This window comes from Bradyrhizobium hipponense (assembly GCF_008123965.1).
GTDB classification, from domain to species: Bacteria; Pseudomonadota; Alphaproteobacteria; order Rhizobiales; family Xanthobacteraceae; genus Bradyrhizobium; species Bradyrhizobium hipponense.
Map to the genome: position 1 here is coordinate 1 of NZ_VSTH01000145.1, position 45,597 is coordinate 45,597.

Below are 45,597 nucleotides of genomic sequence, written 5' to 3' on the forward strand. Positions count from 1 at the left end.
ATAGGATCTGAGGTGCGAGCCAAGCGGCGCAACGCGCCGTTTGGAGAGCCTCGAAGGATGAATGGCCGAGATGCAGCGGGCCGTCGCCCTTCGAGGCTGGCTCCGCGCCGCGATTGCGCCGCGCCCCGCGCATCTCAGAGGGTGTGATTTTTTTTGACGGTGGGGCAAGCAAATCTAGCCGATGGCCGATGCGATGTGATTCTCTTGCGATGATGGGATTCGCGGGAGACCACGATGGCTAGCGATGAATTGTTTGGGGCACTGCCGGCGCAATCGAAGCCGCAAGCCGAAGGAGCGCCGCTCGGGGCGCCTCGGCTGCGTGAACCCGAACGCGACCAGATCGCATTGCGGGCGGTGGATATCGAGAGCCTGATCGGGGAAGCCCATCCGGCGCGCCTGTTCTGGTCCTATGTCGAAGAGCTTGATCTGAGCGAACTGGAGAACCGGATCAAGGCCAGGGGCGATCGTCCCGGTCACCCCGCGACATCGCCCCGATTGTTGGTGGCGCTGTGGCTGCTTGCCACGAGCGAAGGCATTGGCAGCGCGCGGGCGTTGGCGCGGTTATGCGACAGCCACGATGCCTATCGTTGGCTGTGCGGCGGGGTGTCGGTGAACTATCACATGCTGGCGAACTTCCGGGTTGACTGTGCCGATCTGCTCGACCGGCTGCTCAGCGAGCATCTGGCGGCGCTGGCGCAGGCTGGACTGGTCAATCTGGCGACGCTGGCGCAGGACGGGGTGCGGGTCCGGGCCAGCGCGGGAGCCGCCTCGTTCCGGCGCCAGGCGACACTGGACAAGCATCTGGCCTTGGCTGAGGCGGTGGTGGAGGACCTCAAGCATGAGGTCGACGCGCGCTCGAATGCGAGCAATCAGCGTGCCCGGGCGGCCAGGGAGCGAGCCGCGCGGAGCGCAGCGAGCACGTGAGAGCGGCGCAGGCGGCGCTGGCCGAGATCAAGCAGCAAGAAACGCGAAGAGAAGCGCGACAACGGCAAAAAACCGAAGGAGCCACGCGCGTCCACGACGGACGCCGATGCGCGGGTCATGAAGATGGCCGACGGCGGCTTCCGGCCAGCCTACAACGTGCAGGTGACCAGCCCGGTCCGCCAACAGATCGTCGCCGACATCAATATCTACAATACCGGTTTCGACCGCGGCCTGATGCGTCCCGTGCTGGAGCGGCAGCGCGCGCGACCTGGCGGTCTGCCCAAAGACCATCTCGTGGACGGCGGCTTTGGCAGCGCCCAAGATATCGAATGGGCGCATTATTTTCGCCGGGCCCCTTTTCTTCCCGGTCGATGGCCGTCCATTCCCCTGCGATCTGAGGTCGCTTGTTCCTCCTCGGAGGCGAGCGAGCAGGCGCTCCCGCCTTGCCTCTGCAGCGGCCCGCTCCTTCTCTGGGTGCCTCAGCTGCTCTTTTTTTGGGGACGCGACACAGCTCTCTTATTTTGGCGATGCAAGTAATGTCGTGGTAACCAGAATTGCAACCATAGAGAGCAATCTGTTCGAGGGTCTAACCTGTTTCAAGTCGATGGAACGAGCAGGCTCAAGACTGTATGCCGGCAACTGCATCACACTTGGCGACCCGCCGGCATGTTGCGCGACGCGCGCTTGGCGCTCTTAATGCGCCACTCAGACGCCGGGCGCGCTGGCCAAAAAACGCGCGGTGATGACGCGGCATTTCCCCTCAGATCGAGAAGGCGGCGCATTTGCGGAACGCAGACCTGCTCCGCGTCATAATGATCGATAATGTAGCGGCGGGCGCTTTCGCGGACCGCGGAAAATTTTGATGGCTGCTCCAGCGCTTCAATGATCCGTCCGGCAAGCTCGTCCGCCGCGAAAAATGGGACCAGCAGGCCGTTCTCGCCGGAGCTGATGATTTCGCGCACCGGCGCCGTGTCGGAACCGATGACGAGGCACCCGGCACTCATCGCTTCTAACATCGACCAGGACAGCACAAAGGGATACGTAAAATAGACATGCGCCGATGATACCTGAAGCGCTGCAATAAAGGCTTGATATGAGACGCCCCCCATGAAATGAACGCGGGACAAGTCTAGGCGATGGCGAACCTCGTTAAGGAAGATCGATTTCCAGGTCTCGCCCGCCGGAGGCGGAAGTCCATAGGATATGCCATCCCTGCCGATGATGACAATCTGAGCGTTCGGCCGGCGTCTTAAGATCTCCGGCAGTGCGCGCATGAAGATATGGTAGCCTCTCAGCGGCTCGAGATTGCGCGCGACAAACGTCACGACCTCGTCGGACGGCCGGAGGTGCTTTCCGTTCGGCAGCGTAAGGCGCGCCTGCGGGTTCGGTCGCATACGCGCTGTGTCAACGCCCTCATGAATCACTTCGATCTTGCCGCGATAATGTGCGGGAAACGTCGATTGCTGCCACTTCGTTGGCGAGATGCCTATTTCGCAGTCCTCAAGCGCGAGCAGGGTCGTCGCATTCTTCAACTGAAGCCCGATGTGACCATCAAGTCCGGGCATTGGAAACTCCGGATCAAATCCGATGTCACGCCCCTCGGCCCCGTAAAAGAATTCGCAATAGACGAGCAATCGTGCCTTGGGAAACATCGTGCGCAACGGCAGCGTCTCGCCCCATCCGGGATGGGCGAGAATCAGATCCGGCGTGAACCCCGACGTGGCCAGACTCGAAAGGCTGTACAGCACCTGCTCGGCGCGCCGGCACTCGACATCGAAACGTCGCGCAAACGGATGCGTTGCTGAAACGTCCGCACCAGGAAGAGCGTATTTGATCAATCTCACGGACGGCATTGATCTTGCAGTCGATGCACCGACGGCCACGACTTCGAAGCCTGGCTCCTTGGCCAAAGCAGCCGCAATATTGCGATATTGTGCCGGGAAATTGTTGTGAACGAATAGAATCTTCATCGCCGCCGCTCTGGGACTGGTCCCTCATGCCAAGCATCGTTCGGGAATGAGTGCAAGCATGGAGTTATTTATAGCAAGAATTGGCGGCAGCGAAGCACCCGACTTCCAACACAAAACTTAACTTCAAGTTTTATCTGTTCTCGTCTTGCTCGCTTCGTGAGCAAAGGCGCCGTCTGATTGACCAGACAATCAATCCGTCATGACACGAGTGTGTCACTCGTCCACAAGTTTCCGATCGCTAAACAGCTTAAGTACTTCTTCGCGTCGAAGCTTTCCTGACATTTTCCTGCCCCAAATTAAAGCGATTAAGTCCAAACGTATGCCACCTTTGGTTTTGCGCTCGCCACGCGAGTTTTGATGATTGCTTTAGTCTTAGAGACCCAAGTCCAAGCGCGCGGTGAGCCTTCCGATGAAGATTAAACAATATCTCCTCGACTCTGAGTTGCAAAACTGGCGTGCTGACATCGGCGTCGATGACATCGCGGATGTCATTGCGCTGCTGAGAGACGAGAATGACAGGCTTCGTCAGATGGCGGAGCTGCTCAGCGCTGAAACCGACTACATGCGCCGGTCTCTGTTGCCGCCGCAGTGGCGTCCCGCCGTTCGCTTGAGGAGCATTCCCTAAAGTGTCTCGTTCACGGAGCGGTCCGCACGCGTGATCGTCAGGCAGCAAAAACAATCCTGGTTTATCGGATCTGATTCGGGGGCAATGATGGGCGATGTTGAGCAGCAGAAAGTCGTAAGTCTCGATCGGGGACTCTTCTTCGTGAGCTACAAGAGTGCCGACGATCTCGCCTCGCCGCCGCACGTCACGGTTGTACCGACGCAGGGTCATGAGGGCCGCATGGAGCTCATCTTGCATCCCGACGCGACGGAGCCGACGCTTTGGGAGCCCAATTCCGGCCTGATGGTCAGGGTCAACACACCCGGCACGTTGCAGATTCAGGTTCAGCCGATGCGACCCGGGGGGTCGCGCGCGGCCACGGTTCGTATCGAACCAATTCAGTCCGGCCGAGCGCCGCTCGCCGCGCAACGTGAGCGCGCCGCCATGTACGCGAATGTTGCAATGGACGGTCTCAAGGTCCTCGGCCACGTCGCAGGTCGCGGCGATGTTGTCGTCGCACCCAACGCATGGATTGCAGGTCCAATGGCCCCATCGCGCATCGAAGGGATTGCCCTTGAGTGGCCGGGGAAGCCGGCGGGTCTCGATATCCGCTATGCGGTCCAATTCGCCAACGGCCAGGCGGGGAGTGGCAAAATGGTGCCGCTCGGGACTTATGCCGGCACGCGTGGACGAGCCTTGCCGATTACCGGCGTCGTGCTGGAAATCAGTGGCGCCGAGGGATTCGAGTTCGTGGCGGAAGCGACGTTCTTGAACGCGCCGACCTTGCGCGCCGTCGGCAAACGCGTCGTGCTGTCAGGGCCGACCAGCCGCGAGCCTCTGGTTGGCATTCGCGTAGGCGTCAACGCGAGAGCAGCCCCGGACAATATCGTCCTTCCCGTAAAGCCGGCCCGAAAGCCGGTCGGCTCCGGCCGGGTCCGCGTCTTCCGCAGCCGGGCACGCCAAGAGAGTTCCGTCGGCTAGGGGCGATCCGAGAATGGAGCCGCGAAGCGCGGGTGAGCGATCGACAAGGTCGGACCACCGTCGCATGGTTCTCGACGTCTCCTCGCTTGTCGGACCTCGCGCGCATATCGCGCTCGAGCGCCTCGCAGCCAAGGCGCTGACAGCCCAGGACTTCGTCGCGGCGCTGAAATACGCGGATCGACGCATCCGGGTTGCCCCTCCGCCGGCCGCGCATTGCTTTGTTCTCCGGGCCGAAGCCGCCTGGAGGCTTGGACTTGAAGAAGCTGCGCTGGCCGACCTTGGGCAGGCGCTTCTTGTCGATCCTTCCGATATCGGCGCCAACCGCCGGATGCTTGCATGGGGAACAGACGATCGGCGACGGGCCGCAGCCGCTCAACTGATACCCCGCGAAGGCAATCCAACCATCCTCCGAGCTGCCATCGCGGAGCTGCGGCGTGCCGGGGGGCAGCATTGGGCGGCCTGCTCGGTGTTCGACAATCACGTGACGGGCTGGGCCGCCTGGACCAGGTCCTTCCCCATCGAAGTGAGCCTTGCAACTGAAGATGGCACGCTGACGAGTGTTCTCGAGCACAATCCCTTTCACCCTCTGGCGAGCGCAGACGTGCGGGCCACGACCTTTTTGGTTCGGCGGCCACCGTCCATAACACCTCAGATCGTGATGCTTAGATGCGGCGAAGAGATCACCCAAGTCCGACGCGTGGCACCCAACCTCGCCTCGACGGTGAGCCTTCGTTCCGCCCGCCACCCTTCCACCAAGCTCGGATCGAAGGTCGATCGGCCGACCGTCATCGTCCCCGTCTATAGGGATACACGGGCAACGATCGAATGCTTCGAGAGTCTCGAAAAGGCAAGGCGCCCGTGGGGGTCCCGCAAGGACGCCTTTCAGGTTCTCGCCGTCGATGACGCCAGTCCCGAAATGGAGCTGCGGAGTTACCTGAGCGAACTCGCCGCGGCGGGCAAGATCCGTCTTCTCGTGAACACGGTCAATCTCGGCTTTGTCGGCGCGATCAATCAGGCGCTGAGGGAGATCCCGACGGGTGACGTCGTGCTGCTCAACTCCGACACCCTCGTCCCACCCGGCTTCGTCGATCGATTGGCTGATGTGGCGCATTCGGCGCCGAACATCGGCACCATCACGCCGCTCTCCAACAACGGCGATATCTTCTCCTTTCCAACGCCGAACGACGTCAATCCGATGCCCGGCTATGACGAGATCGTCGCGATCGACCGTATAGCAGGCGCCGCCAACGCGGGAAGCGCGATCGACATCGCAAGCGGCATCGGATTCTGCCTCTACGTTACTCGCGTCTGCCTCGACAGCGTGGGCGAGCTCTCAGACAATTTCGAGCGCGGTTATCTCGAGGACGTCGATCTCTGCCTCCGCGCGCGCGCCAACGGCTTCCGCAATGTTTGCGCGCCCTCGGTCTATGTCGGACATCACGGCTCAAAGTCCTTTCAGCAGGAGAAACGAGGCCTCGTGCTTCATAATCTCGGCATTTTGGACCAGCGATTCCCGAACTACCGCGAAGAATGCCGCGCCTTTGAAATCGCCGATCCGCTGCGGCCGGCGCGCGCGGCGCTCGAGCGGGCGCTGCCATGGCCGGCGGAGCCATCGGTGCTGGTGCTCGCGAGCGCGCGGACCTGCCCTGCGGTAACCGACGCGCGGATACGCCATCTTCGCCTGCGTGGCGAACGCGCAATCCTGCTCCTGCGGGAGCACGACGTCCTTCATCTCAGGGCTGCCGATGGAGGTTTGCCGCAGGCCACGCGTTTGAGCCTCGGTACGGAGGTAGGTCGCACCGAGGCCGGCGACCTCCTGACCCGGTTATGCCCAAAGCGTATCGAAATCCTCGACCCGAATCCGTCGCCACTGCTCATCGACTTGATCGGGGGCCTCGATCTTCCGGTCGATCGCTGGCTGATATCGGAGAGCATTGGCGAGCTTGCGATCCTGCCCTCCGGCACGACTCCGCTTCTCGTCCCCAGCAAAGCTGCCAAGGCTTACGCGCAAAACAGGTGGCCCAATCGCAAGATCGTGCTGCACGATTGGCCCATAGGCTCCCTGACGCTGCCTCCAATTTCCGCCTCTCACAAATCCCTCATCATCGTTTCCTCGACGCCATCGCCTGCATCCCTGCGCGCGATACGAACATTGGCAGATCGTCTGTGGCGACACGAACCATCGCTATCGATCGTCATCGCCGGGACCACATGCGGCGATGATCGCCTGATGTCGCAGCCCAATATCTTCGTCACGGGCGCGATTGCGGCGGATGAGCTGGGCGACGTCCTGACACCGTATAATCCGGGCTGGATCCTCACCGATTTCGAGCAGCCCATCTTCGGACATCCTCTCGTCGAGACCGTCAAACAGGCGGCGAGACCCGTTGCTTATTGCGACTGGTCCGGCGGCGCGCTGAAACCCCGCAAAGGCGACCTTGCGATTCCTGCCATTGTGAACGCGGCAGGGCTTGCCGATCTCGTGGTCGATTGGATCGCGCGGGCATGAGCATGTCGCGTCTCTCCTGCCCCCAGTCCGAAGCGTCGATCAGACCAAAGCTCGTCAGCCGGCTCGAGCTTGCGCACGACGGGACGTTGTCCGGCTTCGTCTACGACGCCCACGCGACGGAGCGCCGCTATACCGTTGAGATCTTGCTCGACGGCCTGGTGTTCAGCACGGCCTATGCCGACGCCTTCGTTCCCGAGCTCTCTGAACAAGGGCTTCAGGCGAGTTGCGGCTTTGCGGTCACGATCGACCCCGATCTGCTTCGCGCCGCGCGCATACTCGAGGCACGCCTCGCCAATCTTGGCACTCTCCTTGGCCACCCCATCGATCTGGAGAGTGGCCGCGCAAGTCTCGTTGATCTGCGCAAAACATGCGAGTTGCGCTGGCTTGGCGGGTTGCACTTCCAGGGCTGGATCGATGGCGAATCCGCTCTCTTCCTGGAGGCAATCGTTGACGGAGAGGCCGTCGCACAGGTTCACGCCACGGCTTGGACGCATGTCGGCGAAGCTGCCGCACACCGGAACGTGCGCGCCTTTGATCTTCACGTTCCGCAACGCTTTGCCGACGGACGCGTTCATCGCGTTTCGCTGCGCAGGGAAGACGGCGAGCCAATTCCGGCGACGGCCGTCTTTGTCGCCTTTCCCGACGGCCTCGCCGGAATGATCGACGCGCTCGGCGGCTACGGTGCCGAGCGTCTGCGCGGCAAGCTCTATGACCAACTGATCCCGGCCTCGCTTCCCCTCGCCGACTACGTGAATTGGCGCGATCGCTTTCCGCTGCTGGCGCCGCTGGCAAGCGGCCTTGCGCTCGCTGTCGTCATCGCCGGCGCCGCCGGCGCAGAGCAAACGCTCGCCGCGCTGGAGACCCAGACCCACGAAGGCTGGACTGCCGGCGTGATCGACGGCGAGCCGCTCTCCGTCGATACCGACGCTCTCCTGGAATTTCTGAACGATGCCGCATCCGATACACATCATGTCGTCATCGCGATAGCAGGCGTGGTGCTCGAGCCGAATGCCTTGGCCCGCATCGCGGCCGCATTCGACGCCTATCCCGATGCGATCGCCCTGTACGGCGATCTCGATTTTCTTGCTGAGGACGGCCGGCTCTGGCCGCTGGCCTTTCCCGCGTTCGACTACGAGCGAATGCTCGAGCAAGGTTATTGTGCACATCTGTTCGCCGTGCGACGCGAGGCCCTGCTCGCCGGCCTCGAGGCCCGCCCAGACAATCTCTATCGTCTTTTCAACTGCTTGCTCGATCGTGTTGGTCCGCGTCAGGCGAACATCCTTCATTTGCCGGGAGCGCTGGCGACGCTGCCTAGACTCGATCGCACCAACGCCAGCCATCAGCTTGCCGCGGCGAGCCAGATGCACCTCAACGCACGCGCCGTCGGCGCGGACGTGACCCCACAACAGGGTAACCTCTTCCCTGCGGTCCGAATTGGTCGAGCCATTTCGCGCCAGCGTGTGACCGTGGTCATTCCGACCCGCGATCGCCTCCCCCTCCTACGGACCTGTCTCGACAGCATCGCGCCCGCAGTGGAGCGCTGCCGCGCAGATATCCTCGTCGTCGACAACGACAGTGTCGATCCGGACACCATCGCCTACCTTGCAGATCTGCCGAGACAGGCCGTGCGAACCTTGCGGGTTGAAGGCCCCTTCAACTTCGCCAGGCTGAACAATCAAGCCGCAGCGGTCCTCAATAGCGATGTGCTCTGTCTCCTCAACAACGACATCGAAGCGAGCACCGACGACTGGCTCGAGGAGATGCTGACGCGGCTCGCCGAGCCTGATGTCGGCGCGGTCGGCGCACTCCTGACCTGGCCTGGCGGCGTCGTGCAGCATGGCGGTGTCGTCTTGGGAATGAACTTTGCGGCGACCCACGCCTTCGCGGACAGATTCGCCGATGATCCCGGCTTTCTCGATCAACTGCTTGTGGCCCACGAATGCAGCGCGGTGACTGCGGCCTGCCTCGCGACGAGACGCAGCGACTATCTTGCCGTCGGCGGCATGGACGAAGCGCGCTTTGCGGTCGCCTTCAACGACGTCGACTATTGCTTACGGCTGCGTCAGGCGGGCAAGCGCATCGTCTTGACGCCGCATGCGAAGCTGGTTCACGCCGAATCTGCCAGCCGCGGCGCGGATGATCGCGCCGACCGTCGCGGCCGGTTCGAGCGCGAACTCAATCTGCTTCGGGCGCGCTGGGGTGAATGGCTCAACGAGGACCCGACATACAATCCGCAGCTTTCCCGCGATGGCATTCCCTACGGCGGCCTCGCCTGGCCGCCGGGGCCACGCGCCCCTCGCTACAATCATCTCGGACCGGCGCGCGACGTGCCGTTGGGATTTTGAGGCGACGCCTCATCGCCCCCTTAAGCCGCCGCGCGCCTCTTTCGCTCGATCAGCCGGTGAATCACGAATAGGATCGCCGCTGGACCTGACGCGCCGCCTCGGCGCGCGACGCGTCTTCTTGCAAGGCAACGAAATCGTCGAGCTCGACCGACAGCGCCTCCTGCCAGGCCGGCGTGACCACTGCGAATTGTCTGTTCAGGCGCGACAGGTCGAGTCGGGAATTGCCGGGCCGCATCGCCTTGGTCGGGAAATCGGCCGTAGCGATCGGAACGATCTTCTCCACCTCCAACGCAAGGCCGCGCGACTTCAGGCCGGCGACGATCGCGCTCGCAAAGCCATGCCAACTGGTCTCACCCGTGCAGACGAGGTTGACGACGCCGCCTTTGCGCGCAAAGAGCTCATTCAGGTTCGATAGATTTGGCAGCACGATATCGGCGATAGCGTTGGCGATCGTCCTCGCCGTCGTCGGCGCGCCGATCTGGTCGGCAACGATGCGCAGCTCTTTGCGCTGGACCGCAAGCCGCGCGATGGTGCGCAGGAAGTTCGCGCCTTTGGCGGCGTAGACCCATGAGGTGCGCGCGATCAGATGCGGACCGCCGGCCGCGCGAATGGCGGTGTCGCCGGCAAGCTTGCTCGCGCCGTAGACCGAAAGCGGATCCGTCGGACTATCCTCGCGCCACGGCGCCTTCCCGGAGCCGTCGAAGACATAGTCGGTGGAAAAATGCACTAGCGGCACCCGATGTTTCGCCGCCCACTGGGCAATCGCCTCGGGCCCTCCGGCGTTGATGCGGAACGCGAGTTCGCGCTCGTCTTCAGCGCGATCCACCGCAGTATAGGCCGCGGGATTGATAATGAGATCGGGCTTGAAGGCGTCGAGCGCTCCGGCAAGCCGTTCAGGCTTCGACAGATCAAACTCGGTGCTGTCAGGCGCAACGATCGTACCGAGCCCTGCCAGCACTGGTTGCAATGCGCCTCCGACCTGGCCGTCGGTTCCCGTCAACAATATCCGCATCAGATCTGCCCGTAGACTGGAAGGTTTCTTGAGTCGGCAAGCAGCGGCGCCTCTGCATCCTTGGCCGACAGCGACGGTTTTTCGATGCCCCAGTCGATGCCTATCGTCGGATCATCCCAGCGGATCGAGACCTCGTTCTTGGGGCTATAGAAATCGTCGCATTTGTAGAAAAAGTCCGCAGTCTCCGACAGCACCAGGAAACCATGCGCGAAGCCGCGCGGGACCCATAATTGCTGCCGGTTCTCCTCGCTCAATTCGACGGCGACGTGACGTCCAAAATTCGGACTCCCGACGCGGATGTCGACGGCGACGTCGAGAACCTTGCCCCGCAGCACGGCGACCAACTTACCCTGGCTGAGGGGATTTTGCAGATGCAGACCCCGCAGCACGCCGTAGCGCGACCGGGACATGTTGTCCTGCACGAAGGGCCGCGTGATGCCGTACTCGACATAGCGGGGGAACTGATAGCTCTCGACGAAGAACCCGCGGTCGTCGCCGAAGAACTTAGGCTCGATGATGAGGACTTCAGGAAGCTCGGTCCGGATCACATTCATTTTGGAGCACTGCGAATTTGCCGACTGACACCGATCTCTCGGCGTCGTCACTAACTTGTACTCTTCACATTATATGTTATGATTGTGATAAGTAAACTGTGAGGGGGCAATGAAAGGCATCATTCTCGCAGGCGGCACCGGTTCCCGCCTCTATCCCGTGACGACCGTCGTCTCAAAGCAACTTCTGCCGGTCTTCGACAAGCCCATGATCTACTATCCCCTATCGACGCTAATGCTCGGCGGAATCAGGGAAATTTTGGTTATCTCTACCCCTCAGGACAAGGCGCTTTTTGAGCGTCTGCTCGGCGATGGCAGCGAAATCGGCCTGCGTTTCTCCTACGCCACGCAAGAAACCCCGCGGGGACTTGCTGACGCGTTCATCGTCGGACGGGACTTTATCGGCGACGATCCGGTCGCCCTAGTGTTAGGCGATAACATTTTCTACGGGCACAGCCTGCCTGGAATGTTAACAAAGGCGTCCCTGCGCAATAAGGGCGCCACCATCTTCGGTTACGTCGTCAACGCGCCCGAGCAATATGGCGTGGTCGAGCTCGATCAGGCCGGCCGCGCGCTTTCGATCGAGGAGAAGCCGAAACAGCCGAAGTCCAACGTCGCGGTCACAGGGTTGTATTTCTACGACAACGACGTCGTCGACATCGCCGCGCGGATCAAGCCGTCGGCACGCGGCGAGATCGAGATAACGGACGTCAACAAGGCCTATATGGACCGGGGCGATCTCTATGTCGACGTGCTCGGTCGTGGCTTTGCCTGGCTCGACACCGGGACGCACTCATCGCTGGTCGAAGCCAGCCATTTCGTCCAGATCCTCGAGCAACGCCAGGGCCTGCGCATCGCCTGCCCCGAGGAAATCGCGTTGCGACAGGGCTACATCACGATTGAAGCATTCGACCGGGTGGCCGCAAAGACCGCAAAAAGCAGCTACGGCGAATATCTGCAGTCCGTCGCACGCGCGCACAAAGCGGCCTGATTCGCCGCACGGAGTTGATCATGCGTTTGAAGGGGTTGACCATCTTCGTGACGGGCGGGGCCGGCTTCATCGGCTCCGCGGTCGTGCGACATCTCCTACGCAACAGCCACGCGCGCGTCGTCAACATCGACAAGCTCACCTACGCCGCGAACCTCGATTCCATTCCCGGCGCGGCCGAAAACCTCAACTACGCCCTCGAGACGCAATGCATCTGCGACGACCCGGGACTGCGCCGGCTGTTTGAGCACTATCAGCCCGACGCGGTGCTGAATCTTGCAGCAGAGAGCCACGTCGACCGTTCGATCGACGGCCCCGGCGAATTCATCCAGACCAACATCGTCGGCACCTTCACGCTGCTCCAGGAGGCCCTGCGCTACTGGAGGACGCTATCTCCGGACAAGCGGGCGCGGTTCCGCTTCCAGCATATCTCCACGGATGAAGTGTTCGGTTCACTTGGCGAAGAAGGCTTCTTCACGGAGACCGCGCCCTATTCGCCCAATTCGCCCTACTCTGCGAGTAAAGCCTCATCCGACCATCTGGTGCGCGCCTGGCATGAGACCTACGAGCTGCCGACGCTCGTGACCAACTGCTCGAACAATTACGGCCCCTATCACTTCCCGGAAAAACTGATCCCGCACATGATCATCAAGGGTCTGGCCGGCGAACAGCTTCCCGTCTACGGCGACGGGCAGAATGTCCGCGACTGGCTCTATGTCGAGGATCACGCCAGGGCCCTCACGCTGGTGCTTGAGCACGGCATCGTCGGCGAGACCTACAACATCGGCGGCCGGAACGAGCGCACCAATCTCCATGTGGTCGAAAGCATCTGCGATCTCCTCGACGAGGTCAGTCCAAGCGAAGGCGGCTCGCGCCGCAATCTCATCACCTTCGTTGCCGACCGCCCCGGTCACGATCGTCGCTACGCGATCGATGCCTCGAAGCTGGAACGCGACCTGGGCTGGCGCGCCGAGGAGACTTTCGAGACCGGCATCCGCAAGACCGTGCACTGGTACGTCCAGCAACAACCGTGGTGGCGGGCCATCCTGGAGCGCGGATATCACACCAAGCGGGTCGGGCTCAGCCAATAGGCGTGAGCGAGGCCATTTTCTGCGTCAACCGGCGTTCGCTCAATTGAGGAAGAGATGCACAACACCGAGATCAACAAGATATACGACACCTATGCACCTCTTGCCGACCAGGAATGGCGATCCGATCTGGTCAGAAGTGTCAGAGAGCCCTCGATACGGGGCATCACCTTTCCCTCATTTCCGTCAGCGGACCTGCAGCGCCATCTGCAAGGAAACTCCAACGAGATGGCGATCAGAGGTGCGCTGAGCTTTCGCGAGCACTGCGTCGGCGTCTTGAACGCCAACGGCGCTCCCCTCTCCAAGGACAGCATCCTGATCGACTTTGGAACCGGCTGGGGCCGCATCGCGCGCGTTTTTATGAAGGATGTGCCTGCGGCGAATATCTATGCGGTTGAACCGTTCGACTTTATCGTCGAAGCACGCAAGGTAAACAGCTATATCAGCTTCGTCAAAACCGACCCGTTGCCGCCGCTCCCGTTCCGAGACGGATTCGCGACCCACTTGGTTACATGGTCGACCTTTTCGCACTTTAACCAGCACTATTTCGATCGGTGGATTTCCGAAATTGCCCGCATTCTCAGACCAGGCGGCGTTTGCTTTATAACAACTCTCGGCGTTCGGTTCTTGGAGGACCTGAAGGAAGCACACCGAAAGAAGATCAATGGTCAAGAGATACACTTCTGGATTGATCTCGTTCTGAAGCGGCTCCCCTATAACGCCATCGACACCGCAATAGCGGAAGTGAGGGCCGGAAAGTTCTTTTGGCTGGCGTCCGACTCAGTGGCGCGCAGCGAGTTCGCAGAATGCTTCGTTACGGACAAGTATCTTTCCGATAAGTTCTCGGATCTGTTCGCTGTCATCGACTATGCCGATCGCGGACAGTTGGCTCAAGATTGCATAGCACTGAAACGAAAGTAGGCCGTTGTGCCGCAGCTCTCAGAAGATGTTTTCGGGGGAGACGACGGCCATCTCTTCCTGGTTGGTGGCAGCAACGACGTCGCGCATCTGTTCTCCGAATCCGACCACAATCTGCAATTGATCTGCTCTGCGTGGACGACTCTGCTGGCCTGCAGGAAGAGAACTGCCATGGATAAAGGAATCAAATACCTTCACTGCTTCGTTCCGGACAAGCTCTCTGTACTCAGGGCGAAGGCGCTCGCCATCACCTCTCAAATGAGATTTCCGGCCGAAATCCTGGAAGAGAGCGATGATGCCGCGCTGCGCGGGATCTTGGTGCCGTTAACCAGGTATCTCAGGAAGCAGGCGGGCAACTACGAAGTATTCCATCGAACCGATACTCACTGGACGGTGGAAGGCTGCTTTAGCGCCTATCAGATGCTGTGCTTTTATATGGGAATACCACAAAAGACAGATCTGATCGTACGGAATACATCAGCTCGCGAGGGTAGCTGGGATCTCGGCTCAAAGTTGATACCCAAGCGGCTCGAAACGATCCGATTCGGACGTTTTGGCATCGGCGCGTCCCGGGTCGAGGCCAACGAGATCGTGACCGCGCGCGAAACCGGCCGAGTGCCGAACGATCTGTTGTTGCACGTCGGATCGATCGTCGAATATCGCAATGAAGGGCACCCTCTGGCCAAAGTGCGGCTACTCGTGTTCGGCGATTCCTTTTTTGAGTATCGACCTCATATGCTCACCGGAATGTTTGCCGAGACTGTCGATGCCGTGATGTTTGTCTGGTCGGCCGCGATCGACTGGAAACTGGTCGACGAATTCAAGCCGGATATACTACTGACAGAGGTTGCGGAACGATTTGTTCGCGTCGTACCAAATGATGACGTCGATATCAGGCGCCATGCGACCAACAAACTTCAGTCTGTGTTGTGTTCGCACGCCGAACGGCGCGCTTCGTAATCTGACGCGAGAACGCGCACGAACGCCTCCATGCGTGGAACAAACTTCCGCGCTGCGAGTTCCTACCTCTCCTGTCCTGCGAGGCATGTGCAGCTGCTGCGCTAAGATCAGAACCGCGCAGACGTCTCCAAGACAAATGAATGGCCCCCGCCGATCTGGTCGTAACCACGAATGTCAGCCATTTCGTACCTATCAACGCGTCGGACCCTTCTGCGAGGGCTTCTCACTACCCTGCTGCTTCCAAGACGGAGTTACGCAAGAACTCGATGCGCCACCTTCGGAGCCATAAGGTGGGACGCGCAATACTGCGACACGAAGGGGCAACCCTGTTACGAAGAAGAAAAAGCTCTGAGTCCCCAACGCTGGCAGTTTCGTGCGCCGCTCCATAGCCGTCTGACTGATTCCAACACGTTGCAATTCAACGCCACGCGAGACTCGTTCGACCACGAGATACGGGTCGCTCACGAAGCCGGTCTCGGCTACTGGGCATATCTGGCGTACGGTAGCGATGGCAAAATGGACCCCGCGCACTCGATGATGCAGGGGCTGAAGTACCATCGTCAAAGCGGCATTGCCGATCAGATGAACTATTGCCTGATAGCGACCTTGGATACGCTAGGTCGCGCTAACAGCTTCGATGAAGCGATACAGCGCATTCGCGGTCTGTTTTCGGACCGCAACTACCAGAGAACGCAGGACGGCAGGCCGCTCCTGTTCCTCTATTATCTCGATGCCCTATTGCCTTCATACTGGAACGGTTCGCTCGCCGAACTCGGGAAATCGCTGTCTCACTTGCGAAACCGGGCGACTTCCTCAGACGACCGCAATCCGTACATTGTACTCTTACACGCGCCGCCTGCTACAGCTGAAACGGTCCGAAAGCAGATAGGAGCCGATGCCATTTCGACATATGGAATTAATTTCGGGCCCAACCGATCTGGCACTTATCCCGAGCTCCAACGGCACGCAGAACACTATTGGGAGGATGAGCTGGCTCACACTTCGGGCGGTGTGGTGCCAACCGTCATGGTGGGTTGGGATTCGCGGCCGCGAAAGGAGAACCCTCCCGCCTACGACAAACGGGATTACACGCGCATCGACAAGGGCGCGCATGTCGCGATCGCAACCCCCACCGAGTTCGCTTTCTCCTGCCGACAGGCGGTGCGCTTCATGTCGAAGCACCTGGATCGATGCCCCTACCAGATCGCGCTGATCTATTCCTGGAATGAATACAGCGAAGGTGGAGCGCTGGCCCCGACTTTGGGTGATCCGTCCGCCTCGATGTTGAGAACTGCGAGCGAGGTTCTAAAGACTTGTCGCGCGGGAGAGAACTGAACATCGTATCCGGCGCCGGGCCCGCGACCCGCACTCAGCCGACAAGTTGCGGTCACTCGTCATCTGATACACACGCGCCTTCATCGAACGGTCGACCTGGAACGAAGCGTCAACAGCAATGCGGACGCACGGCATCATCCATAGCGAAACACCATTCTGGTGTCCCACCCTCAAACTCTCGCTCAGCCGCAAGCAAGAAATGGGCTTTACATGAACGATTTGTAGCTCGATTGCGGGACTGACTGAGTGATCAGTTCATCGGTCAATCTGGACATTCTTACTTTCTCGATCGTCGTCGTCCCAGGATCTGAGGCATGAGATGGTCAGCTTTTCGCGATGAGCTTGTTGGCTGCGAGAAATCGCATATATGCGGGATAGAGCCCTTGATAGCGTCGCGCGAGACTGCCGAGCCCAACACGGCCATAGAGTTGCGCGACATCAATCTCATCGAGATCAACGATGGAGACGAACGGCATGCCTAGGAACCGGCACATATCCTCAGTTCTCGTATCGTGACAGATGACGAGAGCGGGAACGCCACGCTGTAGAGCGATCATGCAGCCGTGAAATCGATTGCCGAAGACGAAATCGTAGGTCTGAACGGTATCAAGCCAGTTATCCACGTCAAAAAAGACGCGCACATGATTGGTCGCCCACCTTCGTATGTCCGCCTCGGGAGCAACGCCTGCCAAGAACGTCGAAAGTTCATTTAGCGATTCCTCAGCATTCCGTGCTTGCTTGTCTCCCAACCTGATTTCGGCCTGTTCGCTTTGGGCAACGAAATCCGCTTTCCAGGTTATTCCCGTGCTGTAGATCTCGCGCACGAGCCGAAGCATCCTTTCCTGGTCGAAGGAATGAACGATGACGTCTCGAGACGCGTTGATCGAAAGACGCTTGATCTCTTCAAACGGCCGCCGGGGGATGTTCATGCCGTGAGGCCCTCCCATGTAGTAGGAAGGGCAGCCGGTCACAGTCACGTTGTGTACACCACGAAGCGCGAGAACCTCTTGCGTGTAGGGGCCCCGAACGCCGATGCTGACAGCACGTTCGGCAATCACCTTCACGAATCGCTCGGTGCCGGGCATCAAGCTTATGTTCGGATCGTAGTTGCTTGATTGAGCTCCGAGACCCACTATCGCCACCGGCAGGTCGGCGCGCTCGATATATTGCGCCATGCCGCCCAAATCGAATTTGGGAAACAGGAAGTTGGCCGCCGCCACGACGATCATGTCGAAGCGCTCATGCACCGCCCGGGGATCGATTCTGTGATCCCACGAGAGGTCGTCGTATACGATACGATCAAGCAGCCCGCGCGCAATCAACTGGTTCCCGGTATTGCCTCCGGTCTTCGCCAGTCTTGAAATCGGATCTTCGTCAACTTCCGCGGGAAAGCTCGGCGTTGCTCCAAGCAGAAAAATGTTCACTTTGCTCCTCCGGCGGCGATATCGATCCTAAACCAATATGTAGCGCGCTTATTCCGGCCCATATTGCTCTTGACCACCATCATCCAGATAACTTTGCGACCACAACGAGGATCGTCACCACATCTTCATCCCGCCTTCCCCCTGATCGCTGATTTCCATTGCGCAGCCTCGGCTTCGTAGTCAGCCGCTGGCGACCGCCCTTCTCCGCCACCAATCGATAAGAAATGTGCTTCCGCTGACTTCACCCGGCCATCTCTTACGGCTGCCCCGACATCGGGATATTTGCCGAGATACCATTCGGCATCTACGGCCGGCCCTCCTCCGCGGCGGCCCTCAAAGTAGCCGAAGCCTATGTAGTGCATGTGTGCACTTTCAAGCTCCCCACGAGAAACGGCTCTTGCGACGTCGGGATTCGCCCGCAAATAGCTGTCCTCGTCGAAATCGGCAGCGGCTATGGCGATCTGTAGCAACAGCTTCAGCAAGCCTGCCGGCACCTTGACGTAGCCGGAGCCATCCAAGGTGGATTTATCGAGGTTTAAAGCACTCATCAACGATTCAGCAGAAGGCACAAACATCAAGTCACCCAAAACGCCCTTAGTTGCACTTATCACGATCACCTCTCGGCCGCAGCGCGCGCCGCAGCTCTTGCTGTGCGCTTCGGCTTCTCGGCGCCGGCGGCTGCTGTTCCCAGCAACTGCGCCGACACCTCGTCGAGATAGGCCCCCTGCGCTCCCAGTTCGCGCTCTCCAAAGCCGAATCGCTCCCGGGCGAGAGCATGAACAGTATCGATCTCTTCGATGTGCTGTTGCGCCTTCAACGAATGGGTGACGCTCGCCGCATGGCGACGGTGAACGTTGAGCGGATCGGCGACATAGGCGATTTTCGCGCCAGGTGCCGCAAGCGCCTCGAGATAAAGCAGCCAATCGCCGGCCATTCGGAAGTCCTTCAGACGCTCGCGGCAGGCGTCCAGCGCGCGCAACAGCGTCTCCCGGCGCCACAAGACTGAGCTGACATTCAAGATCGTGTTCCGTACACCGAGGTAGCGGGTCACGAAATCGCGGCCATCGAACACCTCGGTGCGCGACAATGCACCTGGCTCGATGGTGGCGTAATAGGGCTTGTAGCTCGGATAGAGATGGGCGCCGTCGGCATCGATGGATTTCGAATCGGTGAAGCCGAACGCGATGTCGGGGGCGCCGTTCATCAGTGCGAGCAGGCTGGAGATGAAGGTCGGCTCCGAGAGATCGTCGGCCTCGGCGATCCAAAGGAACTCTCCCTTCGCCATCTCCGCAGCCTTGGCCCATTGCACGAACACCGAGCCGGAATTCTGCTCATTGATGACGAGGGTGAGATCACGCTGACGCTGGTCCGCAAGCTTCATGATCACGGAAATGCTGTCGTCAGACGAGCAGTCGTCCAGCACGATGATCTCCTCGACCGGATGGTTCTGGTCGAAGATGGTGTAAAGCCGGTCCGGCAGGCAGTGCGCATAGTTGTAATTGGGCACTGCGACTGAGACCGTTGGCAGGGACGGAACGGCAAGCCGCAGGAGATCGCGGACATAGTCCGCGAAGACGAACTTGGTCTGGATGATCTCAGTCATGCGGGCGCGATCGGCCTCCGATGGGGTCCAGCGCAGAAACTCCTCCACGGCCTGCGCCATCGCCGGCGCATCGCAATAGGGCACGACGCGGCCGACGTTCTCTTTGAGGAGAAAACCCGGGATGCCGCCAGAGTCCTGGAACGCGACGACGGGCACGCCGACGCTGAGGGCCTCCAGCGCCACGGTCGGAAACGGATCCTCGCGCGAGGTCAGCGCGTAGACGTCGGAGGCGGAATAAAGCGCCTGCATGTCCGAACGATAGCCGGCGAGATGAAAATGGCCCGTGACCTCGGCACGCTTGATCTCCGGCCCGAGCCATTCCTCGAGACCTGGATCGATGCCGCCAGCCCAGCAGAAATGGACGTTCGCGTTGCTCCGCCGAACCAGGTTCCAGACTTGCAGAAACAAGTCAAAACCCTTGCGCAGATCGGCATAGCCGACGCCGAGCACCATCTTGTCGGCCGGCGCAATGCCAAATTCCTTGCGAACGAGCGCGGCCTCCGTCGGTGCCGGCTCGATCTGCTTGTAGCTGCCCTGCGCGCGAATCAGAAAACGCTCATCGGTCGCGTCAAACCCGAGCGCTTCGACAAGCTTGTCGCGCACAAAATCCGAGGCGAACACGACGCGATGCGCACTCCCGATCGCCGCCCGCGCAACCTCTTCCAGGTGCTTCTCGTGCAGGATCCGGGGCAATTCGTGCACCAGGGAAACCGTCCGAAAGCCCATTTCAACGAGGAATTTCGCGGCGCGCCCGCTCGCAGCCGTGTTGGCAATGGCCGCCGTAAAGCCCTTCTCGCGGAGGTGTCGCAGGGTCGTCGGAATCTCGGAAGCCTGCTTGAGCACGGTGAGCGGGGCGACCGAGGCATATTCGGCTTCCATCGCTCCGCCCTGGAGCAGAAGATATTCGATCTCGATGTTGAAGGCGCTGCGCAGCGTCTTGCCGATGTTGAGCAAGAGATGCTGCGCGCCGCTGGGGAACGCATCATGTCCGACCAGCAGGACCTTGGGCAATGACAGGTCTCGGGTCAGGCCGGTGGCCGCACGCGCAGTGGCGTTCAGGTAAGCCGAGCCAAAATGCAGGTCTGGCTCCAGATACGCGCCCTCGCACCATTCGTTCCAGGCGTTGATGCAGACGAACGATTCGCCGAAGAAGGTGTGGGTCTGCGCCTGCTCGACCAGCGCGGATAACCACACTTCATATTTCTGCGGGGTCGAGCCTTGAATCACGAGGCCCGAGCCCTGCCGCCGCGCATCGTTATCCCAACTCGGCACCACAGTCTTGATCAGCGGAAAATTCGGGCGGGGTTCCTCGAGCGAATATTTGGCGACATCGTCATAGCTGTAGATTTGGCCCGCATAGGTGTCGTCCAGGATCTTGGCTTCGGAATTCACCAGCGGCACGTATTTGGTCAGCTTGTGCGGCGGAAACTCGATCGCGCCGTCCATGCCGTTCGCTGCCGGATCGTAATCATCAAAGCTCTGGCTCATGATGATGATCGGATCTTCGCTGAATTTCTTGGCGAAGATCGCGCGCCAGCGCGCTATCACGCTCGCGGTATTCGGAATGAGGCGCGGCCGATAGATCATCAGGAGCGGCCGGCCCTGGATGCGAATGTAGCGCTTGTCCTTGAAGTGTCGGTTGAAGTCGGACAACAGGCGCTCGTCATCATCGGACAGGTAGTCCTGCGAAATCAGGACTTCGCCCTCCATGCCGTCCCAACGCCGGGTCCAATTCTCGTTCGCCCACATCAGGCAGAACGGCATGTTGATATCGCGCGCCTTCAGGAACTGCTCCAGCGGCTTTTCCAAGAGGCGCTTGCCGTTGAACCAGTAGTAGTAATACACGAAACCGTGCACGCCCGCGGCCTTGGCGAGCTTTGCCTGCTTGCGCAGGGTCTCGATGTCGGCGAGCGAATAGAAGCCCAGGTCGCGCGGAATCCGCGGCTGGTAGTGATCCTTGAACCGCGGAATGCCGCGCGCGATGTTCGTCCATTCGGTGAAGCCGGTGCCCCACCATTTGTCGTTCTCGGGAAAGGCGTGAAACTGGGTCAGATAATAGGCCAGCACCTTGGCGCGTGGCTTGACGCCGGCCGGCAACGGACGCAGCTCCTCGAACAGCGCGCTCGGCCGCGTGAACCGCTTGATCTCGGCCGGGATCGTGGCTTCGTTCTCCGGGGGAGATGGATAGATGCCATCCTCATGGCGATGCTCGAGATAATGCAGAAGCGGATTCTGGTCCGTCTTACCCCTGAAGTAGCGTTGGATGTAGAACTTGGTGTCGAACTCCGCCGACGGGTTTCGCCCTTCCTTATAGCCGTGAAAGATGAAGTGCTCGAACGGATCGACGCCGGCTGCGGCGACGTCCTGGTAGATCTGAAGATAGTACTGTGCGTCGAATTCCGGGATCGGGCTGAACGGGCCCAGGCGGTTCTTCAGATAGTGCGCAAGTGGGCTCTCGCCTTCCGGAATGCCGTACTTCTCCCGATACCAGGCGGGCTGAAAATAGGGGCTTGGCCGCCGCCCGTCGCGCTCACCGACTAATGCATAGTGCAGGAACGGATGCGCATCCGCGTTCTGCACATCAGGATAGGTCGTGACGTACCAGATCGGGTCGAAGATCGGATTTGGCTTGCGACCTTCCCGGTAGCCGTAGAGGAAGAAATGCTCGAACGGATCGGCGCCGACCGCGATCACGTCCGGGTAACTCGCGGCATAGAAGTCCTCGTCGAACAGACCGAGGCCCTTGATGGTGCGCGCCGCATCCGCAAGCTCGGCAGCCGGTGCTGGCTGCTCGGCTTCGCGCGGCGGCTCCGCATGCCTGCTCACCGCCTCCTCGGCGACAAGTTCTTTGGCAGGGCCGTTCGGCTTCGTGGTGCTCGGCTCTGCTTTGGATTGCAGGCTTGCAGCAGCGCTACGCCTCGCCCGAGGTTCTCTCTGACCGGCGTCACGCGCGAGCTTTGAAAGGAAATCAGCCATTGTTACTCATTCGTGCATTGGGCGCTTCGTTCCGCACAGGGGACACTAGCCCCGAGTTCTGTCTCCGGTGTGAAAGCCCCGTCGCGTGTCGCGCCGATGGACTGGAGGCGCCGCACGGCGGCTTCATTGCGTTGCCTTGCCGCGTATTGATACCAGTTGACCGCGGCGTCGCGATCTTGCGCGGTGCCACGGCCCGCCATCAACGCGTCGCCCAGCGCAACCTGCGCTTCCGCCATGCCTCGCTCCGCGGCCTTCTGAAACCATTCCGTCGCCTTCGCCACGTCAGCCTCACGTCCCTGTCCCTTGCCGAGCATCACGGCGAGGTTGTACTGCGCAACCGTATGTCCCTGCTGTGCAGCGGCCTCGTACCAGTTCACACCCTCTGCAAGATCCAGGCCCACGCCATTGCCAGTGCAATACATGACGGCAAGCTGGAATTGCGCAGCCGCATGCCCTGCGCGCGCCGCCTTGGCCATCCACGATGATGCTGTCTGTGCATTGGCCATACCGCTCTTCGGATCGAGGTGAAGAAGCCCCAACAGGTACTGCGCTTCGACATGGCCGGCATCCGCCGCGCGCGTGAGCCATGGGATGGCGCCCTGCATATCGGCGGCCCCGCCAAACTTGCCCATGTACAGCCCGCCGAGTTGAAGCGCCGCCGGCGGGTGACCGGCTTCCGCTGCCTCTGCCAGCAAGGCACGCGCGCGCGCAACGTTTTCGTCGGACGCCTCTTGATGAAGCAGGAAGAGCGCATAGGCGGTCTTGGCGTCGGGGTCGCCGCTGCCGGCGGCTTTGCTCAGCCATTCGGACGCCATTTCCTGATCTTTGGGAACGCCCGCACCGGTCGAATAGAGCTTTCCGAGTTGCACCTGTGCGGCGCTGATGCCGCCATCGGCGGCACGCTCGAACCATTTGATCGCGGCCTCCACGTTGCGCTGAACGCCGGAACCGTTGAGATAGAAGATCGCAACGTTGAATGCCGCAGTGGCATGGCCATTTTCGGCCGCGCGCTCAAACCACTTCGCGGCCTGACGAATGTTGGGCGAGACACCGACACCAGTCGCATAGAAGCGGCCGACGAAGAATTGCGCCTGAACATCGCCCCGCTCGGCCGCCTTCTCGTACCAAACCGCCGCTTCCCGCAGATCGGGCTCGGCGTCGGTTCCGTGCGAATAGAATTCCGCGAGCGCCTGGATTGCCGGAAGGTAATCCTTCCGTGCCGCCTTGCGCAGCGCGGTCTCGGCGCGATCGAGGTGCTTGGCGACGCCCTTGCCGCTGAGCCGTAACAGGCCGATGTTGTAGAGCGCGATCGGATCATCATGCGCGGCCGCACTTTGGAACAAGCGTGCCGCTTCTGCGGGATCCTCGGAGATACCGGCGCCCTTCAACGTCATGAATGCGAGCGCAATCTGCGCCCTCACGTGAACCTGCGCGGCGGCCTTGCCATACCAGATCGCAGCCTGCGCGAAATCGACGGGTACGCCGCGTCCCTGATAATAGACATCGCCAAGCGCGAACTCGGCCGGTGCAAATTTCTGATCGGCCGCCGCCTGATACCAGCGAAGTGCAGCAGCGAAGTCCTTCGTGCACCCCTGCCCCTCGCTGTAGAGATTGCCCAAAATGGTCTGAGCTTCCGCTTTGTCGGCTTCGGCCGCGGCCGATATCCAGCGAAACGCGGCACTAATATCCTTGGCGACACTGGTCCCGTGCGGGAATACCAGGTGATGCACATTCGACGCGGTATAGCCCAATCGCGCGGCCGAGGATTGGCGCCAGGTCTCCGGCCTATTCGGTCCGAGGCTGGCATTGGCGCCGTACAGATAGATCAGGCCAAGCTGATACTGCGCCTCGACGTGACCTCGCCGCGCCGCGCGTTCGTACCACACCACCGCATCCGGGATACTTCCTAGGACTCCCTTGTTCTTGGCGTAAAGCATGCCGATCCGATAGTCCGCTTCGGCGTCACCGTGTTGCGAGTCGCGCTTCCAGAGCTTGAGCGCCTCCAGATAGTGACCGCGCTCGAACGCGGCCTCCGCCGCACCAAGCCGCCTTTCGTCAGCTCCGAGAGACGCCGGCCGAAGCCATTGGAGGAGCGATCGGGTCAATGCCGTCATGGCTCACGCATGGCCTCCCGGATGCCCTTCAGCATTCCGCCAAGCAGATACATTCCGACCGCCCGCGTGCCGACATGGACGTCTCCCGCAAGGGTCATGCCGGGAATCAGGCGGAAGTTGTTCGGGACATCCTTGAAGTTGGTCCAGTCCACCGAGCACCGCGCTTTATAGTAGGCATCGATAGGCTTTCCATCGTCGTCGGTGGTGAAGGCGCCCTCGCTGATCCAGCGCACTTTGCCGTCAGCTGTACCATGCTCAGCGGCATTGAACGCGTCGATCTTCATCGTGCAGGGGTCTCCGGGCCGGATGAAACCGACATCCCGCGAGGCGATACGAATTTCAGCCTCTAGCTTGGTGTCGGTCGGCATCAGCGTAATGAAGGGGTCGCCGGGCTTCAGCACCGATCCTACCGAGAGCCTTGCCATCGTCAACACGACCGAGTCTTCGGCGGCAGTCAATCGGACTAGATCCTGATGCTTGAGCGCCTTTTCATAAGAGGCTCTCGCCTCATCGAGCTTGTTGCGGGTCGTCACGAGATCCTGGCTCAGTTGCGCAAACCATTGCTGCTTGAAGGCGTCACGGTCCGCGATCCCCGCGGCGAGCGTATTCTGGGCTTCGATCAGGCTGTTATGGGTGTTCTCCAGGGTCCGCAGCAATTCAAGCCGCGTGTCCTGGGAGATGAACATGTTGAGCTGCGAGCCCGTGCCGTGCTCGGCCAGCGTCGTGCGCATGCTCTCGATCTTCTGCAAGATCTCGTCACGCTGCCGATATCGCGCATCATCGCCGCGAAGCTTCTCGATCGTCGCCTGGGTCTGCTTGATCTTCGAATCGAAACTGTTGATCTGCGCGGTATATTGCGCCGTCCGCTGATCATAGAGCGCCTTCTGCAAGGTCGCGTATTTCTGGTAGTCCGAGTCCGGGTGGCTCGCAAAGACCAGCGGATGCTGGTTCAGCTCGGCTTCATCGCGCGCCACTTGAGTCTCGAGGCTTGCGATCTGCAACTTCGCCTGCGTCAGGTCCGCCGACGTAAAGGTCGCGTCCAGCGTCGCAATAAGCTGTCCCGGCTGCACCTGTTCGCCTTCCCGCACGTCAATCGTCTTGATGATCGATGGATCCAGCGCCTGGAGGACGCTGATCTGTCCCACCGGCACGATCCGCCCTCCAACGCTGGTGATGACGCGATCCATGCGCGTCAGAGCCAGAATGGCAACGATCGTGACCATGAAGGCCGAGAGCACAAACAGCGTTGCTCTCGCGACCAGAGGCTCAGCCTCCTCTCGGATTGCATCCGTTTCCGATTGAAATTGGCGAACAGTCGCAAGCGCACCATCAGGTGACAAGTGTCGGACTCCGGAATCTTGGCCGATCGTTGCGGGCTGCCGGCGCCAGATGCGTGTTCTGCTGATACCACAGCGAGCCGTAGATATCGTTGCGCTCCAGGAGCTCCTCATGCCGCCCGATATCGTCGACCACACCACGATTAAGCACGAGAATCGCGTCCGCCTTCGTCAGGGACGACAGACGATGCGAGATGATGATCAGCGTCCGGCCATGCGCGATGCGCGTTATGTTGGCGTTCACGATCGTCTCGCTATCGGCGTCGAGCGCGCTTGTCGCCTCATCGAGAATCAGGATGGGCGGGTTGACGATCAGCGCGCGCGCGATCGCAAGCCGCTGCCGCTGCCCTCCCGAGAGGTTCGGCGAACCTTCATAGATATGCGTCTCGTAGCCACGCGGCAGCTTGTCGATGAACTCTTCCGCACCCGCCAGCCTCGCCGCCCTGACCACATCATCGAAAGACGCGTCCGGCTTGGCCGCGGTGATGTTTTCGCGGATGGTCCCACTGAACAGGAAATTCTCCTGGAGTACGACGCCCACGTTACGACGGAGATGGTCGATGTCGTACTCGCGAACGTCGATGCCATCGATCTTGATCAATCCCTCATAGTCGGAATGCAGCCGCTGCAACAGCCGCGTAATCGTGGTCTTGCCGGATCCGCTCTTGCCCATCACGCCCAAAGTAGTCCCCAGCGGGATTTCGAAGGAGATGTTGTTCAGCGTCGGCGATAGCGCTCCCTTGTATTTGAAGGTAACGCCGGAGAACTCCACCCTGCCCTCGAGCGGCGAACGCACGCCATGGCCGGAACGCCCCTCTTCCGCCGGCCGGTTGACCAGATTGCCGACGATTGCAACCGCACTTCGCGCCTCGTCGTATTGATTGATGAGCTGCGCCATTTGCATCAGCGGACCCGAGACGCGCTGCGACAGCAACAGGAAGGAGAATAGCGCCCCGATATAGACCGGATCATTGCTTTCAAGCGCGAGGTAGACGCCGAGCGCATAGGAGCCGCTGACGGCCAGCCGCTCCAGCGGACGTACGACCGACTGGATGGCGTTTCCGGTCATTCCTTCCGCGAGCCGGGCCTTGGCAACGCGCGCGACCAGCACATCCCACATGTGGCGCTGCCGCGTATCGAGTGCGAGCGACTTGATCGTCCGGATGCCATTCAAGGTTTGAACCAAAAATGCACCCTGCGCGCCCTCCGCGGCCAGCACGGCTGTCGACGCCTTGCGGTAAGCCGGCAACATCAGGACGAGCCACGCGACGATCAAACCCGCCAAGGCGAGAACCACGAACGTCATGACGGGGCTGAAGAAGAACATGACGGGCAGGAAGAAGATCAACGTCGTGGAGTCGAGAATGGTGCCGAACAATTGCCCCATCAGGAACGAGCGGATGCGGAAGACCTCACGAATGTCCCGCGCGACGAGCCCGACGGCGGTCTGCTCGAAATAGTCGATGGGAAGGTTGAGGACCTTTTCGAAGACGTAGGTCGACAATTTGACGTCTAGCCTGGTCGTCAGGCGATGCACGAGGAACTGCCTCAGAAACGAGAACGCCGCCTCGAAGGCTATGACCGCCAGCATAGCGACGCAGAGCACATAGAACGTGTTGTAGGCCTTGTAGAAGATCACCTTGTCCGACAACAGACGCCAGAACATAATCGGCGCCAGGCCGAGAAGCCCGAGGATCACGGCGGCAATCGCGACGTCGCGGACCATGCGGCGTTCGCGGAACAACAGCGCGGCCACGAGGCCGAAACTGAACGGCTGCGCTTCGTCCGATATCTCGTAGTTGCGCTTGATCAAGACGACATCGCCGGACCAGATGTCATCAAATCGCGGCTGGTCGATCACGAGCAGCGCGTCTTCCGCGGCGTTCGGATCCCTCAGCACGATGCGCGTATTGTTGGCGTCTCCCTCGACACGGAGGAGCACCATGTGGCTCCCATTGCGAAGCCGAACGATGACCGGGAGCGCCCTCTTCAGATGCGATAGTCCGGCCCAATCGAGCTTGACGCACTTCGCGCGCATGCCCGCCTTCTCCGCGCAGCGGACAAGCTGATCGGGCGTGACGTTCTCGTCCGCCAGAAGGTTGTCTTGAATGAGCTGCGAGGACGTGAGGTGCAGCCCGTGCTGTCGCGCGACGATGATCAGGCACTCCAGTGCCGATGCGGGTGCTGTGTCGGCCAGGCTCTGCTCATCAACACCGTGGACGGTCATGGACGCCAAGCTATCTGCCATATATGTTAAGACTTCCACGTTCAGCTGCAAGTATAACATTACGCAACAAAAAGACCAGCAAAACTTATCGTTGAGATTGTGAGGAATGCCGCACTCACAATGAATCAGGCCTGGACTTCCTGAAAATTGAAGCCGGATTCTAACAAAGACTTCTGGATCGCCTCGCCGTCGGCCTCGGGCATCAGCGCGAGCGCACAGACCTCGAAATTCTGTGTGCTGACCGAAACGGTCGGAAAGCCGGCCATCAGCAGGAGATTACCCAGTCGCTCAGCCGTAAATCCGGTGCGGTGGGCCATATAGACGCGCCCCTCTTCGATCGCGCGCGCATGGCCGTAGAGCATATCGAGCGGCCTGATCGGTCCCGCCGGCGAATGATAGGCTATCGCGGCAATGCCCTGCTCGACGATAAACTGAGCGACCGATTCCACATCCGGGCTCATGATCAACGCGAATCCGACAGGCTTCAGGACCTGGTGGAACTGACGCAGCGTCGGATAGACCTCGTGGGAATAGAGATGTTCGAGCACGTGCGATGACCAAACCGCATCGAAGGACTGAGGCTCGAACGCGCCGCTCAAATCAAGAATCGAGCCGAGCACATCTGGTTTGACGCCCGGGTCGATGTCGAACCGGGTCTCCTCCCAGCCATGTTCGACGATCATCCGCGCAATGCGCTGGGCCGTACCGGGTCCCGAGCCCGCATTGAGCAAGCGTTTCATCTTGGCAGACAAGATCCGTTCCTGGCATCGGGCGCCCGGAGAGCGCCAGGTGATAGTATTAGCAAATCAGAACACATCCAGCATCGAAGCAAGACATGGCAATGATAAGACGACAGTAGGTCGAAGACGTCTTAACTCTCGAGCTCCAAAGCAAAAGCCCCGCGATGTGCGGGGCCTTCTCAAGCATGGCTTGCACGAGCCGGATCAGAGCTTCGGCAAATGTACGTCCTGATCGGTGAAGTGGAGATCCTCGACGCCGCTGACCGCCACCGTCTGGTTGTCGCTGAAGTGCAGCGTGTAGGTGTTCGTGTTGGCGTCGACATCGATCTTCGTGACATCGAAGAAGGAGCGATTCGCGAACTCCACGGCGTCCGTGCCAGCGCCGCCAATGATGGTATCGTTTCCAGTGTGGGTCTGGACATGGAACGTATCGTCACCGCTTCCGCCTTGCAGCGTCGAGTTCGTAGCTGCCCCGCCACCGTAGACCCAGAGCACGTCCTTGCCGTCGCCGCCCTGCAAGACGTCGCCTTGCACGCCAACCAGCGTATCGTTGCCGTCGCCACCCGACAGCGTGCCGTGCCCCGACGACAGATCTTTCAGGAAATCGTTGCCGCCATCGCCTTCGAGCAACTGCGCACCGGAGCCTGCCTCGAGATAGTCGTTACCGGTGCCGCCAGTCAACGTGTCATTGCCGGTGCCGCCATAGATGCTGTCATTGCCGGCGCCGCCAAACAGCGAGCTGTTGCCGTGCCCGCCGTGGATCGCATCGTTGCCGCTGCCGCCATAGACCGTATCGTCGCCGCTATCGTACAGGTTCACGCTATCGGACCCCTTGCCCATAGCGATGAACACGTCGTTGTCGCCGCCGGTCACGTCGAGCGTTTTGCCGCCGGCGTCATCCAGGATGATCGCCTTCAGATTCGGGGTGGTCTCGACCGTGGCGGACTGCGAAACGTCGAGGACCTGAACGACCGGCGGAACGCTCCCTCCGGAGAACGGTCCAGACTCGAACCAGGCCCGCGGGGCATCCCCGGGGTCGTCACTGAACACGCCGCTATGCTCGAGCGAGTCGATCAACGCCGATCTGACGCTCGCCTCGATGTGGTTTCCGTTCTGGTGGAGAAATTGGCCCAGTTCGGTCTTCGTCAGGTACGAGACGGCCATGATACCCCTTTCAAGTTTTACTGATGATGATGATCCGACGCGCCAATCAGCGGCAAAGGTGCTTGATGTGCTGCGACTTCAACGGGAGCAAACAAGTTGCATCCGCCCGGCTCACCCGCATCTTATGTTAGAATGTTAAGCTGCGACTGGGCTTTTGTTATGATAAATGTTAGTCGCGGCGCACAATCACTGTCAAGGATTAAATTCACGCGCCGTTAACTCGAATTTGATGCAATGTCATATTGTGTTAACTATCGCGCGGAGGCGGCGGGGCGTTTTTCTCGCCATGCCCCGCGGTTCTTGATCGGTACCCATACGAAATTCGTCGACGACGCATGTGTGGAGACCATATGTACGAGCTTCGCCCGCCCTCATTGGACGAGGAGCAAGCGATCGGTAGCCGCGAGATGAAGACCGACCGAATCTGCCGGGAATACGATCACTTGTTATTGTAGCGCCGCATGAATTCTCCCAGACCGATGCGGACAACCATCACCGTCACCCAACGCAAGGGCGGGGTCGGCAAAACGACGATCGCGATCTGTATCGCCGCCGAGTTGACCCGCAGGGGTCACGATGTCGCGCTGGTCGACAGCGATCCTCAACGCTCCGCCGCCCATTGGGCGGAGTTGGGCAATCTGGAATTCCCGGTCTACGAAATAGCCCTGGAGGACATTTCGGTATCCGCATGGGCTCGGGAAGTCCGAAATATCGAGGCCGGCATGGTCGTGATCGATACTGCCCCTAACGCGCGCGGAATGGGGGCATCGATCGCCGTGGCAGATCTGATTCTGGTCCCCTGCACCGCCTCAGGGCTAGATCTCGACGCAACGGCGCAGACACTTGCGATCATCGAGGCGGCGCGCGAGCGCCGACGAGATCGTGTCCAGGTCATTCTGGTCCCGAACCGGCTAGACGGCCGCACGCTCGAGGGCCGTCAACTTGTCGAGGAGCTCAGCGAGTTCGGCGAGATTGTCGCCTCTCCGATCGCAAGCCGCCTCGCGTTTGTCCGGTCCTTTACCTACGGGCAGTCGGTCGCGAGCTTCGTGCCCGGCGACGCGGCCGATCGAGAAATTCAAGCCCTGGCAGACGACGTCGAGAGAGTCGTCGGAGTCGCGCAATAGCAGCAGCCGACAATCGCACGACACGCGTTCAGCACATCCGCTGCATGATCCGCAGAGATGCAGGTGTTCTTTCGACCAGTGCTGAATGAAATTCGGATCAGACTTTGCGTACCGGGTTAGCGCGGAGCGCCGGTGCCGAAGCCTCTTCGAGTCTCATCTTCTCGAGCATAAGGTCCGTGACAAGCTTGCGCAGGCGCTGGTTCTCGACCGAGAGCTCTTCCAGCACAAGACGCATTTCATCCATGCTCGGGAGATCTGTCGGCGCGTTCGTGCCAGCTCCGCGACGGTTCGAAGATTGCGCCTCGTCGTTGCCGAGCGGCAATTTCCGCCAACGATGCAGGGTCATGATGCTCACCCCAAGCGCCTTGCAAATCTCCAGCTGAGAATTGCCTGCTCGGGCGAGTTCATCTGCCTGAACAAGTTTCAGTATGATCTCTTCGTGAGAATGCTTCTTCATACTCGCGCCCAAAACTCGTTGCGGCCTGTAAAAGCTCGCGGCAAAATTCACTGTCTGGCTTAGGTAGGGTCGACCTAGCCAACGTTAAATAACATACATGCCAAGATTCGGAAAATGACGCATGGTGGCGCCTACCATACTTGCAGCAAGTTCATAGGTGATAATTATTGATTACGCAAGTTAGTGCTCAGTGTTAACTGCAGTGCAACTAACGTTCCGGATGGGTTAATCGGCCGTGCCTTTTGTCCAGCAAGAAGTCGCAAGCGCTTCGCGCACGGCGGGATCGCCTTTTCCGTCGATGAAGACAATGGAGATGCCGTTGCGGGCGGCACCCAAGGTTCATCCAGCTGGATCACGTCAGCGCCGGCCCCTTTGAAGATCGAGCGCCTCGGCATTGACGGCCTCGGCCAAAGCCATCGCGAGCTCTTCCTCGTCCTTGTAGAACTCGTTCTTGGCCTGCTGGCTCATGGTGAGCGGGCCTGGCAGGATGATCTTCGCGGCGCGGTAGTATTCCTGCGCAGGAACTGCATGTCATGCAGTTCGACCGGTCCCTTGCGCTTGACGGGACCAATGACGCGCGGAACCGGGATCTGGGTGTTACCGGTGCGCGTATTTGCGCAACGGCCGCGGCACCAGCGCGATCGGCACCTACTCGCCGAGAGCCGAGGGTATCGAGGTCTTTGTCCGCCCACTCAATCCAGCACGGGACCGACCCTACCTGCCGCGACCTGGCGACGGTCCGGGGTCTTTGCCTGGCGCGCGCGAATGAAGAGTGAGGAGGAAGGCCCGATACAAGCCTCGTTCGATCTGCGAGTGCATCCACGCCCATTGGCGCAACTGGAACCTGCGGGAACTGAGCGTACGCGGCATCGAAAAGGTCCGCGCCGCCGTGCTCTGGTACGCGCTCACCAACAAACATCCTGCAAGGCAGCCTTCTCGCCAGCCAATAAGGGCTTCCGAGTTAAATTCTGCACAAGCCGCCAAGCGCCGCCGCGAACAGCCAGCATCCTGCTCCAAAAACTCCGCAGAAACCCGAAAGCATCACAAGAGAGAGGAGGCGCGGCTTTCGCGTCATTGCGAGTTGGGACCGGTGGCGAGGCGCCGACCCGACGTAAACGAGTCAGCACATCTGATCGGATTCTGATCTGGAACCGACCACTTTCTTCCTAGCGCAGCGAAGATTCCATGGGGAGTGGATAGCAGCCAGAGGCCAGACTGAGGATGCTGAAGCACTCAACCTGGAGACAATGGTGTTGCTCGATCATCCTTCCGACGGACTGGCCGTTATCCGCACGCAGTTTGGCGCAATTTTCGTGTCATTGGAACTAAGCCGTTCGAGATGGCTGGTCACCTCGGTGTCGCCCGGCAAGGGGGAGAAGATGTCCAAACGCAGTGTGGAGCCGGCGATATTGCGGAACTCTTGAAGCTGTTTGCGGAGCTGAAGCGCAAGGCGCAGGCCTGGACGGGTGAGAGCTATCCGATCATCACGATCCAGGAGCCGGGGCTGGATGGCTTCTGGCTGCATCGCGCTCTGCAGCAGGAGGGCATCGAGAGCCACGTGGTCGATCCAGCCTCGATCGCGACCTCGCGCCGGCGCAGGCGGACCAAGACCGATAGGCTCGATGGCGAGACGCTGTTGCGGACGCTTCTGGCTTACAAGCGCGGCGAGCCGCGGGTCTGCGCAATGGCGGTTGCGCGGTCTCCGGAAGAGGAGGACCGCCGCAGGCTTTGCCGCGAGCGGAAGACGCTGATCGCAGAGCGGATCGAGCATGTGAACCGGATCAAGGGCCTTCTGTTCGCGCGCGGAATATCCGACTATGTGCCGCAGCGGCGCGACCGCTGGCCGTGCCTTGAGAAGTTGCGCACCGGCGATGGGCGCATGCCGTCGGTGCATCTGAAGGCACAGATCAGCCGCGCGCTCACACGGCTCGAACTCAGCGAACAGGAGGCTTTGTTGGCGCAGGCGAGCAAGCCGGCCAGCGATGCACCGGATCCGGTCACGATGCTGCTTGCCCTGAAGAGCATGGGCGCGAACTTCGCCGCGGTGCTCTGGACGGAGGCCTTCTGCCGGCAGTTCGCCAACCGCCGCCAGGTTGCGTCCTACGCCGGTCTTGCCGCCACGCCATGGCGCGGTGGCGGGATCGAGCGCGAGCAGGGCGTGTCGAAGGCCGGCAATCCGCGGCTGAGAACCACGATGATCCAGCTCGCCTGGTTGTGGGTGCGCCACCAGCCTCAATCGGCTCTGACCCAATGGTTCAAGGCGCACAGCCAACGCGGCCGCAAGCGTGCCATCGTGGCGCTCTGGAAGTACGTGACCGCCGGCGTCGTGATCGAGGGAGCCGTGATGAAGACCGCCTGAGATCAGAATCTTTCCGTAGCTGACAACCCATCAGCCGGGGCCCGATCAGCCCTGGCCGATCCGGGTGGACGAACCGATGGATTGCATGGCTTCAAACGCCGGAACGAAGACTGGTCTCGTTCTCTCGAGCCTGCCCGCGCAAGCGGAATGTTGGTGCTGTCGCCTCGCGCGACGACGAATGTGAGTTTGATCTGGCACGCAAACCAGATTGTCAAAGCCGGCTCGACGCTTGGATCGCTCAAGAGAGGGAGTTCTCCGAACCAGTTACGCCCGACCACAAAAGCCTGATGGCGGGCTCGATCATGTCAAGGTCAAGCCGCTGCGCGGCGGCTCTAAAGAGCCGACCTTGACCCAATCTCCGCGCGCCATCCGCTCAGTTCCAAGGTCGGGACGAAGAGCTGGCCTGCAGTCGAACAAAGAGCTGAACAACCGCCTTGACACATCTAATCCCCATGTGAGCAATCCAGAATCCGTCTGCGGAAAGACTCTGGATTGCTTCGCGGAGCCTGTCATCGGGCCGCGCTTCGCGCGAACCCATTGGCTCGCGATGACGGAGTATCAGGCAGCAGCCCCGCTCACGCGCGTATCCCGAACGCGCCGGCTTCTCACCCGCAATTCCACACCGCGCCGATCGGTGTGCGCGTCCAGCATGGACCGAAACTGCCGCCGTTGTAGCGGCCGCCACCGAAGCCGGGACGGCCGAAATAGCGCCACTCGCCATCCCAGCCGTAATATTGCGGGACCGGGTCGATGTACCAATGGCGGCGATCGCTGCGCGACAGGCGGCGCATCGCCGCCTTCTGCTTGTAGAGCGGAATGCTGTTGCTCAGCGGCTGGCGATAGCCCGGCAGGAAGCCGTAGCCATGCCAGGCTTGCGCCGGCCGTTTCTTGATCGGCGCAGCCGTAGCTGCGACCGACAGCAGCGACAGAATGAGAGCAAGAGATAGACACACGAAGCGGTACATGTACTGACAATAGACAGTCGGTTATGAGATGGCCATTCAAATCCGAGTGCAGACGGCTCGCCCGGCCTAAACTCCAATTGCAGACTAACCGATCTTGTCGCACACGTGGGCGGTGATCGAGCAAACTCTCGGCAGTATCGAGCACCAGATGCTCTCGATCCCACGGTTCATAAGCGCGGCTCACGACCTCATCCCATATCGGAAGGTTGAGGCCGTCAATGTCGGGCGGACGGTTTTCCACACGCGCCGGTGCAACGACAGTTCGCTGCAAACCACTTCAATCTCGACCATGCGTGCCGAGTTCTGCGACGCAGTCTGTCGCCATCCAGCGCGGCTAGCCAGCACCGGATTTACGCAGTCCGCGATGACAATGCGCCCGAGCTTGAGATTTTCGGCTACCAGCGCGTTAGCAACGCCATAGCCCGCTGCGTCGACCGTAAGACCTGCTTCCCGCAACGCCTGCTCGATGGCATCGATACGAAGATATGTGGCCGCGAGCCGAACGGTCAGTTCGCGGGAAATCGTCGTCTTGCCAGTGCCCGGAAGTCCGCCGAACACGATGAGTGCGGATGGTCGATTCATGGCGCCTCGTGACGGGTCGGGGCTCAGCCTGCAAGCGATCGTTCACGATAGCAGGTTCCTGCGTGATTCAGATCACGCATGTGGCCATGGTGATCGCGATCACGGACCAAAGGCTCGAACGTGGCCAAGCTTGCCCGCAACCAATCTCGTATCCGAGATGAAGTGCCAAAGGAGCACGCCATGTTCCGCTTAAAGCCTTTCCTGATGTGTGCTGGCCTGCTGGGGAGCCTGGTTGGCTTCGCCTGCGGTCCCGTTTCCGCACAAGTCGCCCCTGTCGAGCCTGCGCCGACCGCACTGCAAGACCCGGAGCAGCGGGTGGCGCTGGTGATCGGCAATTCGAATTATCAGAACGCGCCGCAGCTCCAAAACCCCGACAATGACGCGCAGTCGATGGCGCAGTTCCTGAATTCGGCCGGCTTCGAAGTGGTCGCCGCGACCGACCTGACCCAGAACGACATGCTGCGCGTGGTGCAGGACTTCTCCGCCAAGGTCGCTTCGCGCGGCCCCAACACGGTGGCGATGGTCTATTATGCCGGTCACGGGGTGCAGCTCGCCGGCGAGAACTATCTGGTGCCCGTCGATGCCAGGGTTTCCAGCCCGACCGAGCTCGTCAACAACTCAGTGCGCCTCGTCGACGTGATGTCGACGCTGGAGACGATTCCAAGCCGTATGCGCATCGTCATCCTCGATGCCTGCCGCAACAACCCGTTCCCGACCGTCAACGACGCCGGCCGCGGCCTTGCCATCGTCGATGCACCGAACGGCTCGATCGTCGGTTACTCGACGGCGCCGGGCGCGGAAGCGCAGGACGGCACCGGCGGCCACAGCCCCTACACCCAGGCGTTCCTCAACGTCGCGCGCGAGCCCAACGTGCCGATCGAGCAGCTGTTCAAGCGCGTGCGTCTCGCGGTGAACCAGACCACCAGCGGCGCGCAGATTCCGTGGGAGAGCTCGTCGCTGACCTCGGATTTCACTTTCTTCGGCGACACCGCTGTTGCCGCGAGCCGCGCGCCGGTGAACGCGCCGGTGGTGCAGATGGCGTCCAATCTGCCGAGCCGTTCGACGCGTCAGGCCTATGACTACGTGGTGTCCGAAGGCCGCCCCGAATACTATCAGGAGTTCATCCAGATGTATCCGCACGACCCGCTGTGCGACCATATCCGCTGGCTGCTCTCCAACCTCCAGATCTCACAGGCCTGGCACAAGACGGTGCTCGCGAACTCGCCGCTCGCCTACAAGAGCTTCTATGACAGCTACAGCAACAGCCCCTATGCGCCAGTCGCGCTGAAGCTCCAGGCGCAGCCGAAGCTGGTCCCCTTGATGCAGGCGACCAAGTTCCTGGCTCCGCAGAACATCAACCCGACCTTCAAGCTCGGCAATCTCGGCCAGCCCAAATACATGTCGCTGGTCCAGCAGGGCAATGGCGCGCAGATCAACGGCAACCTGCCGATCGTACAGAAGCCGGTCGACAGCAACATCATCGGCAAGCTCGGTCATGGCGGCCACATCGTCAATGTGCCGGCGGGCAACCAGCCGAACAGCACGCCGTCGCAGACCCCGGGCAAGATCGTCACCCTGCCCGCGCCGACCAACACCACGACCAACAATGGCGGCATCGGCAAGATCGTCACGCTGCCTGCGACCAACACCACGCTGAATTCCGGTAATGCCCAAAATTCCGGCAACGGCAATGGCAACCCCGGCAAGATCGTCAACATGCCGGTGAATGTCGGCAAGGGTGGCGCGAATGTCGACGTGAAGCCGGCTCAGACTCAGACCAATCCGATCCGCATCAACAACGGCAACACCGGTATCGCGAAGCTCAACAACAATCCGGTGAACAAGATCCAGGTGCAAAACAGCCAGCAGAACAGTCGCCCGCAACTCAATACGATGCCGAACCGCATGGTCAACGGCGGTAACAATTTCCGGCAGTCGATGAACCAGGCCTCGAGCATGAGTGGCGGCAACAACCACCGGAGTTTCATGCACTGATCGCGAAGTAACGGTGTGCGCTCCCTCTCCCGCTTGCGGGGAGGGAGATCACATATGAACATTCACGAGAGATCGTCATGCCCGGGCAAAGCCGTCTAAAGGACGGCGTCGCTTCCGCTCGCCTATGTCCCGGGCATCCACGTTCTTTGTGCTGCAAGGCGTGGATGGCCGGGACAAGCCCGGCCATGACGCTGGAGAAGCTTCATCGCCCCAAGCTCTCACGTCATATGCGATTGAAGGGCAGAGCGGCAACGCTCCACCCTTCTTCATGTCAAAAGATCAGAAGATCAAGAAATCAAGCCACCAGTTCGGCAAACAAATCGGCGTCGACGTTGCCGCCGGAGAGCACGATGACGACGTTCTTGCCGGCAACGTCGAGACGCCCTGCGAGCAGCGCGGCGAGGCCGACGGCGCCGCCGGGCTCGACTACGAGCTTCAGCTCGCGATAGGCAAAGGCGACGGCCGCACCGACTTCCTTGTCTGATGCGGTGACGCCGCGCGCCAGCAGCTTGCTGTTGATCGCAAACGTCATCTCGCCGGGGATCAAGGCCATCAGCGCGTCGCAGATGGTGCGGCCCGCGGGCGCATGCGGCTCGCGGTGGCCTGCCGTCAGCGAAAGGCCGTGATCGTCGAAGGCTTCCGGTTCGGCCACCACGATCTGGGCCAGCGGATAACGCGCCTTCACCGCGGTCGCCACGCCGGCGATCAGGCCGCCGCCGGAGGCCGGCGCCACAACGATATCGGGCGCGAGGCCGAGCGCCGCCATGTCCTCGGCGATCTCGCGGCCGGCGGTGCCTTGCCCCGCGATCACGAACGGATCGTCATAGGGTCTGACCAGCGTGGCGCCGCGCTTTTCGGCGATGCCGCGCGAGATCGCCTCGCGGTCGTCGCGGTCGCGGTCGTACAGCACGACCTCGGCGCCATAGGATTTGGTGCGCTCGCGCTTCGACAGCGGCGCATCCGCAGGCATCACGATGGTCGCCTGCATCTCGAGGATCTTCGCCGCGGCCGCCACGCCCTGGGCATGGTTGCCGGAGGAGAAAGCGACGACGCCGCCGGCGCGCTTGTCCCGCGGGATCGAGGCCACCTTGTTGAAGGCGCCGCGGAACTTGAAGGAGCCGGTACGCTGGAGCATCTCCGGCTTCAGGAAGACCTTTGCGCCGACGCGCTCGTTGAGCACCGGAAAGGACAGCAGCGGGGTGCGGACGGCAAAAGGCGCGATCACGCGGGCTGCGGCATCGATATCGGCGGGGCCGATCGGAAGGGGCTGTTCGGTCATATCAGATGTTATCGCGCCGGATCAGGTGCGGGCAAGACATCTGCACGCGAGGATCTTGTCCGTGCGTGGATTTTGCCCCCTCAGGCGACGAAGCGGGTCTGTTCCGCGGCGTTCCGGCCGGGCAATACCGCGCCGGCCGCCAAAATGCTGGCGATGAAGGCGCGGGCCGAAGCCTCCCAGGTATAGTTGGCGGCGAATTCGATGCAGGCCTGCCGGGAGATGTCGAGCGCGGCGAAACAGGCGTTGCGCAAATCGTGATCCAGCGCGCCGACCGGCGCATCACCGATCACGTCGCGAGGTCCCTTCACCGGGAGGGCCGCGACCGGCAGGCCGCTTGCCAGCGCTTCCAGCAGGACAAGGCCGAACGTGTCGGTCTTGCTCGGAAACACGAACACGTCGGCCGCCGCATAGATGTCCGCCAGTTCCTCGCCGTGCTTCTGGCCGAGAAAGATCGCATCGGGATAGGCCTCTTCAAGCGCGGCACGTGCCGGGCCGTCGCCAACGATCACCTTGGTGCCGGGCAGGTCGAGGTCGAGGAAGGCCTCGAGATTCTTTTCGACCGCAACCCGGCCGACCGAGAGGAACACCGGCGACGGCAGGCAGAGATCGATGGCGCGAGGGTGGAACAGGCTTGTGTCGACGCCGCGCGGCCATAGCACGACATTGGCAAAGCCGCGCTCGCCAAGCTCGCGCGCGAGCGCCGGCGTTGCCGCCATCACGGCGCGGCTGCTGCTGTGGAATCGGCGCAGGGCCCGCCAGATCAGGGATTCCGGAACCGGTACCCTGGCGCGGACATATTCGGGAAAGCGGGTGTGGAAGCTGGTCGTGAATGGCAACTTGCGCTGTCGGCAATAGCGGCGGACCATCAGGCCGATCGGCCCTTCGGTCGCGATATGGATGCTGTCGGGACGGGCTTCCTCGATCAGTTTCGCGATTCGAGCCGGCCGCGGCATCGCCAGCCGTACGTCGCGGTAGCTCGGCATCGCAAAGGTGCGGAACGATTGCGGCGTCAGGAACGTGAACTCTGTGCCGAGCGCCTCGGCGGCGTCAGCGAGCTTGGTCAGCGTCCGAACCACACCGTTGACTTGCGGGTGCCAGGCGTCGGTCGCGACCAGGATGCGCATCAAGCCGCCCTTGCCGCGACCTGTGGGACGGCTGCTTGCTTCTGCAACTGATCCGCCCAGGTGATGATCTCGAAACGGCCATCGTCGTGCTCGACCAGCGCCGTGCAGCTCTCGACCCAATCGCCGCAGTTCATATAGCGGATGCCGCCCTCGTCGCGGATCACGGCATAGTGGATGTGGCCGCAGATCACGCCGTCGGCGTCATGACGGCGCGCCTCGGCGGCGAGCGCCTGCTCGAACGCGCCGATATAGTTGACGGCGTTCTTGACCTTCTGCTTGGCCCATTGCGACAGCGACCAGTACGGCACCTTGAACATGCGCCGGAAGAAGTTGACGAAGCGATTCATCTGGATCGCGAAGTCGTAGGCCTTGTCGCCGAGATGGGCGAGCCAGCGCGCGTTCTGCACCACGAGGTCGAAGATGTCGCCGTGGATGACGAGATAGCGCTTGCCGTCCACGCCGGTGTGGACGGTGTTCTCGACGACGTCGATGCCGCCGAAATGCGTGCCGTAATAGTTGCGCAGAAACTCGTCGTGGTTGCCGGGGATATAGATGATCTTGGCGCCCTTGCGTGCCTTGCGTAAAAGCTTCTGGACAAGGTCGTTATGCGATTGCGGCCAGTGCCAGCTCGATTTCAGCGCCCAGCCGTCGACGATGTCCCCGACGAGATAGATGGTGTCGGCGTCGTGGAAGCGCAGGAAGTCCAGCAGAAGGTCGGCTTGTGAACCGCGGGCTCCGAGGTGAACGTCGGAGATGAACAACGTGCGAAAGCGCCTTTCAGGGCTCTCGTCACTGACATCGTAACTTCCCATGCGACAGCCTGTAACAATATCCCGTGACAGGGGGATGACCGATTGAACCTTTGAGGCACCTCAGATACGAATCAAACCTCGCCTCGCTCTCCCCGCGAATATCAGTCGCATGCGACAATCAGGCGACACGGCGCCGCAGGCGCCTCCGCAAAAGCACGGAACAGCTTGGCCTCATTGGTTAACCGATGGGAGCCGCCGGGCCGCGCGAAGCCTGCGTCAATAGAACTTGTGGAAATGATGGATCGGCCCGTGGCCGTGGCCGACGCTGAAGCGATCGGCGGCCGCAATCGCCGCGCTGATCCAGACCTTGGCATTGCGCACCGCGCGCTCGAGATCCTCACCCTTGGCAAGTCCCGCCGCGATCGCCGAGGACAACGAGCAGCCGGTGCCGTGGGTGTTTTGGGTGGCGAGGCGCGGTGCCGCGAGCGCAACCGTGCTCTCGGCATCGACGAGATAGTCGGTGCTCTCGGTGCCCTCCCCGTGCCCGCCCTTGATCAGGACCGCGCGGCAGCCGAGCGCGAGCAGGCGGCGTCCCTGGCTTTCGATCTCGGCCTCGCTTCGCGCGACCGGTTCGTCGAGCAGCGCAGCGGCCTCCGGCAGGTTGGGCGTAATGACCGAGGCCAGGGGCATCAATTTCGTGCGCAGGGCGTCGACGGCGTCGGACGCCAGCAGACGGTCGCCGGAGGTTGCGACCATCACGGGATCGAGCGCGACGTAGCGGGGCATCCAGCGCGACAGCGCGGCCGCGATCGCATCGATGCTGGCCGCCTGCGCCACCATGCCGATCTTCACCGCGCCGACGCCGAGGTCGGAGAACACCGCATCGATCTGTGCGGCAACGAAATCGGCCGGCACCGCATGAATGCCGGTGACGCCCTTCGTGTTCTGCGCCGTCAATGCCGTGATGGCGGAAGCGCCATAGACGCCGAGCGCGGCAAAGGTCTTCAGATCGGCCTGGATGCCGGCGCCGCCGCTCGAATCGGAACCTGCGATGGTGAGCGCCACGGGCGTCGTCATGGGGCGATTTTCTGGTGGTTCGGGGCCATGATCCGTCCTAGCGCGCATGCCGGGGGGCAGCAAGTTTACTTGCGCCCGGGGCAGCAAGTTCGCTTGCGCCCGGGGCAGCAAGTTCGCTTGCGCCCGGAGGCAGCAAGTTCGCTTGCGCCCGGAGGCAGCAAGTTCGCTTGCTAAATCCGGCCGGTTTTGGCCTATTGACCGCCAGATATGCCTTCGGAGTGACTGCAATGGTTCCTTTTTTCGTCCAGATCAAATGCAAGCTCGGCCAGTCCTATACGGTCGCCAACGCGCTCGCCGAAGCCGAGATTGCCTCCGAAATTTACTCCACCGCCGGACAGTATGACCTGCTGGTGAAGTTCTATGTCGACAAGGACACTGACATCGGCCACTTCGTCAACGAGAGGGTGCAGGTGCTGCCCGGCATTCAGGACACCCTTACCATCATCACCTTCAAGGCGTTCGGGGCGAGCTAGGTCCGGCCTTACGCGCCACCTTGCTTGCGTTTTGGCGGCGTTGGCCCATCGACCGGCGGCAGTGACTTCAGATAGGCCGCCATCGCGGCGCGATCCTCAGCCGTGAGCTGCGCCAGATTCTTGATGACCGGCCGCATCGCGCCTGACGCGGTGTCGCCTTCGGGCATCTCGCCGGTCTCGAGAAAATCGGCGATCTCCTTCTCGCTCCATTCTCCGAGGCCCTTTTGCGTGATATTCGGCACCCAGCCCTCGCCTTCCGGATTGGGGCCGCCGGCAAAGCGCTGCGCGGTGATGATGCCGCCCAAGAGGTTGCGCGGGCTGTGGCATTCCGCACAGTGGCCAAGGCCGTTCACGAGATAGGCGCCGCGATTCCATTGCGGCGATCGCGTTGCATCCGGCACCAACGGCCCGGCGTCCATGAATAGCAATTTCCAGATACCGACATTACGGCGCATGTTGAACGGAAACGGCAGGTCATGATCACGCACCCTGCCCGGCACGGCCGGCAAGGTCTTCAGATAGGCAAAGAGATCTCTGATGTCGTCGACCTTGGCGCGATGATAGGAGGTGTAGGGAATCGCCGGAAAATAATGCTCGCCTTCCGGCGAGACGCCGTTCATTACCGCATTGACGAAATCGGCCTCGCTCCAGCGTCCGATCCCGTCGGCCGGATCGGGGGAAATGTTCGGGGCATAGAAGGTGCCGAACGGAGAGCCGATCGGCAGACCGCCGCCGAGCCGCAGGCGATCGCCCTGTTTCGGCACGGCATGGCATGACGCGCATCCGCCGGCGTTGAAGACCTCCTGACCGTTGACGAGATCGGGTGCACGAGGCGGCATCGGCAGCGCGTGCGCTGCAGGTGCCGTCAACCACCAATAGAGACCAAGCGCCGCGGGAGCGGCAAGCAGGGCGGCAAGGAGCGTTCGTCGCATTCATACTGCCTTCATCGAAGACCTGCGAACATAGGGGGCAGGCCGCGGTCGCTCCAGCCACGAATAATTTAGATGGCGTGATCGGAAAGCGGGAATAAATTCCGGACTGCACTGTTTGGAAATTGCGACCATTGACGTCAACAGGAGTGAACCATGAAAAAGGCCATTTTTGCCACGCTTGCCTTCGCAGCCGCCGTTGCATTCGCAGGTCAGGCCGGCGCGGCCGACGCACTGAAGGCGACGCTGGACGGCAAATCCGAAGTGCCCGCGACGACCTCGGGCGGCACCGGTAAGGCCGAGCTGACATTTGACGCGGCCAGCAAGAAGCTCACATGGACCGTGACCTATTCCGGCCTGTCTGGCCCGGCGACCGCGGCCCATTTCCACGGGCCCGCCGAGGCCAGCAAGAACGCCGGCGTTGCGGTTGCGATCCCCAATGCCGCGACGAGCCCGGTCAAGGGCGAGGCTACACTCACCGACGCGCAGGCCGCCGACCTCATGGCCGGCAAGTACTACATCAACATTCACACCGCGGCGAACCCCGGCGGCGAGATCCGCGGCCAGGTGACGAAGTAAGCGACAGGCTGCCTCGTCAGCGAAAAGGCCGGACACGAGGACGGCGCGTCCGGCCTTTTTGATTCGGGTCGTGCTTAAGCCGCGTTCAGCGCCTGGGCGAGGTGCGCGATCAAATCCGACGGATTCTCGATGCCGATCGACAGCCGGATCGTGGAATCGAGAACGCCGATTTTACACAGGTTTTCTTTCTCGCCTGACGCTCGTCTTCAATTGCAGATTTCCATCGCGCCGGCGCCGCCTCCGCTGCGCGCATACCCTTGCGCCCCATTGAAGGCTTCAAGGTGACAGCCCTGCCGGACCGGACGGCAGCCGACACTGTTGCAATAGATCTGGCCGGTCGCCTGCGGCTTCGAGGGCGCGGCCTCGACCTTCTTCCGCTCGTCGTCGCGCGGCTTGGAGTCATCGCGGGTGGCGACGGGCTTCTTGTCCTGGACCTTCTCGCACGCGTTGTCGTCGTTCACGCGATAGCCGGCACGGCAAGTGATCTTCACGCAAGCGTCGCCATCCGCCTTGAAGCCGCGCTCGCAGACCAGCGGGCAGATGCGCCCCTGCTTTGCTTTCAGCGCGTCCAGCGCATCGACGCTCGCGAGCTTCACATCGAGCCTCGTGCCGGCATATTTGTTAAATTGCGTCAGCGAGCGTTGCGAAGCCGCATTCCAGTTGCCATCGGCCGATGACACGAAACAACCGACACGCCGCAATTCCGACTGAACGGACTTGGCCAATTCGGCCGCGGACAAGGTCGATGTCGGCGGAGCAGCAAGCGCCGCGACCTTCTGGGTCTCGGCAGCGGGCTGCGTCTCAGAAGCCTGCTGCTGGACTGTCCTCTCGGCTGCGACCTTTTCGGCCGCCAGCTTTTCGGCCGCCTGCCTGGCCACGAGGTCCGCCTTGGCCTTTTCGGCGGCCTGCTTCTCCGCAAGCGCCTTTGCAGCCGCCGCCTCAGCTTTCTTCCGGCGCTGCTCGGCCGCCGCAGCCTTGGCTTCCTCGATCTGCTTGGCCTTCTCGGCGGCAATGCGGGCATCCTCGGCCGCTTTGGCCGCGGCAGCGGCTTTCTCCTGCTCGGCTTTCCTGGCGCGCTCGGTCGCGAGCCGAGCCTTCTCGTCTTCAGCCTGCCGCGCCTTGTCCGCGGCGGCAGCACTCGCCTCCTCGGCCGCAATCCTGCTCAACTGCCCCTTGGCGAGGCTTGCGTAGAACCCATCCGGATATTGCGCGAGGAACGCCGTCCAGATCTCTCGCGTGCCGAGCTGGAGCGCCAGCTCATAGTCGCGGCGGATGGCATCCTGCGGGTTGGCCTGCGGGCCCGCAACGATCGGCTTCGCAGCGATGAGCGGCACGTCATCACCACCCAGAGAGCCATAGACGTACGGCTCCTGCTTGTAGCCGGTATTCTTCAGGACATCGTCGCGCACGAAGCCGAACGCCTTGCGCAGATCAAGCCCCGGCGTAGGAAGACGATCGACGAGCGCCGTTGCGAACGGACTATTCTTCGCGTCACCGTCCGACGCAGTGGACCCAGCCTTGGCCGCAAACGCAATCATCGTGTTCGGGCTGGTCGGCTCAACCTTGGCAAGCCCGCGCCCGATCGCGCGCGAGGCAACCGTGCGTTTCATCGACTTGGCGAAGGGATTGTCGCGGCAGGCGTCGAGAATGACGAGGCGCAGTTGCTTGGCCGGCTCGATGGCAAACAGCACCCGATCCAGCGGGAACGCCTCATCCAGCACGTCGGTGTCGGTCTCCAGGGCGGCATCAGTCGGAATCAGGTAGTTATTGCCGTCCAGCTCGATGCCGTGGCCGGCGTAGTAGATGACCGCGACCTCGGCCTCGCGCGCCTTGCTGCCGAATTCGCGCAGCGCCTTGCGCATGTCGACGACGCTAAGGTCGAGCCTGACATCAACGGTGTCGAACCCCGCCTTCTTGAACATGCCACCGACCAGCGCAGCGTCGTTCACCGGATTGGAGAGCTTTGGCACACTCTTGTAGGCGGAGTTGCCGATGACCAGGGCGACACGCTTCTCGGCATGGGCCGAGCCGCATCCAAGCAAGACGGCAAAGATCAAAAAAACAAAAAGACCAAAACGAGTCACTGCAGTCCCCCAGGAATGCGACCCGGCAGACTAGACGATCGATTCCAT

Annotated in this window: 33 protein-coding genes and 5 pseudogenes; 16 read left to right on the forward strand and 22 right to left on the reverse strand. The window is 61.3% G+C overall.

What is annotated here, in order from left to right; translation table 11 throughout:
- Positions 1–234: 234 nt before the first annotated feature.
- Positions 235–1,263 (forward strand): annotated as a pseudogene (locus tag FXV83_RS34675) (IS1182 family transposase); the annotation flags it as partial.
- A 305-nt stretch (positions 1,264–1,568) separates the two neighbouring features.
- On the opposite strand, the gene FXV83_RS34680 reads toward FXV83_RS34675, so the two are convergent.
- On the reverse strand, positions 1,569–2,894 hold the full coding sequence (locus tag FXV83_RS34680) for a glycosyltransferase family 4 protein (RefSeq protein ID WP_148744052.1): 1,326 nt from the start codon (positions 2,892–2,894) through the stop codon (positions 1,569–1,571).
- 409 nt (positions 2,895–3,303) lie between these two features.
- On the opposite strand from FXV83_RS34680, the gene FXV83_RS34685 reads away from it, so the two are divergent.
- The 4 genes from FXV83_RS34685 to FXV83_RS34700 all read left to right on the forward strand — a co-directional run bounded on the left by FXV83_RS34685 (position 3,304) and on the right by FXV83_RS34700 (position 9,333).
- Positions 3,304–3,519, forward strand: coding sequence for a hypothetical protein (locus FXV83_RS34685; RefSeq protein ID WP_148744053.1), 216 nt, complete (start codon positions 3,304–3,306; stop codon positions 3,517–3,519).
- Positions 3,520–3,603: 84 nt separating this feature from the next.
- Entirely contained in the window at positions 3,604–4,479 is an 876-nt protein-coding gene (locus FXV83_RS34690; protein WP_148744080.1) for a hypothetical protein, read from the forward strand.
- Positions 4,480–4,543: 64 nt separating this feature from the next.
- Positions 4,544–6,988, forward strand: coding sequence for a glycosyltransferase (locus FXV83_RS34695; protein WP_187436375.1), 2,445 nt, complete (start codon positions 4,544–4,546; stop codon positions 6,986–6,988).
- Positions 6,985–9,333, forward strand: a complete 2,349-nt coding sequence (locus FXV83_RS34700) for a glycosyltransferase family 2 protein (protein ID WP_148744054.1) — start codon at positions 6,985–6,987, stop codon at positions 9,331–9,333. The genes FXV83_RS34695 and FXV83_RS34700 overlap by 4 nt, the downstream gene beginning before the upstream one ends.
- 61 nt (positions 9,334–9,394) lie before the next feature.
- Here the strand turns inward: FXV83_RS34700 and rfbD are convergent, their stop codons facing one another.
- Entirely contained in the window at positions 9,395–10,345 is a 951-nt protein-coding gene (rfbD, locus tag FXV83_RS34705; protein ID WP_148744055.1) for a dTDP-4-dehydrorhamnose reductase, read from the reverse strand.
- Entirely contained in the window at positions 10,345–10,899 is a 555-nt protein-coding gene (rfbC, locus tag FXV83_RS34710) for a dTDP-4-dehydrorhamnose 3,5-epimerase (RefSeq protein ID WP_148744056.1), read from the reverse strand. The genes rfbD and rfbC overlap by 1 nt, the downstream gene beginning before the upstream one ends.
- A 109-nt stretch (positions 10,900–11,008) precedes the next feature.
- Here rfbC and rfbA point away from each other — a divergent pair, with 109 nt between their 5' ends.
- The 5 genes from rfbA to FXV83_RS34735 all read left to right on the forward strand — a co-directional run bounded on the left by rfbA (position 11,009) and on the right by FXV83_RS34735 (position 16,185).
- The gene (gene rfbA / locus FXV83_RS34715) at positions 11,009–11,887 is read left to right on the forward strand and encodes a glucose-1-phosphate thymidylyltransferase RfbA (protein ID WP_148744057.1); all 879 of its coding nucleotides are present in this window, start codon (positions 11,009–11,011) and stop codon (positions 11,885–11,887) included.
- 20 nt (positions 11,888–11,907) lie between these two features.
- Complete coding sequence (gene rfbB / locus FXV83_RS34720) at positions 11,908–12,975, forward strand: dTDP-glucose 4,6-dehydratase (RefSeq protein ID WP_148744058.1); 1,068 nt, start codon at positions 11,908–11,910, stop codon at positions 12,973–12,975.
- A gap of 54 nt (positions 12,976–13,029) precedes the next feature.
- Positions 13,030–13,893, forward strand: coding sequence for a class I SAM-dependent methyltransferase (locus tag FXV83_RS34725; protein ID WP_148744059.1), 864 nt, complete (start codon positions 13,030–13,032; stop codon positions 13,891–13,893).
- 6 nt (positions 13,894–13,899) lie between these two features.
- Positions 13,900–14,850 (forward strand): alginate O-acetyltransferase AlgX-related protein, encoded by a 951-nt coding sequence (locus FXV83_RS34730; protein WP_148744060.1) that lies wholly within the window; start codon positions 13,900–13,902, stop codon positions 14,848–14,850.
- 411 nt (positions 14,851–15,261) lie between these two features.
- Positions 15,262–16,185, forward strand: a complete 924-nt coding sequence (locus FXV83_RS34735; protein ID WP_187436376.1) for a glycoside hydrolase family 71/99 protein — start codon at positions 15,262–15,264, stop codon at positions 16,183–16,185.
- A 323-nt stretch (positions 16,186–16,508) separates the two neighbouring features.
- Here the strand turns inward: FXV83_RS34735 and FXV83_RS34740 are convergent, their stop codons facing one another.
- The 8 genes from FXV83_RS34740 to FXV83_RS34775 all read right to left on the reverse strand — a co-directional run bounded on the left by FXV83_RS34740 (position 16,509) and on the right by FXV83_RS34775 (position 29,770).
- Positions 16,509–17,609 carry a polysaccharide pyruvyl transferase family protein gene (locus FXV83_RS34740; protein WP_148744062.1) on the reverse strand — a complete coding sequence of 367 codons (1,101 nt, stop codon included), beginning with the start codon at positions 17,607–17,609 and terminating at the stop codon, positions 16,509–16,511.
- 125 nt (positions 17,610–17,734) lie between these two features.
- Positions 17,735–18,220, reverse strand: a complete 486-nt coding sequence (locus FXV83_RS34745) for a hypothetical protein (RefSeq protein WP_235940388.1) — start codon at positions 18,218–18,220, stop codon at positions 17,735–17,737.
- Positions 18,221–18,222: 2 nt separating this feature from the next.
- Positions 18,223–22,038 (reverse strand): glycoside hydrolase family 99-like domain-containing protein, encoded by a 3,816-nt coding sequence (locus FXV83_RS34750; protein WP_235940396.1) that lies wholly within the window; start codon positions 22,036–22,038, stop codon positions 18,223–18,225.
- Between the two features lie 152 nt (positions 22,039–22,190).
- Positions 22,191–24,302, reverse strand: a complete 2,112-nt coding sequence (locus FXV83_RS34755) for a tetratricopeptide repeat protein (RefSeq protein ID WP_148744063.1) — start codon at positions 24,300–24,302, stop codon at positions 22,191–22,193.
- Positions 24,299–25,642, reverse strand: coding sequence for an HlyD family type I secretion periplasmic adaptor subunit (locus FXV83_RS34760; protein ID WP_148744064.1), 1,344 nt, complete (start codon positions 25,640–25,642; stop codon positions 24,299–24,301). Before FXV83_RS34760 ends, FXV83_RS34755 begins: the two co-directional genes overlap by 4 nt.
- The gene (locus tag FXV83_RS34765; RefSeq protein WP_148744065.1) at positions 25,632–27,866 is read right to left on the reverse strand and encodes a peptidase domain-containing ABC transporter; all 2,235 of its coding nucleotides are present in this window, start codon (positions 27,864–27,866) and stop codon (positions 25,632–25,634) included. Before FXV83_RS34765 ends, FXV83_RS34760 begins: the two co-directional genes overlap by 11 nt.
- A 125-nt stretch (positions 27,867–27,991) precedes the next feature.
- Positions 27,992–28,606, reverse strand: coding sequence for a class I SAM-dependent methyltransferase (locus tag FXV83_RS34770; protein ID WP_148744084.1), 615 nt, complete (start codon positions 28,604–28,606; stop codon positions 27,992–27,994).
- A gap of 204 nt (positions 28,607–28,810) precedes the next feature.
- Positions 28,811–29,770: a calcium-binding protein gene (locus tag FXV83_RS34775; protein ID WP_148744066.1), complete on the reverse strand. Its 960-nt coding sequence runs from the start codon at positions 29,768–29,770 to the stop codon at positions 28,811–28,813.
- A 479-nt stretch (positions 29,771–30,249) separates the two neighbouring features.
- Here FXV83_RS34775 and FXV83_RS34780 point away from each other — a divergent pair, with 479 nt between their 5' ends.
- On the forward strand, positions 30,250–30,894 hold the full coding sequence (locus FXV83_RS34780) for a ParA family protein (RefSeq protein WP_148744067.1): 645 nt from the start codon (positions 30,250–30,252) through the stop codon (positions 30,892–30,894).
- A 97-nt stretch (positions 30,895–30,991) separates the two neighbouring features.
- Here FXV83_RS34780 and FXV83_RS34785 read toward each other — a convergent pair whose 3' ends face one another.
- Both FXV83_RS34785 and FXV83_RS34790 read right to left on the reverse strand, forming a co-directional pair.
- Positions 30,992–31,351: a helix-turn-helix domain-containing protein gene (locus FXV83_RS34785; RefSeq protein ID WP_148744068.1), complete on the reverse strand. Its 360-nt coding sequence runs from the start codon at positions 31,349–31,351 to the stop codon at positions 30,992–30,994.
- Positions 31,352–31,680: 329 nt separating this feature from the next.
- Positions 31,681–31,938, reverse strand: a pseudogene (locus tag FXV83_RS34790) (5-methyltetrahydropteroyltriglutamate--homocysteine methyltransferase); the annotation flags it as partial.
- Positions 31,939–32,026: 88 nt separating this feature from the next.
- Here FXV83_RS34790 and FXV83_RS34795 point away from each other — a divergent pair.
- Positions 32,027–32,301 (forward strand): annotated as a pseudogene (locus tag FXV83_RS34795) (transposase); the annotation flags it as partial.
- 297 nt (positions 32,302–32,598) lie between these two features.
- Positions 32,599–33,710 (forward strand): annotated as a pseudogene (locus FXV83_RS34800) (IS110 family RNA-guided transposase).
- A 605-nt stretch (positions 33,711–34,315) separates the two neighbouring features.
- Here the strand turns inward: FXV83_RS34800 and FXV83_RS34805 are convergent.
- Both FXV83_RS34805 and FXV83_RS34810 read right to left on the reverse strand, forming a co-directional pair.
- Positions 34,316–34,675, reverse strand: coding sequence for a hypothetical protein (locus tag FXV83_RS34805; protein WP_148744070.1), 360 nt, complete (start codon positions 34,673–34,675; stop codon positions 34,316–34,318).
- Between the two features lie 180 nt (positions 34,676–34,855).
- The gene (locus FXV83_RS34810) at positions 34,856–35,257 is read right to left on the reverse strand and encodes a P-loop nucleotide/nucleoside kinase family protein (RefSeq protein ID WP_235940399.1); all 402 of its coding nucleotides are present in this window, start codon (positions 35,255–35,257) and stop codon (positions 34,856–34,858) included.
- 180 nt (positions 35,258–35,437) lie between these two features.
- Between FXV83_RS34810 and FXV83_RS34815 the strand changes: the two genes are divergently transcribed.
- A complete protein-coding gene (locus FXV83_RS34815) occupies positions 35,438–37,252 on the forward strand; it encodes a caspase family protein (protein ID WP_187436377.1) in 1,815 nt (604 codons plus the stop codon).
- Between the two features lie 295 nt (positions 37,253–37,547).
- On the opposite strand, the gene FXV83_RS34820 is transcribed toward FXV83_RS34815, so the two are convergent.
- The 4 genes from FXV83_RS34820 to thiD form a co-directional block, all read right to left on the reverse strand.
- On the reverse strand, positions 37,548–38,531 hold the full coding sequence (locus tag FXV83_RS34820) for a threonine/serine dehydratase family protein (protein WP_148744072.1): 984 nt from the start codon (positions 38,529–38,531) through the stop codon (positions 37,548–37,550).
- An 80-nt stretch (positions 38,532–38,611) separates the two neighbouring features.
- Positions 38,612–39,655, reverse strand: coding sequence for a glycosyltransferase family 4 protein (locus FXV83_RS34825; protein ID WP_148744073.1), 1,044 nt, complete (start codon positions 39,653–39,655; stop codon positions 38,612–38,614).
- Positions 39,655–40,467, reverse strand: coding sequence for a UDP-2,3-diacylglucosamine diphosphatase (locus tag FXV83_RS34830; protein ID WP_148744074.1), 813 nt, complete (start codon positions 40,465–40,467; stop codon positions 39,655–39,657). Before FXV83_RS34830 ends, FXV83_RS34825 begins: the two co-directional genes overlap by 1 nt.
- A 216-nt stretch (positions 40,468–40,683) precedes the next feature.
- Positions 40,684–41,484: a bifunctional hydroxymethylpyrimidine kinase/phosphomethylpyrimidine kinase gene (thiD, locus tag FXV83_RS34835; RefSeq protein WP_148744075.1), complete on the reverse strand. Its 801-nt coding sequence runs from the start codon at positions 41,482–41,484 to the stop codon at positions 40,684–40,686.
- A gap of 227 nt (positions 41,485–41,711) precedes the next feature.
- Between thiD and FXV83_RS34840 the strand changes: the two genes are divergently transcribed.
- The gene (locus tag FXV83_RS34840) at positions 41,712–41,957 is read left to right on the forward strand and encodes an Lrp/AsnC ligand binding domain-containing protein (protein WP_148744076.1); all 246 of its coding nucleotides are present in this window, start codon (positions 41,712–41,714) and stop codon (positions 41,955–41,957) included.
- Between the two features lie 8 nt (positions 41,958–41,965).
- On the opposite strand, the gene FXV83_RS34845 is transcribed toward FXV83_RS34840, so the two are convergent.
- Complete coding sequence (locus tag FXV83_RS34845) at positions 41,966–42,889, reverse strand: c-type cytochrome (RefSeq protein WP_148744077.1); 924 nt, start codon at positions 42,887–42,889, stop codon at positions 41,966–41,968.
- A gap of 153 nt (positions 42,890–43,042) precedes the next feature.
- Here FXV83_RS34845 and FXV83_RS34850 point away from each other — a divergent pair, with 153 nt between their 5' ends.
- The gene (locus FXV83_RS34850) at positions 43,043–43,465 is read left to right on the forward strand and encodes a CHRD domain-containing protein (protein ID WP_148744078.1); all 423 of its coding nucleotides are present in this window, start codon (positions 43,043–43,045) and stop codon (positions 43,463–43,465) included.
- 74 nt (positions 43,466–43,539) lie between these two features.
- On the opposite strand, the pseudogene FXV83_RS34855 reads toward FXV83_RS34850, so the two are convergent.
- Positions 43,540–43,647 (reverse strand): annotated as a pseudogene (locus tag FXV83_RS34855) (hypothetical protein); the annotation flags it as partial.
- Between the two features lie 24 nt (positions 43,648–43,671).
- A complete protein-coding gene (locus tag FXV83_RS34860) occupies positions 43,672–45,549 on the reverse strand; it encodes a caspase family protein (protein WP_148744079.1) in 1,878 nt (625 codons plus the stop codon).
- Between the last annotated feature and the right edge of the window lie 48 nt (positions 45,550–45,597).

Coding starts and splice junctions, on each gene's coding strand:
- FXV83_RS34680 (WP_148744052.1), bottom strand. CDS start 2,894: ATGAAGATTCTATTCGTTCACAACAATTTCCCGGCACAATATCGCAAT.
- FXV83_RS34685 (WP_148744053.1), top strand. CDS start 3,304: ATGAAGATTAAACAATATCTCCTCGACTCTGAGTTGCAAAACTGGCGT.
- FXV83_RS34690 (WP_148744080.1), top strand. CDS start 3,604: ATGATGGGCGATGTTGAGCAGCAGAAAGTCGTAAGTCTCGATCGGGGA.
- FXV83_RS34695 (WP_187436375.1), top strand. CDS start 4,544: ATGGTTCTCGACGTCTCCTCGCTTGTCGGACCTCGCGCGCATATCGCG.
- FXV83_RS34700 (WP_148744054.1), top strand. CDS start 6,985: ATGAGCATGTCGCGTCTCTCCTGCCCCCAGTCCGAAGCGTCGATCAGA.
- rfbD (WP_148744055.1), bottom strand. CDS start 10,345: ATGCGGATATTGTTGACGGGAACCGACGGCCAGGTCGGAGGCGCATTG.
- rfbC (WP_148744056.1), bottom strand. CDS start 10,899: ATGAATGTGATCCGGACCGAGCTTCCTGAAGTCCTCATCATCGAGCCT.
- rfbA (WP_148744057.1), top strand. CDS start 11,009: ATGAAAGGCATCATTCTCGCAGGCGGCACCGGTTCCCGCCTCTATCCC.
- rfbB (WP_148744058.1), top strand. CDS start 11,908: ATGCGTTTGAAGGGGTTGACCATCTTCGTGACGGGCGGGGCCGGCTTC.
- FXV83_RS34725 (WP_148744059.1), top strand. CDS start 13,030: ATGCACAACACCGAGATCAACAAGATATACGACACCTATGCACCTCTT.
- FXV83_RS34755 (WP_148744063.1), bottom strand. CDS start 24,302: ATGACGGCATTGACCCGATCGCTCCTCCAATGGCTTCGGCCGGCGTCT.
- FXV83_RS34765 (WP_148744065.1), bottom strand. CDS start 27,866: ATGACCGTCCACGGTGTTGATGAGCAGAGCCTGGCCGACACAGCACCC.
- FXV83_RS34770 (WP_148744084.1), bottom strand. CDS start 28,606: ATGAAACGCTTGCTCAATGCGGGCTCGGGACCCGGTACGGCCCAGCGC.
- FXV83_RS34775 (WP_148744066.1), bottom strand. CDS start 29,770: ATGGCCGTCTCGTACCTGACGAAGACCGAACTGGGCCAATTTCTCCAC.
- FXV83_RS34780 (WP_148744067.1), top strand. CDS start 30,250: ATGCGGACAACCATCACCGTCACCCAACGCAAGGGCGGGGTCGGCAAA.
- FXV83_RS34785 (WP_148744068.1), bottom strand. CDS start 31,351: ATGAAGAAGCATTCTCACGAAGAGATCATACTGAAACTTGTTCAGGCA.
- FXV83_RS34805 (WP_148744070.1), bottom strand. CDS start 34,675: ATGTACCGCTTCGTGTGTCTATCTCTTGCTCTCATTCTGTCGCTGCTG.
- FXV83_RS34810 (WP_235940399.1), bottom strand. CDS start 35,257: ATGAATCGACCATCCGCACTCATCGTGTTCGGCGGACTTCCGGGCACT.
- FXV83_RS34815 (WP_187436377.1), top strand. CDS start 35,438: ATGTTCCGCTTAAAGCCTTTCCTGATGTGTGCTGGCCTGCTGGGGAGC.
- FXV83_RS34820 (WP_148744072.1), bottom strand. CDS start 38,531: ATGACCGAACAGCCCCTTCCGATCGGCCCCGCCGATATCGATGCCGCA.
- FXV83_RS34825 (WP_148744073.1), bottom strand. CDS start 39,655: ATGCGCATCCTGGTCGCGACCGACGCCTGGCACCCGCAAGTCAACGGT.
- FXV83_RS34830 (WP_148744074.1), bottom strand. CDS start 40,467: ATGGGAAGTTACGATGTCAGTGACGAGAGCCCTGAAAGGCGCTTTCGC.
- thiD (WP_148744075.1), bottom strand. CDS start 41,484: ATGACGACGCCCGTGGCGCTCACCATCGCAGGTTCCGATTCGAGCGGC.
- FXV83_RS34840 (WP_148744076.1), top strand. CDS start 41,712: ATGGTTCCTTTTTTCGTCCAGATCAAATGCAAGCTCGGCCAGTCCTAT.
- FXV83_RS34845 (WP_148744077.1), bottom strand. CDS start 42,889: ATGCGACGAACGCTCCTTGCCGCCCTGCTTGCCGCTCCCGCGGCGCTT.
- FXV83_RS34850 (WP_148744078.1), top strand. CDS start 43,043: ATGAAAAAGGCCATTTTTGCCACGCTTGCCTTCGCAGCCGCCGTTGCA.